The following is a 57,671-nucleotide window of genomic DNA, read 5'->3' as shown; positions in this document are numbered from 1 at the left end:
GCTCGAAGGACACAAAAGCCATAAACGCGCCGTCCTGCCATTCGGCGTGAAGGAGATCGACGCGAGGTTACCGGGTGGCGGCCTGGTCCTGGGCGCGCTTCATGAGGTGGCCGGTGGCGGGACTGACGCCCTCAACGCCACGGCTGCGGCCCTGTTCGCCGCAGGGATTGCCGGCCGGACCAGAGGCAAGGTGCTGTGGATCGTCACCCGGCAGGACATCTTCGCGCCGGCTCTCGATCAGGCCGGACTGGCCGCTCGCCGGGTCATCCACGTTGAAGCATCCTCGGACAACGACGCCCTGGCCTGCTTCGAGGAAGGTCTGCGACATGGCGGGCTGGGGTCCGTGGTCGCCGAGGTCGGGCGACTGACGATGACGGCCTCGCGGCGCTTGCAGATCGCGGCCGAGGGAACCGGGACCATCGGCCTGGCTGTCCGGAGATGGCGCCGCCAGACGGAAGCCGCCGATTTCGGACAGCCGACAGCCAGCACCACACGCTGGCGGGTCTCTGTCCTGCCATCCGCGCCGCTTCCCGTGCCCGGCGTGGAGCGGCCCCGGTGGATGCTGGAATTGCTGCGCGCGCGATCGGGGGAATGCGCGGATTTCGAGGTGGAGGGGTGCGATGCCAACGGGAGGATCGAATCGTGTGGTGTCGCTCTACCTGCCTCTGTGGCCGACGGAGCGCATCAGGAAGAAGCTGGGCAACGCCGCGCCTGAGACACCGCTGGCCCTGGCCGGCCGGGAAGGCAGCCGTCGCGTCGTCATGTCCGCCGACCTTGCCGCCCGCAAGATCGGGGTGACGCCCGGCATTCCGGTTGCCAAGGCCCAGGCGCTCTATCCCGATCTGACCATCATGGATGCCGACCCCGACGGCGACCGAGCCGGGCTGGAGGCTCTGGCTCTCTGGTTCCAGCGGCGGATCGCGCCGATCGTGGCCGTGGACGCATCCGGCGGACTGCCTGATGGCATCGTAATGGACACGACCGGCACGGATCATCTCCATGGTGGCGAGCCGGCGATGCTGGACGCCGTGGTCCGTCGCCTGGCTGACTCAGGCTTTACCGCCAAGGTCACGATCGCCGGAACCTGGGGTGCCGCTCATGCCCTGGCCAGATATGGACGTGGCCGGATCATCATCGTGCCCGACGGAGGCATCCCCGACACGCTCTCCAACCTGCCGATCGAGGCATTGCGGCTTCCGGCTGCCGTCATCGAAGGATTGCGGACGCTGGGTATCTCCCGGATCGGCAAGCTGGCCGCCATGCCGCGCGCGCCGCTGACCTTGCGGTTCGGGCCGGAACTGGAACGCCGTCTGGACCAGGCTTATGGGCGCATCGCCGAACCGATCCTGGCCGTGCGCCCGGTCGATCCGGTTTCTGTGGCGCGCAACTTCGCCGAACCCATCGGCGCGGCCGAGACCATTGCCCGCTATATCGGCAAGCTGGTTCCCGTCCTGTGTGAAGGGCTGGATGCCAGGGGCGACGGCATACGGCTGCTCGACCTCCTGTTGCACCGGTTGGACAGCCAAACCCAGACGATCCGGATCGCCACGGCCCGGCCGGCAAGGGACGCGAAGCATCTGACGCGCCTGCTGTGCGAGAAGATCGAGACGATCGATCCGGGCTATGGCATTGAGCGCATGGAACTGGTCGCCGTCCTGGCCGAGCCGATGGAGGTCAGGCAGCGGGTTTCCTCGCTGATCGAAGAGGAAGAAGCCGACATCTCCGGCCTGATCGACACGCTGGCCAATCGCGTCGGTGGGGAATCGCTCTACCGGTTTGCCCCTGTGGAGAGCGACATTCCCGAGCGGTCGGTCTGCCGGGTGCCGGCACTGGCTCCGGATGACGGCGCCACCTGGCCGGTCGGATGGCCACGACCGACCCGGCTGCTTTCCCGGCCGGAACCTGTCCAGGCCATGGCCGAATTGCCGGACCAGCCGCCGATCTTCTTTATCTGGCGCGGTATCCGGCATCGCGTGCGCTGCGCCGACGGGCCTGAGCGCGTCTTCGGCGAATGGTGGAAGGGTGATACGGAACTGACGATCGCGCGGGATTATTTCCGGATCGAGGACACGGCCGGCGACCGATTCTGGGTCTTCCGCGAGGGTGATGGCGAACATGGAGAAACCGGCTCGCAGAGATGGTTCATGCACGGGCTGTTCGCATGACCCGCTATGCCGAGCTTCAGGTCACCAGCTATTTCTCGTTCCTGCGGGGCGTGTCTGCGCCTGCCGAACTGTTTGCCCAGGCCAAACGTCTCGGACTTTCCGCCATCGGGATCACCGACCGCAACACACTGGCCGGCATCGTCCAGGCCCACATCGCCGCGAAAGATACCGGCATGCGGCTGGTGGTCGGATGCCGGCTCGACCTCGCCGACTTTCCGCCGGTCCTGGTCTATCCGATGGACCGCGCCGCCTATGGCCGCTTATGTCGGCTGCTGTCGATCGGCAAGGCGCGCGCCGGCAAGGGGAAATGCCTGCTGAACTGGGCCGATCTGGCCGAGTGGGGCGACGGACTTCAGGCCGTGCTGGTGCCGGATGTCGCCGGCGAGGACTGCGCCCTGCATCTGCGGAAGCTGCGGGATGCCTTCGGGGACCGGGCCTATATGGCACTGACCCTGCGCCGCCGGCCGAATGATCAGATGCGGCTCTATGAATTGGCGAATATGGCCCATGCGCGCCGGGTGAAGACCGTCGTCACCAATGACGTGCTGTTCGATATCCATGACCGCCGCATTCTCCAGGATGTCGTCACCTGTGTTCGGCATAATACGACCATAGACCGGGCTGGCTTCGTCCGTGAGCGTCATGCCGATCGCTATCTCAAGCCGCCCCAGGAAATCGCGCGCCTGTTCTCGCGATATCCCGAAGCGATCGACCGGAGCATGGAGATCGTCGAACGCTGCCGGTTCAGCCTCGACGATCTAGCGTATCAATATCCCGATGAAATCACGACGCCGGGCCAGACACCCCAGGAAGCACTGGAAGCCCTGACGTGGGAAGGTGCGAGAGCCTTCTATACGGATGGCATCCCCGAGGACGTGGCTGAAATTCTCCGCCATGAACTGGCGCTGATCGGGCGCATGTCCTACGCGCCCTACTTCCTGACGGTGAACAGCATCGTTCGCGAGTCGAGGCGGCGGGGCATTCTGTGCCAGGGTCGCGGATCGGCGGCCAATAGCGCTGTCTGTTTCGTGCTGGGCATCACGGCGATCGACCCGTCGCGGACGACATTGCTGTTCGAGCGGTTCATCTCGGAAGAGCGGGGCGAGCCGCCGGACATCGACGTGGATTTCGAGCATGCCCGTCGCGAGGAAATCATCCAGTGGATCTATGACCATTACGGTCGCACCCGCGCGGCACTGACCGCCGTGGTCACCCGGTATCGGGCCAAGGGGGCTCTCCGTGATGTGGGCAAGGTGATGGGGCTGCCGGAAGACCTGATCACCCTGCTGTCGAAACAGATATGGGGCTGGTCGCGCGAGGTCGATGCGGAGAAATTCGCCGAGACCGGAATCGACCTGACTGACCGGCGTATCCGTCTGACGCTCGATCTGGCGCGTGCCCTGATTGGCGTGCCGCGTCATCTGTCCCAGCATCCGGGCGGCTTCGTGCTGACCCATGACCGGCTGGACGAACTGGTGCCGATCGAACCGGCGGCGATGGAGAATCGCCAGACCATCGAGTGGGACAAGGACGACATCGACGCGCTGAAATTCATGAAGGTTGATGTGCTGGCGCTTGGCATGCTGACCTGCATGAAGAAGGGACTGGACCTGCTCGCCGAACACAAGGGGCAGCGCTTCACGCTCCAGACCATTCCGGCCGAAGACCCGCGGACCTACGCCATGATCCGCAAGGCAGACACGATCGGCGTGTTCCAGATCGAGAGCCGGGCGCAAATGTCGATGCTGCCGCGCCTGAAGCCCCGGACCTATTATGACCTGGTGATCGAGGTCGCCATCGTCCGTCCCGGACCGATCCAGGGCGATATGGTTCATCCGTATCTGCGCCGGCGGGAGGGCCTGGAGCAGCCCGATTACCCGACCCCGGAACTGGAGGAAGTCCTGAAGCGGACCCTCGGCGTGCCGCTTTTTCAGGAACAGGTCATGCAGGTGGCCATGGTATGTGCCGGGTTCACGGCGGCCGAGGCCGATCAACTCAGGCGTGCGATGGCGACCTTCAAGAACACCGGGACGGTCTCGAAATTCCAGACCCGCCTGCTCGAAGGCATGAGGGAGAACGGATATCCGGAGGAATTCGCCGAGCGTATCTACCAGCAGCTTGAGGGCTTCGGCTCCTATGGCTTCCCGGAGAGCCATGCCGCGTCATTCGCCATCCTGGCCTATTCGTCATCGTGGATGAAATGCCGCCATCCGGACGTGTTCCTGGCCTCATTGCTGAACAGCCAGCCGATGGGCTTCTACGCGCCGGCCCAACTCGTCCGCGACGCCCAGGCGCATGGGGTGGAAGTCCGGCCTATCTGTGTGAACCGGTCACGCTGGGAGGCCATCCTTGAAGGGCCGGAACGGGCGAACGGCCTGTTTGCGGTGCGGCTCGGGATGAACCTGGTGAAGGGACTGGCCAATGAGGATGCCGCGCGGATCGTGGCGGCCCGTGGGAATCGGCCCTTCGTGTCGATAGACGATCTGTGGCGACGATCCGGCGTGAAGGCCGCTGCCCTGACCCACCTGGCCGAGGCGGATGCGTTTCGTGCGGGGTTCGGGCTGGCACGGCGTGAGGCTCTGTGGGCGATCAAGGCGCTACGGGATGAACCGTTGCCCTTGTTCGCGGCTGCGGAGATCGTCCGGGAAGCAAAGGAACCGGATGTCCTGCTCCAGCCCATGCGGGCCGGCGCCGAGGTGGCACGGGACTATAACCGTATCGGCCTGACCCTGCGGGACCATCCGGTTGCCTTTCTGCGGGATGATCTGAGGCGCGATGACATCCTGTCGTGCCGGGACGCAATCAATGCCAGGGATGGCAAGCGGCTGACGGCAGCCGGAATCGTCCTGGTGCGTCAGCGTCCGGGTTCTTCAAAAGGCGTGGTTTTTATGACGCTGGAGGACGAGACGGCGACGCTGAATGTCATCATTTGGGCAGACACCTTCGAGAAATTCCGGCCGGTGGTCCTGTCCGCCAGCATGGTGGCTGTGAAGGGGAGGCTTCAGAAGGAGGGCGAGGTGATTCATCTGATCGCTCTGGAGATCATCGACCAGTCGGGACTACTCGCCGATGTTGGAAACCGCTCAAATGGTGGCACCCCAAGCGACAGACATCACCCGGATGACGTCATCATAGTTCGATCGCGGAATTTCCATTGATGTGCGATGTCCAGAGTGTTGTGCCGCATTTCCATGATTGTAAGAGGCGTGCATCGGTTATCGGAAATCTGCGTCATGGCCTCTCTGCTAGACCCTTGATCGCCCAGTGAAGCAGATCAAGCAGTCGTTCACCTTCCTCCTCCGAGAGATGCGTATGGCTCCGGGCGTTGATGACCGCCACGGCTGCCGCAACCTCCGGCAACCTGACAGACATTAATGGCGATAGCGATATCGTCGTGCTTCTGCGATCGTTCGGATCCGGCTTGCGTTCGATCAGCCCGTCCCGTTCCATTCGTGAAAGGGTCTTCGCCATCGTGGATTGCTCGACGGCCGCGAGGTTCACCAGTTCACGCTGGCTCCGTGTCTTGCCGTCCGCCAACGCGAAGATCACCGGTAGCTGACCGGACATGAGGCCAAAGGGCCGCAGTGCTTCATCCATCTCACGAGCAAAAAGCCGGGCGGCCCAGTTGACCATATAGCCAAGGGAGTCGGTTCGGGACGGCCATTTATATGGCTTGCTATCTTCTTTCATGGCTTGCTATGTAAAAGACCTTCTCTTCAGGAAGCAAGGATCATATCATGCCAACGCTTCTCCGCCGTCTCCATCGTGTGACAGGAAAGCCTGTCGATCCTTTGTATTGGCAGTTTCATGACTGCCTCGGTCGTCGCAGAACTCTATGGCGACGCCTCGATTATCAGCACAGTCAAGCGTGCGATCCTCTGGGGATTATTGGTCCTGGTCCCATGTCTCGCCACAACGGGGCTTTCGGGCTATCGCGCGACAAGTGGGGCTCCGCGTGGTCTGGCACTCGTGAAACTCCGCCGTATGCGGATCATCGGCCTCAACGGGATTTGCGTTCTCGTACCGTGTGCGCTGTTTCTGGCCGCCCGCGCGGCGGCATCACGATTCGGTTGGCCATTCTACAGTATACAGGCGCTCGAACTTCTGGCCGGCTCTATCAATCTTACTCTTCTGGTCCTGAATTTCAGGGATGGTCTGCGCCTTGCTCGACGGCAATAAGCGCAGAGTACCGATGTGAGCCGCGCACACCGACAATAACGATTGATACGAATTGACGGCGCGATCAGGACCGCAAAACAAGTGTGTGTCTCCGCTAAGGCCATCACAGATTCAGCCTCGCGGTGGACACCATGTGGACACCACACCCCAAAACGACGAAAGCCGCCTTGCGGCGGCTTCCTCGTATCCGTCTGATTTTCCTTGGAAAATCTGGAGCGGGCGATGGGATTCGAACCCACGACCCCAACCTTGGCAAGGTTGTGCTCTACCCCTGAGCTACGCCCGCGTTCCGTTGGACGGGTAATTACTGCCTGAGGCCGTGGCGCGCAAGAGGGTTTTTCAAAAAACATGCTTTTTTTTTGCTTTTCTTTCTTGGTGGCCTCTCAGGCCGCCGCGTACCCAGCCCTGGGCTTGCGTCCTGCACGCTTCAGAACAATCTTGTAGCCATGATGATCAACAGGTGATGCCAGCGAAAAGCCGTGCATCATCGGGACAGAGAGATTCCATGGACTATATCATTGGGCAGAATCGCCCCCAGCCCGGAAACGACGCAGGCGTGACCTCGTCTCCCGGCACACCGGGTGCACTCATCGTCGATGCCGATCAACGCAGCTTCATGCCTGAGGTGCTCGAAGCCAGCCGGCAGCTTCCCGTACTTGTGGATTTCTGGGCGCCCTGGTGCGGACCCTGCAAGCAACTGACCCCCGTGCTCGAGCGAGCCGTGACGGCGGCCGGCGGTCGGGTCAAGCTGGTCAAGGTCGATATCGAGGCCAATGCCGCTCTCGCTGCCCAACTGGCTCAGGTCGGCCTGCCCATCCAGTCGATCCCGCTCGTGGCGGCCTTCTATAAAGGCCAGATTGTCGACATCCTGCAGGGCGCCCAGCCCGAGAGCGAAGTGCGCCGCTTTATCGAGCAGATCGTCAAGGCGACCGGTGCCACGCTGCCAAGCGCGGATATCCTTGCCGCGGCCTCGGCTGCCCTGCAGGAGGGTCAGGCAGAGGAAGCCGCCGGGCTGTTTGCCTCGCTGCTTGAGATCGAGCCGGAAAACCCCGAGGGCTGGGGCGGCATGATCCGGGCGCTGACGGCGCTGGGTGATGATGAAGGTGCGGACGAAGCCCTGAGTCAGGTACCACCCAAGCTGGCGGAGCACCCGGCAGTGACAGGCGCACGCGCGGCCCTGGCCCTGCATAAGGAGAGCCATCAGGCAGCCTCGGCGCTCGACGGGCTCCGGGCAGAGTGTGCGGCTTCTCCAGACGATCTTGCTTTGCGCTTTCGTCTGGCTGGAGCCCTGAATGGTGCGGGTCATAAATCAGAGGCAGCAGACACGCTGCTTGCCATCATCAAACAGGACCGCGAGTGGAATGACGGCGCAGCGCGCGCCGAATTGCTGCGGTTCTTCGAAGCCTGGGGCAATACCGATCCGGCAACCTTACCCGCGCGACGCAAGCTGTCAGCCCTGCTCTTTTCCTGAGCCACGCCTCGCGGCTGCCATCCTGCCTTCTTCCCCTTTAAAAGAGGAATGACGAAGGCAGGGTCGAGGCCATTCAACCCCCTCTCCCATCCATCAGAAGGATTCACCTATGGCTCAGGATCTCGATCCCCGCCTTCTTTCCATGCTTGTCTGCCCGGTGACGAAGGAAGCGCTCATCTATGACCGCGAGGCTCAGGAGCTTGTCAGCAAGGGGGCCCGCCTTGCTTACCCTGTGCGCGACGGCATTCCGGTGATGCTGCCGGAAGAAGCCCGCCCCCTGTCAGACTGACACGCCATGACCGGCATCGCGCTTTAACGTACCGTGAAAAGCGCCGTATCGAGTGTAAAGCTTCCATCAGCCTCGACAGCAAAATGCTGTCGGGTTCCGGCATCCGTCGCCTCCTGAAGCGACAGGATGGCCTGCTGATGCAAGGCGGGCGTCCGGGTTCGCGCGACCCATGAGGTGAAGTCGAGCTTCAGACGCAAGGGCTGATAGTCCTCCAGCGCAAATCCAGCGCTTTCAAGACTGCGTCTCCACTCCGAGACGCGATAATTGCGCATGTGCGAGGGATCGCGCAGGGTTTCGATCGCCTGCAGCACGGAATCGGCCATAGGGGCCTCTGGGGCGACCGTGTCGATAAAGATCCCCAGACCGCCCCGTCGCAGCACGCGGCGCGCCTCATTGAGCCCCTCCTGCAGGTCGCGCCAGTGATGGGCACTGAAGCGGCTGGCCACCACATCAAAAATGCCCTCTGCAAAGGGCAGGGATTCCGCAAAACCTCCGACAGGGCGAATCCGGGTCAGTCCACGGCGCTCTGCCTCGTTCCTGACGGCAAGAGCCATGCTCAATGTCGGGTCATAAGCCACGACCTGCCCGCAGAACGGCGCCATGGCATAGCTCACATGACCGCCGCCACAGCCGAGATCGAGGGCCACACCGGGGGGCTCTTCACGCAGCAGGGCGACGAGACGCTCCAGATCCTCCCCAGCCGCATGAGTCTGGCTGCTGACATAATCATTGGCGCGAGGACCATAATGCCCGGTGACGAAGTCGCTCATGGATTTCCTCTCTTGCCGTAGGAGACCTCGGCATCGGGCACGGCATATTGCGGTTTGACCTCACTGGTCGTCACGGTCTCGGTAGCGAGGCCTGGCAGAACCGGCGGACCCGACGCCCCATCCATGCCCGGTATGGCAACCGGCAGCGAAGCATAGGCGCGAGCCATGCGATCGCGATGGGGTGGCTGACCGGGCGGATGGCCCGGTGGACCATTGACGGCCAGATCCGGCTTCGGGGGGCCGAATGTATTATCCGCGCAGCCGGCAAGAACCATCAGAGAGAGGAGGAGCGAGGCTGAACGCATGACGAATCTTGTATCAACCTCATTCACTGGCGGCAATTGACGGATGATGTCGGGTGCGGCAGGCATCGCACAGCAAATCGGGGGAGAGTTTTTCGTGTTTGATGGATCGCTGGCAACTGCCACAGGCCGACGCAAGGCGTGGATCGACAGTCTCTTCGTCGATCATGCCATTTTCCGTCTACCTTGGACCAATCTCGCTACCGTCGTGCCGGGCAAGGTCTATCGCTGCAATCACCCCACACCCGCGCGGCTGGCCCGGCTCAAGCGGAAGCTGGGCCTGCGCACTCTGGTTAATCTGCGCGGGCATCGGCGCTGCGGCTCCGATGCCCTCTCACGGCAGGCCGCGCAGACACTGGGCCTCGATCATATCGACATGGCTTTCGAAAGCCGTGGCGCACCGCACCGGGACAGGATCCTGCGCTTTGCCGGGTTATATGCGCAGATCGAACGCCCGATGCTCATGCACTGCAAATCGGGCGCTGACCGTGCAGGCCTGGCCTCGGCACTGGTCATTCTGTTCGAGGGTGGGACAGCTGCTCAGGCACTGCGCCAGTTGCACTGGCGTTTCGGGCATTTCAACCGGGCGCGTACCGGCATTCTGGACGCATTTGTCCTGCGCTATCAGGCCGAGGCCGAAGGGCGCGTCCCCTTTATGCATTGGGTTGAGCATGAGTATGACGAGGTCAGGCTGAAAAAGGATTTCACCGCGGGTAAACTGGCCTCTTTCGTGACAGACAAGGTCTTGCGTCGGGAGTAGGTGATGGTGCAGCAGAAAATCCGCGGTCCCGCCTCAGACCAAGGATGCCATGCTTTTCACCAGATTGACCAGCTGAAGCCTTACCTTGGCATCCGAGATGTTCTGGAAAGCGTGCAGGAGTTCAGCAGACAGCATATCAAGCTGCTGGCCCATCGCTGATCCTTGCATCGAGCCATCAGCAGCAAGGCTGCTCTGAGAGTCATCATTATTGAAAGAGGAAGGTGCCTCGGAAAACCCGGGAGCAAAAGCGGCTACCCGGTTCCCGCGTCCGTTATGTGTGCTCGCCACGCCCGCCAGATCATCGAAGAAAAAACCGATTGGTACATTCAGGACACGTGACATCTCGTAAAGCCGGCTTGCTCCAACCTTGTTTGCCCCACGCTCGTATTTCTGCACCTGCTGGAACGTCAGCCCAAGTGCAGCGCCAAGCTTCTCCTGGGACATGCCCAGCAATGTCCGCCGCAACCTGATCCGTGCGCCGACGAGTGCATCTATTGGACCAGCCGCCGAAGCGCTTTTCGCGGTATTACTCATGCAGTAAGGACTCATATTGGGGGTTAATCACAAGCACCTAATGGCGCCGATTAACTTTTTATTATCTATTTGCGACGATACCCAAGAAAAACAGCCACCATCACGGCAAGAGCACACAAGCCGAGCGGAACAGTTCTTCCGCAACGCGAGAAGATCGTAGGCTGGTGCGGCGAAGGCAGGGCGACCACCAGACTGCCAGCCTGGCCCCAGGGGAGGCGCGACAATTCGTGCCCAGCTCCGTCAAAAGCAGCTGTCACGCCCATATTGGCAGACTGGACGACAGGCAGACCTTCCTCCACAGCCCGGATTCTGACTGTAGCCAGATGCTGACGCGGCCCAGCGCTGTTCCCGAACCATGCATCATTGGTGATATTAGCCAGCCAGTCCGGGCGTTTGCCCCCCACAACCTGGGCTGAGAATATGATCTCGTAGCAAACCAGCGGTCCGACGGCCCCCAGAGCGGGAAGTGACCATGTGGTGAGACCCTTGCCCGGCGTGAGCTGATCCGGCAGAAGATTGAACGGTATGAAGCGTGGCTGATATTCCCCAAAAGGCACCAGAGTAGACTTGTCATAGACTGCCCTGATCCGCCCGCTTTCATCGAGAGCGAAGATGCTGTTGTAAAACCGGTTATTTACGTCGCGCCGGTCCGAGCCGATCATCCCCCATGCACCATCCGCTGCCTGGGCAATCATGCGCCTTGCCGGCTCATCCTCGTCGAGAAGTCCGGGAAAGCCTGATTCCGGCCATAGATAGACAAGACTGCGATCTTCCCCGAGATCTCGGGCCCTCGCCACGGCTTCATTCGTCAGACGCAGATAAAGCCTGAATGCCTTCATGGCACCATCACGCGAGAGGATATCCTGTTCGCTCACATTTCCCTGGAGCAGGGCCACCACAGGATTCTTGACGGGCATAAGTCGCGGATGCGTCAGGCTATACATGCCCCATGCACCCCACATGCAGAGCGCTCCCAAAAGGCAAAGCCGCGCCTTTTGCCCATGCCAAACCAGCAACCCGATCAGAACGGCAATCAGGGTAAGGCCATCCACGCCTATGATCGAAGCTGGCTGGATGAGGACATCACCCACAAGACCGGGAAGCTCGAACACGCTACCAGTCGGATTCCAGGGGAAACCCGTAAAAATGAAAACGCGCGCCATGTCGGCCAGCGTCCAGAGTGCCGCCAGCATGACCATACGCGATAGGCCTTCGGGCATGAGGCGGCATAGCAATACGGGCACCATGATGAAAGGCGCGAGGATGAGCGCACAGCCCGGTGCCGCAATGGGTACGGCCCACCAGAATTCGTGTGCCCGGGTCAGTATGGCATTGGTCAGCCATGACAAGGCGGCCGTGTGATAACCGAGCCCGAAGAGGAAGGCATGCAAGGCCAACTGGCGATTGCTCGCCGCGTCCTGGGTGCAGCGATAGAGGTAGAGAAGGCCCAGGGCAAGCGCCGGCAGGCAGTATAGAGGCGGGAGCGCCAGCGAAGCGAGTGCGCCGACGACGAGATCAGCCAGAATCATTTTCCCGGTGGAAAATGGAAGCCGGCTCGGCGGGCGGGAAAACTTCCAGAGCCGGAAAGTCACAGTTTACTCCAGATCTTATTCGAGAGCGTCTCTCAGACGACGCTCATAATGACGATAGTACTTGTCAGCCAAAAGCTCGCTTTTGACGAGGACCGCCACATCTGTCGTATTGAATTGCTCATCCACCACAGCTCCATCGCCGATGAACCCCCCAAGACGCAGATATCCCTTGATGAGCGGTGGCAGCTTTGACAGGCATTTGCGATGATCAAGCAGATGCGGATCACTGCGCTGCATATCCACATACCGGTCCGGCAGGGCGCGGATGCGAAGGGCCGGCGGCGCAAGATGGTTGTGATAAAGATAGGTCAGTTCATCTGCCATGAGATCGGGGTTTGTTCCCGGCAGGCTTGCGCAGCCAAACAGAACATCAATGCGATGCAGGAAGATATAGGAAGCAATACCGCGCCACAATAATTGCATGGCCGAGCGACCACGGTAACGCTGATCTACACAGGAGCGACCCACCTCAAGCAAACGACCCGGAAACTCGGTGAGGGTCGAGATGTCGTATTCACTTGAGGTATAGAAACGCCCGAGCTGAGCCGCCTTGTCACTCGTGAGCAGACGGTAGGTCCCCACCACACCTTCGGCGCCAGATGACACGGCATGGTCAATTACCAGAAGATGGTCTGCCACCTCGTCGAAATCGTCGATATCGCGCTTGAGACGCGCTGTGCGTTCGTCTGCACGGGCGCCCATTTCCTCAAAAAATACGCGATAGCGCAAGGCCTGTGCGGCTTCGCGCTCAGCGTCGGTTGCAGCTATACGCACGCCAAGCTGCCCTCCCCGTAGTTCCGGGAAGGAATCCCGGGACAGATCGAGGCTTGAGAGCGTCTGACCGGCTGAGGGTGTGTTCTCGCCATCCGTAACCAGAAGGCGCAGTATGTCGGCGTGGGAAGGTTTGGCGCTCATCAATCCTGACCTGTCGAGCCGTCCGCTTTCCGGGGCATACGGCGACCGAAAAGTTCGAGACGATGCGATACCAGATCGAAGCCCAGACGCCGGGCCAGAGCCTCCATCAAAGCTGCATGGTCTTCGTCTTCGAATTCGACGACATGGCCGGAATCGACATCAATAAGATGATAATGGTGCTGGTGCCCTGGCTCGCTGGCCTCATATCGCGCACGCCCGCCACCGAAATCACGACGCTCGAGAATGCCTTTCTCCTCGAGCAGACGAACAGTACGATAGACTGTTGCGATGGAAATCCGTGCATCGAGTTGCGAGGCGCGACGATAAAGCTCCTCTACATCCGGATGATCCTCAGCCTCGGACAAGACGCGCGCGATGACGCGGCGCTGCCCCGTCATCTTGAGGCCTCGGTCGATACATAATTGCCCGATGCGCGACTCTTCCTGAGCCCGCCCGCTTCGCTTCGCGTCAGCTTTCGCTTCAGATACCATGGCATACGGCGTAGCCGAAAAAACTGCCCTTTGCCAACGTTAAGTATCCGACAAAGGGTGCCTTTCTCATCGACGGTGGCCAAGACCGATCTTGCGCGCGAGATTCGAGCGATGGCTGGCGTAGTTGGGTGCCACCATGGGATACTCTGGCGGCAGATCCCAGCGCTCACGGTACTGCTGGGGTGTCATGTCATAAACGGTCTGGAGATGGCGACGCAGCAGCTTCAGCTTTTTGCCATCCTCGAGACAGATGATATAATCCGGAAATACTGATTTCTTTGGCGGCACTGCGGGTGTCGGTTTGACAATTTCGGGCTTTGTATTGGCAACATTGGATAAAGTCTGATGAATCATCCGAATGAGATTTGGCAGGTCCTGACCAGAAACTTCATTATGTGCCACATAGGCAGAAATGATCTGCGTTGTTAGCTTTTGCAAAATTAAGTTATCTGAATCGTTTGACATATAAATTTCCTTCCGTCCAATACATGCACCAAAAACGAATACACTGAATAAAACATATAGTTCAAGAAAATATATTAATTAGATAAAGGACAACAATACAATGACGATGCAAATTGTTGATATCACTAATAAGACATGCCCCATGACCACGGTCCATGTGCGTCTGGCGCTGGACCGGGCAAGGAGTGGAGATGCACTGGCCATATTTCTAAAGGGGGAAGAAACGCGCCGCAATGTGCTCGCCCTGCTTCAAACGCTGGGACAGAAAGCCGAATGCACAGCCGCTCAGAATCCTGATGAAGGTGATTACCGCATCTCGTTATGTAAATCATAACGCATGACCAATGCATCACTTCCATCAGAATAATAAGAGCGTCTCAGCCCGCAATCCACAAATCCCTGGCCTTCGTAAAGCGCAGTCGCTGCGACATTACGAACCGATACTTCCAGAAAAAGACAACGTGCACCACGCTTGACGAGATGCTCCGTGCTTTCTTGCATCATCCTGCGCGCAAGACCCTTCCGTTGATGAGTCCGCGCAACGGCAATTGTCAGGATCTCGGCCTCATCAAGGCACTGACGCACCAGCAGAATGCCTGCAGGCGCAGCATTTTCGGTCATTATCCAGCCTATAATACCGGGCGTGCTCAGCAACTCTCCAAAGGCCGCAGCGCTCCATTGTTCAGGCTCCGCAAAAGCGTCCCGGTGCAGAGCAGCGCAGATTTGTGCATGAGCAGAATGTAATGCGAGAACCGAAATTTCAGACTTCATGCCTGTGGCGCTGGACGCAGGCCGCGGGCCGGTAGCTTGGCCTCAGGCGCATCAATATAGAGCGGCTCAAGCATGCCACTGTCCGACGCCTGCAGGCCCGCCGCCAAAATCATGTGAATATCAAGAGCGTTCGGACCCAGTTCTTTGTTTCCGAGCTTTTCGGGTGTCATCATACTCACCCCATTGCCCACGAGGGGTGCGTTGCCTCCGGTCTGAACCTCGGTTGGTGATCCCGCCCAGAAGCTACCATCAGCCCATTCTGCAAACAGGCGATCGCGACGCGCCCGTGTCAGGCAGATTGCGGATTCCAGCCCTGGCCTGGTACGAAAGCAGGCCCCAGTGGTGACACCGCGAAGCCGCGCACCAGTACCATGAGCGAGCCCATTGGCCAGCGCCAGACTCGCCCGCAATCCCGTAAACGACCCTGGTCCCGTCACGGCTATGATAAGCTGGGGACCTTCAGACCACCCGGGCAACTGGAAAAAATCCCGGCAATGTGCTGCGAGAGACGCTGTTGCTCCCAGATCCTGAAGGACCACATGGGCAACACAACGACGCCCCTCGAACGCTGCCACATCACCTGCGCTGGAAGCACCCAATGTCGCGCCATTGAGCACAAGGCAACGCATTTCGACTGCTGTCGCCATCAGAGCACGAGGCAGGTTTCGTCAAAAGCGAGACGCATGGCACGATCGGCTGAAGGCGGTGCGTCGGCATAGCCCAGTCCGGCGATGAAGTTGACCCGCCAGCCCGTATCTGAAAGGAAATCCTCATCGACCGTATAACTGTCAAATCCCGAAAATGGCGCGACATCCAGGCCCAGCGCACGCGCGGCAAGGATCATGTATCCCCCCTGGAGCGACCCGTTACGAAACGCGGTTTCCTCAGACAGGCCAACATCTGCGGCAAACCAGTTGCGCAGGTTCTCCTCGCGGCTCAGCCGGGGCAGATGTTCGAAGAACAGAGGGTCATGACAGACCAGCACAATCACCGGCGCAGCAAGACATCGCTCGACATTGCCCGCAGACAATGCTGGCCTCAGACGTTCCTTCATGTCTTCGGATGTCAGGAAAACAAAACGTGCCGGGCAGCAATTGCCCGAGGTAGGGCCCTGCTTGACAAGATCATAGAGCGCAACCAGCGTTTCGCGCTCGACAGGACGACTGGACCATCCGGTTGGTGTTCGCGCAAGACGAAATAACTGATCAAGCGCATCAGCATCAATGGAAGTCGGCGTGCGGTTCCCGCCAGCCACACCTTGTGCGCGATCGTGGCGGGTACTGCCAACTACAACAGACTGATCAGGGCTCGAGCCATCCAGCGACACCAGGCTAGGGGACTCTGGCTGACTCTCACTCACGGCTTCAATCCTCGACTTGCTCTACGGCCACGACTTCAGGAACATAGTGACGCAGCATGTTTTCCACACCATGCTTCAGCGTGGCACGCGACGAGGGGCACCCTGCACAGGCGCCCTGCATCGTCAGGCGCACGACACCGTCGCGATATCCTCTGAATACGATATCACCCCCGTCTCCTGCAACGGCGGGACGGACACGCGTATCGAGAAGCTCCCGGATCTGTGCAACGACAGCTTCGTCCTCAGGAGCAATTGCTTCTTCCTCGGTCTGGGCTACTGATTCGAGGCTCGGCTCGCCCGATTCGAAATGGCTGATAATGGCAGCCAGGAGAAGCGGCTTGAGCGTATTCCAGCTGAATTCGTCTGTTTTGGTAACAGAGATGAAGTCACCGCCAAGGAAGACGCCACAAACCCCCTGCACATCGAATAGGGCGACGGCGAGAGGCGAGCGACCGGCAGCGGCGCTGGCATCAGCAAAATCAGCCGTCCCACGGTGGCCGGTAACAGCTCGACCAGGCAAAAACTTCAGGGTTGCGGGATTGGGGGTGTCTTCAGTCTCGATGAACATCACAACTCTCGGATCGCAGTTATCGCTGTGACATGTGCCATCAATCGTGACTCCGCAAGTCCCCTATCCCTCGAATCAACTCACTCCAGGTTCAAGAGGCAGCATGATCTGTACGCACAGCCCCCGTCCCGGAACATTATGCAGATCGACCTTACCTTTTGCCCGCCCGACCTCACGCGTCACAATCGCGAGGCCAAGACCCATGCCACCTGTAGCCCGTGAGCGCGATCCTTCGACCCGATAGAATGCTGAAAGAACATTTTCGAGTTCGGCCTCGGGGATTCCAGGCCCGTCATCGACGACAGAAATCACCACTTCCTTGCCATCTGTCTCGAGCGTGACATGCGCGTCACCGCCGTAATTGCAGGCATTGTCGATCAGATTGGCAAAGACACGCTTGATAGCGAGAGGACGAACCTTCGCTTGGCAACGATCAGGACCCGTGTAGCTGGTCTCGCGCCCCCGGTCACTTTGGGAGTCAAGCAAGGTGTTCAGGGTCGCTACGAGATCAACCTGCTTGATGGGCTCCGGATCCAGATCACCAGCAAGATAGGCCAGCACGCCGGTCACCATTGCCTCCATCTCATCGATATCAGCTTCAATCGCGAGCTGTGTCTCCACATCATCCATGAAACCGGCACGCAACCGCAAGCGAGCGAGCGGCGTACGCAGATCATGCGACACGGCAGCGAGAATCTCGGTCCGGTCATTGATGAGTCGACGGATACGGTGCTGCATCTTGTTGATCGCCTGGGCGAGCCCGCGAACCTCTCGCGGGCCACGCTCATCGACCATGGCCCATTGCATGTCGTCAGATTTGGCTATGCTGTCTGCCACCTGAGCCAGGGCTCGCAGGGGGGTGCTGAGTGCACGTACGATCATGGCAGCAGCGATGGCAACTGCGCCTGCCGTGATGGCCGCTGATGCCAAGCCGCCCGTCATGTGCCTGTGTTTGAGAATACCCGGCACATTGAATGCGAGACGGCTGCCATCAGCGAGTTGCAGACTGCCATGAATGCTTGAAGAATCTGCCCGGTCTGCCCAGACGCGAATATCGGCCTTTCCGAGATCGCGATCATTGGAAATCAGGCTGTCTTCGACCTGACGTAACCTGTGTGGTTGGTCGAGGTCGATCGGCTGATTGGCCGACCGCCAGCTGACACTGATACCATTATCCGAAAGGAGGGCCCCGAGCAGGCCGCGCTGACTGATGGGTGTCGTGCGCAACACACGAAGATCAGTGCTCAGCTCCTCTGCGAGTTGGGTGATGCGGCTATCGTCGTCAATGTATGTTTCCGCTTCTTCATAGAAGAAAGCGCTGGCCACAAAGACCAATATGACGGCAGCCAGCAGAACCACGCTGACCCGGCCGACAAGGCCGACCGGCCAGAGGCGGATGATGCGAGGCGTGTTTCCCCCTCCAAGACTTAACGGCATGGGGTTTTAGACGCGCTCGACTTCTGCTACGAAAATATATCCCAGACCGCGCACTGTACGAATGAGCGCATCTGCATCAGCGCCGAGCTTGCGGCGGAGCCGGCTCACCAGCACATCGATGCTTCGGTCGGAAACGTCTCCCAGACGCGTGCGTGAGAGTTCGAGAAGACGATCACGGGCAATCACACGCTGCGGATTATCCAGAAAGCTCGTCAACAGATCGTGCTCGGCGCCCGAGATATCGACCACAGCACCTGACGGATCAGTGAGTTCACGACGACGCAGGTCGAGTTTCCAGCCTGCAAAAAGGATCGTTTCCTTGCGCGAGACCTCGGCCGGAGCAGTATTCTGGCCGCGGCGCAGAACGGCTCGGACGCGAGCCAGAAGTTCGCGCTGGCCGAACGGCTTGGCGACGTAGTCGTCAGCACCGATCTCGAGACCGAGAACACGGTCGCGTTCCTCCCCGCGAGCAGAAACCATGATGATCGGCGTTTGTGCCAGGGGTGCTTCACCGGGATGATTCGTACCCTGACCGTTACGAATTGCCCGGCATAGTTCCACGCCGCTGGTTTTGGGCAGCATGACGTCCATGACGAAGAGATCAACCGGACCAACTGCCAGGGCATCCCACATCTCGTCCCCTGATGCGACGCTGCGGACCCGAAAGCCATCACCCTGCAGGGCGCGCTGGATCAGGGTACGCATGCCCGGATCATCTTCGACGATGAGAATACGCGCAGGCAGGTCGGCTGCGGGGGAAGGAGCAGTAGGAGCTGTCGTCATTATCCCATCGATCATTCAGTGGTAAACGAGATTTGATACAATCTATGTCTGTGTTCGCGCAAGAACAACCGTGTCGATGGGAAACGACGTGTTTTACCTCACTTTGATGGTTTCGTCAGCAAAAGGGTCCAGAGTTGGGCCAGATCCTGAGACCCGTGATCTCCATGGACGTCGGCAAACGTCTTGACCGCGTCCGCCTTTCGGCCGCCATCCATCTGCGCCATGCCGAATTGCAGCTTGGCACCCTCGGGTGCTGTTGGATTCTTCCCGAGCCCTTCGCGCATCAAGGCCAGACCTTCATCGACCTGCCCATTCAGCACGAGATTGTAGCCCGCGGTGAGCGACGGCGCCGCATTGGGCATCTTGCGCGCGGCGGCAGCGTCAGCAGCCAGCGTGGCCTTGGTCTCGGCGGCGCGCTTGACCACCATCGCCTTCAGGCGGGCCTCACGCGCGGCGCCCTGGTCCTTGCCCAGCGCCCCTGAGGCATAGGCCTGGTTCATCAGGTTGAGTCCAAGCTGCGGCAGACCGGCCTGAACAGCGCGCTCGACCATATCCATATAATCTGACGGGTCCTTGAGCACACCCGTCGTCATACGCAGACGTTCGAGGTTGAACTGCAGGGCATCAGGCATCTGGGGGTCGGCTGCCAGATTATGGATCAGCATCGCCCAGTAATCAGGCTTGGAGTAGTATTTGGCGAGCAGCACGTAGGCATGTGTCTCGTTCGCCGAATCCTTCATCTGATGATAGCAGGTCGCCAGGAACTGAAGCTGGTTCTCGGGCGGGATACGCTTGGCCTTGATCTCGTCGTTGATCTGGTCCTGCTGCACGCGCGCAGCGTTCTTGTAGTCCTGCTGCAGGTAGTAGGACTGGACCAGAAGCGTCTGCATCTGGGCGTTCGGGCCAGCAATCTTGAGATAGCGCTCGATAGCCGGGACAGCGTGCGCGTAATCCTTGGCATTATAGGCCATGGTCGCGTTGGCCATCAGCATCTGCTGCTTGGCTGCAGCGGGTGTGCGCGGTGACGCGATCAGCACGTCATAGGCCTTCGAGGCCGCGGCCACATCGCCCGACGAGGCAGCAACAGCCGCGCGCATCTGGGCAATGGTATATTTCTCGTATTCGGTTTTCCCCGGAATCGCATCAGCCGCGTTCACGGCGCTCATGGCCTTGGCGTAGTTTTTCGCGCCCAGAGCCGTTTGCGCTTCCTGCAGGGGTTTGCCGACCTTGGCACTCAGCTGATCTTCAGCATGAGCGATCGTGACGAGCGAAGACCCGATGACCGGAACGAAAGAGGAGGCTGCCAGAAGCGAGCTGGCAACCAGGAGGGCGCGAGAACAACGGGGAAAACGCACTTACTGTCCTTCCATGAACTGGTCTTGACCGACGATACCGAGCTTGGTGATGCCAAGACGCTGGGCGTCGGCAAGCACATGGGCAACCGTCTTGTAGTCTGCCAGGCGATTGGGGTGAATATGCATCTCGGGCTGATCGGGCAGGTTTGCCGCGTTCATGAAGCGCGCCTGAAGATCGGCTTCGGAGGAGACGGGTTCGCCATTCCAGCTGATGGAATTGTCGAAATCGACCGCAACCGTGACAACCTTGGGCTCTTCGGTGCTCGGCGGCGGATTGCCCTGCGGCAGGTCCAGCGCGACCGAATGCGTCTGAAGCGGAATGGTGATGATCAGCATGATGAGCAGCACGAGCATGACGTCAATCAGGGGCGTCGTGTTGATATCGACGATGCCCTCGTCTTCATGCGTGCTGTCGGATCCGACGCTCATGGCCATGAGAGAACTCTCCAACAGGCGGAAAGCCGGCCAAGACCGGCATCCGGAAAAAACGGAGCCGGAGCCCCCTGTGACCCTGCGGGATCAGCAGAAGGCTCCTGAAGCGGGGTCCTGACCGAAATCAGGAGTGAGGCTGCTCGGTGATGAAATCGATGCGATAGATGCCAGCTTCCTGGCAGGTCGCGACGATTTTGCCGACAGCTTCGTAACGGGCCTTGCCGTCACCCCGGATCTGGATCTGGGGCTGGGGCTTGATGACTGCGACCTTCTCGAGACGATCGAGCAGATCCTGATGACCACGCAGAGGAACTTCGTTCCAGTACGCCTGACCATTCGCCGTGACCGCCAGGACAATGTTGCCTGGCTTGGTCTGGGTCGGCTGGTTGGCGTCGCGCGGCAGCTGCACCTTCACGGAATGCGTCGCAACCGGGATGGTGATCAGGAAGATGATGAGAAGAACAAGCATGACGTCAACGAGCGGCGTCGTGTTGATCGCCGAGACGACTTCGTCTTCTTCACCACCCCCACCGACGTTCATCGCCATGATCAGGCAACTCGCGAGCTGGTGGTCGTGGTCGTCGGGCTGTGGTCAGGGCTGACCGTCGGGGCAACACCGTGACGGAAGCCACCCAGCAGGACGGACTGGACGTCGGCGGCGAAGTTGCGCACGCGATCCATGGCGCCCTTGTTGCGACGGACGAGCAGGTTGTAGCCCAGAACGGCCGGAACAGCGGTGGCAAGACCGATAGCCGTCATGATGAGCGATTCACCAACCGGACCGGCAACCTTGTCGATCGAGGCCTGGCCTGCAATGCCGATGGCGGTCAGGGCGTGATAGATACCCCAGACGGTGCCGAACAGACCGACGAACGGCGAGGTCGAACCCACGGTGCCGAGGAAGGCGAGGCCGCCCTGCAGACGCGTGTTGATGGTGTCAACCGAACGCTGAACGGACATGGCGGTCCAGCTATGCAGGTCGATGGCGTCGCGCATCGAGCCTTCATGGTGCTCGGCAGCCACAATGCCCGTCTCGGCGATGTAGCGGAACGGCGAAGCCGGCTTCAGGGCAGCAGCGCCTTCCTGAACGGTCGGCTTGGTCCAGAATTCACGTGCAGCTTCCTTGGAAGCCGAGAACACCTTGGACTGTTCCAGGAACTTGGTGACCATGATGATCCAGGTGCCTGCGGACATGATGACCATGATCAGCAGAACGCCACGGGCAATGGCGTCACCGTTGGACCAGAGCGCGCTCAGGCCATACGGGTTTTCCTGCGACTTCGGCGCGGTTGCCTCGGCAGGAGCTTCAGGAGCCGGGGCAGCGGCGTCAGGTGCAGGGGCACCAGCGGCCGGAGCAGCAGCGTCAGGGGCCGGGGCGCCGGGAGCGGGCGCAGCCGCATCGGGAGCCGGGGCGCCGGGGGCAGCCGGAGCAGCGGCGTCGGGCGCTGCGGGAGCCGGGGCTGCAGCGTCGGGAGCAGGAGCCGCAGGCTGGGCAGCCGGGGTTTCCTGGGCAAGAGCAACGGCCGGCACGACCACACCTTGCGCCACGGCAAGCGTGACTGCCAGGGCCGGGGCGGCGAGAGCGGGAAGGCGGAACAGTCTCGTCATTAACTCCAAATCCTCTGAAAAAGAGCCCCTTCAAGAAGGACTCTGGCAGTGCCGCCCCGTTCTCTGCCGGGCGCGGCTTGGTTTCTCACTTTCCGGGGCGCGGAGGCTGCCTGCCCCCTGCCCCGTCGGAAGAAGAAGCCGGGGCTTCTCTTCCGTCATTCCGTCAGGCGACCGGTGCTTTCACGCCGGTCGCCATGCACTCAGTCATCACCCAGGGTGAAGTTGATGTGCAGGGTGTGGTGATGCTCGACCACCGGCTGTCCATTCGTGACCGCAGGCTGGTAACGGGCCTTGCGGAGGAACTCCATGGCAGCCTCGACGAAGGCATGACCACCCGTCGAATTGGTGACCTGGCAGTTTGACGTACGACCGTCGGTGCCGATGTCACAGGCCACGGTAACGCTGCCTTCGCGGTTTTCTTCCAGCATCTCCTCAGGGAAGACCGGACGAGCACCGTTGATCGGCGAGGCACCAGCCGAGTGATCCGGCACAGGCGGGCCCTTCGGCGCTGCGGGAGCGGGCGGCGCATTATTGGCAGGCGGCACAGGTGCCGGCGGCTTTTCATGCGTGACCTGCTTGATCACATGCTTCTGTGGCGGCGGCTGAATCTGGATCTTCGGCGGCGGTATGTACGGCGGCGGCGGCGTCGTCATCTGCGGCGGCGGCGGCGGTGGCGGCGGCGGCGGCGGCTTCTTCGGCTCCGTGATGATCTTCGTCTTGATCGGCGGATGGAACTGTTCGACGATTTTCGAACCCAACCCGTTCACCAAGGCGTAGATCACAACGACGTGGAAAAGCACAGCGATTGCGATGCCGACGATGTACTTCGTCGGGCGTCGCTCCTGCTCGGCGTAGTTCATCGGTTGTGTCACTCCAAACCCTCTGTCCTGAGCCCCACACCTCTCTTGGCGAGAGGGGCGGACCGACTTGATAATATCGCAACCGCCCCATGCGACTTGCGTTCCGGTCAGGCGTCAGTCTGGCCGACACATCCCGAAATGTTTACCATGCTCCCAGCGCATGGCTCCCGTGCAAATTGGGCAAAGGTAAGGCACTGCTGTCAAGTCAGTTTCGTTTCGATCGCACCGTTTTCCGACAGGCAAGGTTTTGCATACCAGCGGCACGACACTTTGAGACACAGTGAAACGGAACATTAATTCACTGCAAGAGTAATATTTGTGAAACGCGCAAAAAGAGGCTGAAAGTCTTGCGCCGCAAGAGATTCAGCCCCTTGTCGCCAAAGCCATCTATTGGGCGTTGGCGCTGGCCTCCGAACGCGTTGCGCCTACGCGTTGGGCAAGTGCTGCGGACATGAAATCGTCCAGCGCGCCATCAAGCACTGCATCGGGATTGCCTTTTTCCACCCCGGTACGGAGATCCTTGACCAATTGATACGGCGCCAGAACGTATGAACGAATCTGGTGCCCCCAGCCAATATCGGTCTTGGCTGCCTCGGTCTGGGCTGCGGCAGCTTCGCGCTTCTGCAGCTCGGCCTCGTACAGGCGGGCCTTCAGCATCTGCATGGCCGTTGCACGGTTGCGGTGCTGTGAGCGGTCGGTCTGACAGGCGACAACAATACCGGTCGGGATATGCGTGATGCGAATCGCCGAATCGGTCTTGTTAACGTGCTGCCCACCTGCGCCGGAGGCCCGGAACGTGTCGACCTTGAGATCGCCGTCATTCACCTCGATCTCGATCGTGTCGTCCACGACGGGATAGACCCAGACGGAAGCGAAAGAGGTCTGGCGGCGGGCAGCGGCGTCAAACGGCGAGATGCGCACGAGTCGATGCACGCCAGCCTCGGTCTTGAGCCAGCCATAGGCATTGGCACCCGTGACCAGAAGCGTGGCAGACTTGATACCAGCCTGCTCGCCCTCACTGGTTTCCATGATGGTCACCTTGTAGCCGCGCTGCTCTGCCCAGCGCGTATACATGCGCAGCATCATTTCGGCCCAGTCCTGAGCCTCCGTGCCACCGGCGCCGGCATTGACCTCGATATAGCAGTCATTGCTATCCGCCTCACCCGAGAGCAGGCTCTCGATCTGGCGTGCATTGGCCTGCTCGGCCAGCTTGCGCAGGGTTGCAACGGCTTCGGCAACCGTATCCTGATCCTGCTCGTCCTCGGCCAGCTCGACAAGCTCGAGCATATCGGCGGTGTCCTGCTCGATCTTCTCGACACCTTCGATCTGTGTCGCCAGAAGCGTCCGCTCGCGCATCAGCTTCTGTGCGGCGTCGGCATCATTCCACAAATCGGGGTCTTCTACCCGGTGATTGAGTTCGGCGAGACGTGTCTGTGCAGCATCCCAGTCAAAGATGCCTCCTCAGCAGTGCCACCGACTGCTTGATCTGCTCCGATAGGGCCTCGGTTTCGGCCGACATGATTCATGCTCCTGCGTGTTCGTTGGGTCTCAATAAAGCCCGCCCATGCCAATGTCACCCTGTGGCTGGGCATTGGGGGCTTGTTGTTTTTTGGCGGCACCTGAATTCTCACCGCCCGGCTCGCTCAGCCCGGCCTGACTCGATGCCCCTGCCATGTCGGTTTCCGTATCATACAGATCGGTCCCGGTATCGGCCGCAGTGAGCGCTTCTGTTCCCGCGCCGAAGCCTTGAAGGGCGATGCTCATGCCTGGCACCTGATCAGCCTTGAAACCGTCGACCGCCATCAGTCTGCCGGTATCGTAACGGGCCAGAGTCACACCTTCTGGCACACGGAAATGCAGTTCCGGCCGCCCCTCGAGGGCCACCTTCATGAAACGGTTCCAGATCGGCCCGGCAATACGCCCGCCCGTCTCGCTCTTGCCAAGCGATTGCGGGGTGTCGAACCCGATCCAGACCACTGTGACGATATCGGGGGTGAAACCGGCAAACCACGCATCGCGGAAATCCTGGCTGGTACCCGTCTTGCCCGCTATGTCACGCGTAATGCCCTGCCCGGCAATCGTACCTGTGCCACGCTTGATCACGTCCTGCATCATGGCCGTAATCTGATAGGCGCTTGCGGCACTCGCGACCTGACGACGGTTGTCCTGCACCTGCGGCACTTCAACACTGCCGGGTGCCGGACCCGCAGGGGCGACAGGCGGCGGCGTGGCTGGTGTCGTCATATCCGCCGGGTTGCCAGAGGGCGCAGCAGCGGGCGTCGCGCCGGGGGCTCCGGCCGTAGTCACGATTGCTGTCTGGTTAGGGGCCTGCATGGTCGTGCCAAGAGCGAGGCCCTCGGGCTTCCACAGGACGCTGCCATCGCGATCCAGCACCTCATCGATCAGGCTGGGTGTCACCAGCTTGCCGCCGGAAGCGATCGTGGCATAGGCCCCCGCCTCGCGCAGCACCGTGGTCTCGACCGCACCGAGGGCTGCTGGCAACACATGCGGCATCTGGTCGACCAGACCGATGGAGATCGCCATATCGGCCACGGATTTCATGCCCAGATGCGCTGCCAGGCGAATCGTCACAAGGTTGCGGCTCTCACGCAGGGCATCATGCAGGGTTGTCGGGCCCCAGTTGTCTTCCTCGTAATTCTTGGGATGCCAGTCACCATAGGAGACCGGTGCATCATCGAACTTCTCGGAGGGCGGTATGCCCTGCTCCATCGCATCAAGATAGACGAAGGGCTTGAACGATGATCCGGGCTGACGCAGCGCCTGTGTAGCACGGTTGAACTGCGATTCTTTGAACGACCAGCCGCCCACCATCGCCAGCACACGCCCGGTGCGCGCATCGAGACTGACAAGCGCACCTTCAACCTTCGGAACCTGTCGCACGGCCACGCGACCGGACTCGGCCTGAGGCTCGATCATGATCACATCGCCGGCAGCCAGAGCACCAGCGTTGCGCATCCAGCCCAGATCCTTGGGGATGACCTGACCTTCCTGCTTCTCTCCATGGGAGAGCCAACCGACGCGCCCCTGAGCAGGGTTGAGCACGACTGCCAGACGCCACTGATCGATCATCCCGGCAGGAGGCGTAACGTCTTTCAGCGCCTCAACCCAGCCGTCACCGGCCACAGCATCGTGCAGCTTCGTCACAGGGCCACGCCAGCGGCTATGGCTGCGGTCGTACTCCATGAGCCCCTGACGAAGGCTCAAAGTCGCAGCATCCTGCAACTTGCGATCAAGGCTCGTATGCACCTCAAGGCCGCCCTGCATGGCACGGTCAGGCCCGTAACGATCAATCAGCTGACGGCGTACCTCGCTGCCGAACCATTCGGCATTGGGCAGTGGGCCAAAGCGCACGGCATCATGCGGAATGAGGGGCTCTTTCTGCCCTACTGCGGCCTCCTCGCGTGAGATGGCATGGATTTCAGCCATGCGGTCCAGCACCCAGTTCCGGCGCTCGATGGCACGCTCGGGATGGCGGTACGGGTTGTAATTGGCAGGTGATTTCGGCAGCGCGCCCAGGAAAGCCGCCTCAGCATTGGTCAGCTGATCGAGCGGCTTGTTGAAATAGGTCTGCGCAGCGGCGGCCACGCCATAGGCGCCATTACCGAGATAGATCCCGTTGAGATAGATTTCGAGGATCTTGTCCTTGCTCAGCGTCTGCTCGATGCGCAGCGCCAGAAGGGCTTCCTTCTCCTTGCGCTCCAGCGTGCGGGCATTGCTGTTGAGCAGCATGTTGCGCGCGACCTGCTGCGTAATGGTTGAAGCACCCAGAGCCCGCTTGCCGCGATGGGTCAGGTTCGTCAGCTCGGCACGCAGGATGGCCAGAGGGTCCAGGCCCGCATGGGTATAGAAATTCTGATCCTCAGGCGCGATGAAGGCATTTTTCACGCGTTCCGGAATGGCATTGATCGGGATATAGATCCGGCGTTCGGCTGCCAGCTCGGCCATGATATGATCGTCGGACGTATAGATGCGGCTGACGGTCGGCGGCTGATAGGTCTTGAGCGTATCGACGCTCGGCAGATCAGACGCGATGCGCTCATACTGATGCCAGACGAACAGCCCCGATCCGGCCACCCCCACCAAAGCAATACCGGCAGCGATTGCAAGGCCCTGACGCCAGCGGCGGAAACGCGGACCACGAGGCGGCTGGCGTCCCCCTTCGGGACCGCGTTGCCCGCCCCCCATAGGGACGCGCCCGCTGCCTCCGCCACCTTGGGCAGTCGAGAACCAGAATAGGGGGAACCCGGTGGAGGAAAGGGCGGTGGTGGCGTGGATCATGGCAAGCGTTCTAGCATTGTCCAGCGCCCTCGTCGCCCCCCGCAATCATGGCAGGAAAAGCCTTAATTTTCGGAACTTTTCCAAGCCTCGCGGCCCTGCTTGTCCAGAGCTGCGCACTCCTCCTCGCTCAGGGTGATGGACGCAGCCCGGACATTCTCTTCCAGGTGGGCGGGACTGCCGGTTCCGGGAATGGGCAGCATGACCGGCGAACGATGCAGAAGCCATGCCAGGGCAATCTGTCCCGGTGAGGCGTCACGGTCTTTCGCTATGGCATCGAGCACCGTGCCGGGCCGAGCCAGAGACCCGGCTGCCAGCGGTGCCCAGGGAATGAAGCCAATCTGGTGCGCCTCGCAGTAATCGAGCACATCCTCAGATTTGCGATCGACAAGATTGAAGCGGTTCTGGACAGTGGTCACAGGGAAGAAAGCGCCCGCCCGCTCGATCATTGGCACATCGACTTCGGACAGACCAACGTGACGGATCAGCCCCTCCTGCTGCAGTTTGGCTATAGCCTCGAACTGCGTTTCCGGCGGGCAGTCAGCCCCCACACGGTGAAGCTGCCACAGATCAATGCGTTCCACACCCAGCCGACGGAGCGACATAAGCACGCATTGACGGAGATAATCAGGATGACCAACAGGACGCCAGATATCGGGGCCGTGACGGGTCAGGCCACCCTTGGTGGCAATAACCTGCCCGCCATAGGGAAAGAGCGCCTCACGTATCAGATCTTCCGAGACGAAAGGCCCATAGGAATCTGCCGTGTCGATCAGGGTAATTCCGAGATCGCGCGTATGACGCAAGGTCGCAACAGCCTGTTCGGGGCTCTGTGGCGCGCCCCATACTCCTTTGCCGGTGATACGCATGGCGCCAAAACCGAGCCGGACGACTTCGAGATCACCACCTATGGCAAAAACGCCGGATTGTGCTGCATCAATGGATGGCATCGTGTGGACTCCTCATTGGCTGGATACCTGATCAACGCAGGCCGACCCGGCCGGGTTTGGAGTAATGCCCTGCCCTTCCATTTCATCGCACGTAAGACCCCTCTGGAACGAGGTATCCCGGAAGGGGACTGGCCCAACCAATCCCCACCCGGGACCGCAGAACTACCCTGCGCTGACGCTCATATTATCTGCGGCGCTTTCATCGGCACAGTGATAGGGGCCTCCGGCGAGGATCTCGAGCGAGACGAGCCTGTGTTCCACGCCACTCGTATGCGCGAGGAAAAGGAAGCCATTTCCCCTGGTCCAACGCGATGCACCCCCCGCATAGTCATGCCAGCCGCTCATTTCGCAGGGTGAGAGATGCCTGTCATAATCAACGATCTCGCCGGATACGAATTGGAGGATCTGCCCCACCAGCACACCAAGCTCACGGCGGTCATCGTGGAACGGACCGATGATATCGCAAGGCCGCGCAGACCGTGAGCGAATGGTCACGCTCTGAGCCGAGGGAGGAATCTGGAAGATGTGCTTCGTGCCAGCAATACGCAGCGGCCGAACAATCACCCCGTTATCCGTCACCAGATGCAGATCAGCATGATCGGTCAATGCACGCTCCGGTTTCGTAGCTCCGGGCTGGCTCATATCGATACGGCGGTAGATCGGTTCTACCCGCTCGCGATCTGTCATGAGAGGCGCAGCCGCATCATGCTCCCAGCACAACGCAGCGGTCGCGGGTTCAACAAGTGAGGACTGGATGGTAAACATGGCCCGGTTACCGGTATCCAGATAGCTTTCAGAGAGCACGCCATCAGCGACGACAACCGAATGGTCCTTCGTCTCGAAATGGTAGAACGCATAATCTTCGCGTGACTTGTCATAGAAGATGGAGTGGCCATTCACCAGCATACGCGCGGGGATAAAATGCCCGTCCAGCAGCAAGCCATGCTCGGCGGTTACATAGAGATCACGGACAGGCATACCGGCCCCCAGAGCATCCTTGCGGATGCAGACAGGATAACCCGCAAGATCATCCGGCAGTGTCCGATCGATCTTACAATGACCGCTGCCTGTCCAGATCACCTCACGCAACTGGGGCTTACCGTCGACGATCGCCGTGATCCGATCACCGACCCGGATCTGTTCAACCGGTACGACGCCTGCTGCGGTCTCAATACCAGTCCCGGCAAGATAACATACGACCAGCAAGATTCCCGTGCCGGAATCTATAATGGAATAACCAGCATTCTGAACATTCTGGATATTCAGTGTCAGGGTGCGACCGTCCTTGAGGCTGAGGAGCAGCTTGTCTGTGCTTTTCGTAACCGAGGCTATCTGGCTCTTTGTCAGACCCTCAATCCTGATTTTATCCGACAGGCTCTCGCTCGCGCCGTTGAACCCCGTGATCAGGGTGGAAGGGAGCGAATTGGCTGAGAGGGTCAGGGTTGCATAGCTGGTAGCTGCAAGGTTGACAGTGCCGCCCACATTCCCGGTCAATCGTGCCGATGCCCCGGCAAGCAGCGAGACGGTGCCGTTGATGCCGCCCCCGCTGCTCACAACGATCGTGGCACCGGATGCAACCGTCTGGTTTTGAACCCGAGCCAGAGTGCCTTGCACGTTCTCTACCGAACCAACACCATAGACAGTACCACCTGATATGAGGCCGTAATTGACAGTGGTCCCTGTCAAACGGGCACCGGTTAGACAGTTGAGAGTTGAATCAAACTCTACAGAACTGTCCTGCAATGTTGCCTGCGCCTGGGCGACGGCGTTCACCCCACCGGTAAGATTTGATTTCTGAACGAGCGCCCCTGCCTGCATTGTCAGCGTACCGCCCACAAATGTCGTCTGGCTAGCGTTACCGCCCCCCTGGATCGTCGTCGCGCAGTTCGTTTGCGCACGCCCCAGGAGCGTACCACCCGGTTGCACCAATATGGTCGAATTGTTGTATCCAACCTGTACGATGACACCAGATTTGATGACGAAATTTCCGCTAGCCATATGACCTGTCCGTTTTTTATTGTGTTTGCATTATAGTAGCACAATATTTTGGTCAGGTCATATTTTTATTATAAAACAATCATATTATTCTTTTTGTAAACAAGAAGTCAGGACGAAGCGGCGCCCTGCACACCAACCTGAAGCATATAAAGTGCGCTTCCCGCACACATCACGATATGATCGCGCTTCGGACCAGCAAAGGTCAGGTTCGAGCAGCCCTGCGGCAGGCGGATACGGCCGAGCAGCACGCCCTGCGGGCTGAAGACGAACACACCGCACAGACCAAGCGGCCCTGTCACGCCACACCACAGATTGCCGAAAACATCGGCCCTGAACCCGTCAGGGTTCATTTGCGCGCCGTGAAAGCGCATGTCAGCAAAAACACGCCCATTGGCCAGACTGTCACCCTGCACATCGAACACGTGAATAGCCTGGTCACCGCCCTTTTTCTGACCCGGCCCAGCCGGGGTCGAGGCGATATAGAGCTTCTTGAAATCGGGGGAGAAGGCCAGACCATTCGGGCAGGTCACGTCCTTTTCCATCAGCACAGCCTTGAGCGTGCCATCCGGGGCAAGGCGGAACACGTGATCCTGCTGGCGCCTGACACCGCCGATCTCGCCAATCAGCTCACGACCGATCTTCCACTTGATCTTGCCATCAGGATTGGTGGGGCCACCCGGTTCGTCGGCATGACCTTCGGAAATGTTGGTTCCGTAGCCCGGATCGGTAAACCAGATGCTGCCATCGGGGTGAGGTACAACATCGTTGGGAGAGTTGAGGCCCTTGCCCTCGAACTTATCGGCAAGCACGGTCACGCTGCCATCATGCTCGAAGCGAACGACGCGACGGAAGAAGTCCTGACAGGTGATCAACCGTCCCTGGAAATCGAAGCAATTGCCGTTGGCTGCATAACTGTCAGGACGGAACTCGGTGACTTCGCCCGTCTCCCAGATATAGCGCAGTGCCTTGGACTGTACGACGTCACTGAAAACCAGATAACGCCCCTCGCTGCTCCATGCAGGGCCCTCGGTCCAGTCGCCCTCGTCATAGATGCGCCGTATGGGGGCTGCGAAATAGGTGAGGTTACTGAAAGACGGATCGAGCGCGATTACATCCGGGTCCGGGAAATAGGCCGGTCCTGCCGACGCCCCCCATTGGCGTGGCGGCTGGCTGATCACGCTCGGCGGTGATGCCGTGACATCCGTGGCGGCGCGTGCCGGCAGGGCAGCGCAGACAGCGCCACCCAGCGCCGTCGTCAGAAACCCTCGGCGAGCGAGGGGCATCTTGAGTTCCATCATATCGTCCTGTGAGCGTTGCCGTTCCTGTTGCCATCCCAGGAACGTTCCGCATCGTAATCCGGACGGGAACAGTTTTGTATCAAGTTATTGTCAGCACGCCTTGTTGTGCGATCAAGGTCTCGCCTGCCTCATAACGGCCATGTGAAGTGCCTAGGTGTGGCTTTCGCCGCATTGACTCGGTGCCATCGGGCGGTGTCACCTGAAAAGGTCAAAACCGTCTGCAAGATCAAGGACCCGGATACCCATGACTGCTGTCAGCCCTCTCGCCGGCAAGACGCTGGACCCCTCCGCCCTCGCCGATATTCCGGCGCTCATCGGGGCTTACTATAACCGCAAGCCTGACCCGGCTATTGCCGCGCAGCGCGTGTCGTTCGGCACATCGGGTCATCGTGGGTCGTCGCTCCATACCAGCTTCAACGAGAACCACATCCTCGCCATTGCGGAAGCCATCTGCCGCTATCGCAAGGACAAGGGTATCACGGGACCGCTATTCATCGGCATCGACTCCCATGCGCTGTCCGACCCGGCACAGCGCTCCGCCATCGAAGTCTTTGCCGCGCATGGTGTGGAAGTCCGCATCGACTGCAACAGCCGCTTTACCCCTACGCCTGTCGTCTCGCATGCCATCCTGACCTACAACAAGGGACGCAGCGAAGGGCTGGCCGATGGTGTGGTCATCACGCCTTCGCATAATCCGCCCATCGATGGCGGCTTCAAATACAATCCCCCTCATGGTGGCCCGGCCGACACCGACATCACCAAGGTGATCCAGGATCAGGCCAACGCTTTCCTGACCGCAGGGCTCAAGGACGTGCACCGCCTGCCCTATGAGGAGGCCCGCAAGGCCGATTGTGTGCGCGGCCATGATTTCATCACGCCTTATGTGGATGATCTGGGTGCCGTGATCGACATGGAGGCCATCCGCAATTCCACCATCCGTATCGGCATCGATCCGCTGGGTGGGGCGGCGCTGGATTACTGGCCGGCCATCATCAAGCGGTATGACCTCAAGGCCACGATCGTCAGCACGGAACTCGACCCGACCTTCGGTTTCATGACGGCTGACTGGGATGGGCAGATCCGTATGGATTGCTCCTCGCCCTACGCCATGGCCCGTCTGATCGGCATGGGTTCGCAGTTCGATGTGGCTTTTGCGACCGATACCGATGCCGATCGTCATGGCATCGTCTCGCGTCCCGACGGGCTGATGAACCCGAACCATTATCTGGCCGTCGCCATCTGGTACCTGTTCAACAACCGACCCGGTTGGAGCCAGGATGCCGGCATCGGCAAAACGCTGGTCAGCTCAGCCCTGATCGACCGCGTGGCCACCAAGATCGGCCGCAAGGTGGTCGAGGTTCCGGTTGGCTTCAAATGGTTTGTGGACGGGCTCTATAACGGCACGCTCGGCTTCGGTGGCGAGGAGAGCGCCGGTGCGTCGTTCCTTCGTCGCGATGGCAGCGTCTGGTCCACCGACAAGGATGGGCTGATCCTGGGGCTGTTGGCAGCCGAAATCACGGCGGTGACCGGCAAGACCCCGTCCGAGCATTACAAGGCTCTGACGGCGGAGCTCGGTGCTCCCTTCTATCAGCGCATCGATGCCGCAGCGAACGCCGCCCAAAAAGCCATCCTCTCCAAGCTGACGCCGGAACAGCTGCCCATGACCCATCTGGCCGGTGACGCGGTTCTGGCCAAGCTGACCCGTGCACCCGGCAATGATGCGCCGATTGGCGGGCTGAAGGTCACGACGGAAAATGGCTGGTTCGCTGCCCGCCCGTCCGGCACCGAGGATGTCTACAAGATCTATGCCGAGAGCTTCGTAAGCGAGGATCACCTGAAGCAGATCCAGAAAGACGCCCAAAGCGCCATCTCGGCCCTGTTCGACGCCTGAAGCCTCTTCTCCTCTCCGGTCCCGACCCTCTGACCGGAGAGGGCCCAGCCCGCATGATATCAGGCGTTATGGGCTGGCTCTCAACGCCTTCGCCCCTACCCTCGATTCCTGCCCCGGTGTCACGATGGTTTTGTATTCATAACCCCGTGACGCACCCCCGCCCTGTCGGAAAACGCGTTGCATCAGACCATGATCGCTCCATGATGTGACCTGTAACGGCGGGCTTCGCCATCGGCCGGGTTCGGGCATGGAGTGTATTAGGTCATGGCGCTGGCAAGACTTCTTCTGACGCTCTGCGGCATGGGCACAGCCCTTGCGGCGGCGCCCTCGCCTGCCGGCGACTGGCAGGGCACCCTCGCCCTGCCCCAGGGGCAGTCCCTTCCACTTGTGCTACACCTCTCGCCGCGGGCTGGCGCACCACAAGGCGAGTGGTCAGCCACACTCGATAGCCCCGCGCAGTCTGCTTTTGGTCTGCCTGTTCAACGTGCCACGCTGGAAGGACAGACACTCACCCTGGACCTGCCCGGACTTTCCGCCCGCTATGTTGGCACCCTGAGCGGACCGGACAATATTCTTGCGGGGACATGGTCACAGGGATCCTCCTCCTTTCCCCTGCGCATGACCCGAGCGACCGGCATGGCAACGGCGACCGAAAGTGCGGCACCTTCGCGACCGCAGACACCGCACCCCCCTTTCCCTTATCGCAGCGAAGATGTCGCTTTCGATAATCCGTCCGGTCCGTCCCATCTCACCGGCACGCTGACCTTGCCTCAGGGCAAGGGCCCCTTTCCGGCTGTCATCCTTATTACCGGCTCTGGTTTGCAGGACCGCGACGAGACGATCGCAGGGCATAAGCCCTTCCTGCTCTGGGCCGACACGCTCACCCGTCAGGGCATCGCTGTCCTGCGTCTGGATGACCGACAGAGAGGGGGCTCGACCGGCCCAGTCACGACCGCCACCACAGAAGATTTCGCCTCGGATATCGCGGCTGCACTTCGCTTCATGCGCCATCGCCATGATATCGATCCGCTAAGAACCGGCCTCATGGGGCATAGTGAGGGCGGCGTCATCGCGGCGATGATTGCTGCCCATGATAGACAAATCAGCTTTATCGTCATGCTGGAAGCCCCGGCCGTACCGGGGCGAGAGATCATGCTCGCCCAGAGGCACTGGGCTGCTGCGGCCCGGCATGTGCCAGACGCTGTTTCACATCGGAGCGACGTCCTGGTTGAAACGGTGCTCGATGCCATGACACCACAGCAATCCCAGAACGCCGCCGAGCAAGCTGCGAACAGCGCATGGAATCGCCTGAACGGGACGCAATCCGGCCTGCCGGACAGTCTGCATGATCTCACCCTGCCTGCCATACGCTTTTACGACCGCTACGATCCGGCCGTGGCTCTGTCGCAGGTGAGCTGTCCTGTTCTGGCCACCCTGGGCAGCAAGGACAGGCAGGTTCCTCCCGACCTCAATCGGCCCGCCTTGCAAAAAGCCCTGTCACGCAACCCGCACGCCCGCATCGTCGAGTTCCCCGGTCTCAATCACCTGCTTCAGAAAGCCGGGACGGGGGATGTGAGTGAATACGCCCTGATCGAAAACGACATCGACCCGGGCGCTCTGAAAGCGGTAAGCGAATGGATAAGGACGCAGACCCATCCATGACAGGCAACGGGTCGCAGCCGTGCCGCCGCAACCCGAAATACCCGCCCGGCTCAATTGTAATTGCCTGACAGACTGACCACTGCTGCAAAGCCCGAACCGATGTCATAGGTCGGCTGAGAACCCGTCAGACCACTCCCATAAACACCGCGATGGGCTGTGGCAGCAGCAGTGTAGCCATAGACACCGGACAGATAATGCTGGTCGGAAATATTGATGAGATTGAGCATGAGCTTGGGCAGCACATGCCCGAATTTCGGCAGGTTGCGACCAAGCGAGATATCGGCCGTCATATAGGACGGGATGCTTTGATCGTTCATCAACGTGGCATATTGCGCGTCCGAATAGCGCAGGTTGAAGGTTCCGAAATTGGTCCCGTCGTCATAACTCAGCCCCATCGTGGCAAGGAATTTTGGCGCGCCGGGTTCCTGCTTGCCCTTGGTAGGCAGATAATCCCCCTGATAGGCGATATTATTGCCGATACGCGTCATCATGTACTGGCCCGACGCATAGGCGCTCAGATGGTGCCAGGGATGAGTCGCAAGTTCGAGCTGCACGCCATTGGCTTCCTGCCCGCCCGCATCAATCACCTGCGCCACGATATTGGTCGATCCAGGCTGATAGGTTGCGCTCGTGATCTGATGATGAGTCATATTGTAGTGAAAATAGGCGATATTCGCCATCATCGCGCCGCTGTAACGATAACCGATTTCCTCGCCGATCATGTATTCCGGCTCATAGGGATCGAGCGGGGTGGAAGTGGGCTGCCCATTCAGATGGCTGTACATCGAAACCTGTGAGTTCAGGCTGCTTGGCATGCGATAGCCTGTCGTGCCGTTGATATAGACCTGGTTAGCCTGATCGAACCTGTAGCTCGCCAGAAATTGCGGGGCCGGTATGAACGCATTGCGCACGGATTTATAGGGCGTGGCACCGGGCAGATCCATCGTGTACTGCCGGTTGAACATGGCCGTCTTGAGCCCTGCCTCAAGCACAAGACGATCGTTCAGGAGGCTCACCTTGTCATTGATCGCCAGTGTGTTGGCCTGTTGCAGGGCGTTCTCGGGGTCCTCATTGATCGGCATACCGCCAAACGCGGTGAGATAGCCGGTTGAGCGCGTCCACTGCCCTTGCGCATTGATCGGATAATAGCGCTGGTTCGAGGATTCATTCGCGTACGAATACCAGTAGGAAACGCTCAGCGTATTGAAGGAGCGCTTCCAGCTTCCCACCAGATTCAGCCCCGATGACAAGGTAAACCAAGGCTGATGGACAGCCGTACGGAGCGTTGCCGATGAGGGCGCGTAGCCATCGAGATGATCGTAGCGCTGTGTGCCGATATAGCCCCCCGAAACCGGCACATTGGCGCCCCAGAAATAGGGGCCGTTGAATTCGACCCCATAGGCTGTGGCATCGAGCGACAGCCCATGATCGAAGCCGAAATGGTTCTTGAGCGCGCCGAAAACCGTGCCGGTATTGCGCTTGTTGATTTCATAAAAGCCCGGCGAGCTCGGATCCTTCGTGGTATTGTACCCCACACCATAAGTCCGCCACTGGCCGAGTGTCGGATAAAGCCACGAGGTCTGATCGGACTTGGTATAGCCGAATATCGCCTCGGAATCGCTGTGCGTATTCCAGCTTTTGGTCAGGGCGGCATCCACATGCCAGCGGCTGACCGATCCGGGCCCGCGCCAGAGATTGCCGCTCGAATAGGACCCGGAGGCAAAGCCATAAACCCCGCTATGACCGATCTCACCGGTGTCGTAACGAACGAATTCCTTGTTCAGGCTATGTGTCCCGCCAGATGCCTGTGCGAACAGGTTCTGATGGGTGGCAGGCTTGCGTAATGTCATCGAGAGTTGCGCCCCGACCGCGTTGTAGACGGGGGCGTTGACGTCTGCCGAACCCTGCATGACGGAAATCGATCCCATGTTTTCGGTATCGACCATCGACGGGGTGTAAACACTGTAGGTAAACGGATTGGCGGCCGGTATGCCCTCATAGGTCACCCCGATTTCCGTCCGGTCCAGACCGCGTATGTGGAAGGATTCGAAGGAGGCCGTCAGTGGCCCCTGACTCGATCCGACCACCCCCGGCAGATTGGCAATCAGACCCGTTGGCGTGGACATAGGCGATTGTTTTTCGATGAAATCAGCCGTGAGCGTGCTGATTGTCCTGGGGGTAAGGTGCTTCACCATCATGCCACCCCCGCCCTCACGATGATGCCCCGATACTTTCACCTGCTCTTCTTTGGTTGCCACTACAGGTTTCGCTGTCCCTACGGGACGGGGCGAAGGTTTGACAGGTTTAGGCTCAGCCTGCGCACGGACGCTGTCGAGGCACATCAGTGATACGGCAAACAGAAGCGATTTTTTCATCGGACCATCCGAGGGTTGCGGGAAGATGGTCCGGGATATGAAATAAGACGCGCCAGCAATATCCGTTTATAAAAATTTCATTGTTCTGACATTACAATATTCATTATCTACAACAAGATGTTATTTTACAAATAAATATATACAATATGCGGCATATAATATTGTGGTGCAGAACTATAAATCTGACCAAGGAGACAAAATACGCCGCACCACCCCGTCACGCCGGATCAGGTGATACAGAGCCGCCAGACCATGCAACAGGATCATCGCCGCAAAACCCCAGACAACGGCGTGATGCAGGTTACGGAATACCACTTCGTTCTTGTCAGTGTGAGCGAGAGGCAGGAGTGGCCAGTCGAACCACCCGAAAATCGAGAGCGGCAGTTCCAGCGTAGCGCAGGAAGCCAGGGCCCAACCCGAAACGGGGGCAAGAAGCTGCAAAATATAGAGCATCCCATGCATCGCATCGGCAAGCCGCGCCTGCCAGATACTGGTCCCGAGGGGATGGGGTGGCGGCTTGTGCCTGAGGCGCCAGATCACGCGCAGCGCGACCAGCAGCAGGATGACCACACCCAGAGCACGATGAATCTGGAAAACCGAAAACGCCGCAGTGTCAGGCAACCCCGCACGATCCATCGCAAACCCGAGCAGGATCTGCCCGGTCACGAGCAGGGCGAGGCACCAGTGCAGCAGAATGGCCACGAAGGTATAGTGCGGTGGCCTTTCGCGCATTGACGCATGATACGTCATGCCACCCTGCCTGACCGCCATCGGGTCAACCTCGATCGAGCGTGTCGAAAAGCTTTCTGAACCGTATTGCCGCTGCACCGGGCTGCGACACAGCCTTGGCCGCCGCTTCATTCTCCGGTTTGTCGACCACGACCATACCCACCATACCCATCCAGTAATGGGGCAGGCATTTATAACCATACAGGCCCGGCTTGCTGAACGTCACGTTCAGATCATGACCCATGGGGCCGGTGAAGGGGGCCGCACCCTCAGGCAGCATACCGGGAATCGACTGCACGTTATGACCGGGGTCGGCAGCGATGAAATGCACCGTATCGCCCGTATGGATGTGGACGATGGCAGGATCAAAACCACGGCCACCATCGGGCGCATGGCTTAGCATCCTGACATCCACCGTCGCCGCATGAGCCGCGCTGAGCGACGCGGCACAGATCAGGGTCGCACCGGTCAGGACCATGAAGAATGAGGGAAAAAAGGCCTGAAGAACGCGCGGCGGGGCAATCAGGCGTGAAAAAAGACGGGTCATCGGAACGGTCTCCCCGAAGTGAGAGGCGCAGGGGGCAATCGGGCTGGGATCCCGCGAACGGCCCCTGTCTTGCAGCTCATGTCTTGCGGCCCCTGCTCATGGCCCCGGCTGGATGCCAGACGGGGCCATGTGCGGTCATTACTGGCGGTGCAGGTCGAAGCGATCGAGCGTCATGACCTTGGTCCAGGCGCTGGCGAAATCCTTCACGAATTTCGCCTTGGCATCGTCAGAGGCATAGACCTCCACAACGGCGCGCAATTCGGCATTCGCACCAAAGATCAGATCGACCGAGGAGGCCGTCCAGCGCGGCTTGTTCGTCTCACGATCCAGCCCATCATACACGCCCGGCTGCGTCGACTTCTCCCAGCGCGTGGACATATCGAGCAGATTGACAAAGAAGTCGTTGCTCAGTGTCCCGGGACGCGTGGTCAGAACACCCTGTGCGGAATGGCCGGTATTGATGTCCAGAACACGCAGGCCGCCCAGAAGTACAGTCATTTCCGGTACGCTCAACGAGAGATTGCTGGCACGATCGACAAGCATCTGTGTGGGTGATTTCTCATCCGGCTCGGCGCGATAATAGTTGCGGAAGGCATCGGCGCTGAGGTCCAGCAGGGCAAAGCTCTGCTTATCCGTCTGCTCGGGACCGGCATCCACACGGCCGGGGGCAAAAGGCAGATCCAGCGCGACACCGGCTTTATGCGCCGCCTGCTCGACACCCACATTACCCGCCAGCACGATCACATCGGCCAGCGACACCTTGCGCCCATGATGCGCGCCGCCATTGAAATGCTGCTGCACCGCCTCGAGCTTCGGCAGAACGGATTTCAGTTCTGCCGGATCATTGACGGCCCAGTCATTCTCGGGCGCCAGACGGATACGGGCCCCATTGGCCCCGCCGCGATGATCGGAGTCACGGAACGATGCGGCAGAGGCCCAGGCGGTCTTGATCATCTCGCGCTCTGTCAGGCCTGATGCCGCGATTGCCTTCTTCAGCTCGCGAATATCCGCCGCATTGACCATCGCGCCCTGAGCCGCAGGAAGCGGGTCCTGCCACAGGAAATCGGCTGCCGGGACTTCTGGCCCGAAATAGCGCGATTTCGGCCCCATATCGCGATGGGTCAACTTGAACCACGCATGGGCAAATGCATCGGCAAACTGTTCGGGATGAGCGGCCCAGCGCGTGATGATGGCACGATAGGACGGATCGGTACGCAGCGCGATATCGGTCGTGAACATCATGAGCGGATGCAGCTTGTTCGGATCGCTCGCATCCGGAACGATATTCTCGGCGTCCTTGGGAACCCATTGCGTGGCCCCGGCCGGGCTCTTGGTCTTGACCCATTCATGACCCAGCAGATTGTCGAGATATTGCGAGGTGAAATGGATCGGATCAGCCGACCATGCGCCCTCGAGCCCGCTGGTGATGGCATCGGTCGCCTTCAGCTTGCCTTGTACGCAGTGATTGGCCCAGCCCAGACCCTGCTGCTCGACAGGTGCCGCGGCAGGGGCAACGCCCACGCATTTGGTGGCCGAGGCCGCACCATGCGCCTTGCCGAAAGTATGACCGCCTGCAATCAGGGCAACGGTTTCCTCGTCATTCATTGCCATGCGCCCAAAGGCGAGACGGATCATCTGTGCCGCAGCTGCCGGGTCCGGCACACCATTCGGGCCTTCCGGATTTACATAGATCAGGCCCTTGGTGGTCGAGGCCAGAGGCTTGGGCAGGTGGCCTCCGGGCTCGACGCTGGATTTCTTGACCTGTGAATCGACGTTCGAGCTCATGAACTGTGTGCCGGGGCCCCAATAGACCAGCTCGCTCTGCCAGTCATCGGCACGGCCGCCGGCGAAGCCAAGGGTCTTGAAGCCCATGGACTCAAGCGCGACATTGCCCGTCAGCACCATCAGATCGCCCCATGAGAGATCACGGCCATATTTCTTCTTTACTGGCCACAGCAGGCGACGCGCCTTGTCGAGGCTCGCATTATCGGGCCAGCTATTCAGCTGTTCAAAGCGCTGCTCGCCGCCTTCTTCACCCCCTCGGCCGTCCATGGCGCGATAGGTGCCCGCTGCGTGCCAGGCCATACGAACGAAGAACGGAGCATAGGTGCCGTAATCGGCAGGCCACCAGGGCTGAGACTGGGTCAGGGTCTTGCGGATATCCGCCTTGACGGCTGCCAGATCGAGCTTGCTGAAATCACGCGTATAGACGAAATCCGGCCCATAGGGGTTTGACTCGCTGTCATGCACACGCAAAGGCGACAAATTCAGACGTGTCGGCCAGTAGAATTCATTCGGGTTCTCGATCCCATCCGCCCGCGCTGCGTGAGGCATGGCGGTCAGGGTTGTGGTTGCGATCAAGGCCGCCATACCGAATTTCAGCAATCTCATTTCCAGACTCCAGAACAATCACGAATGACCCGCTTCTGTTCCGGGTCATTACTGTTGTTTCTGTCCTATGGACTTCATTCTTATTGATCCAACCGTTTGTCTCTATATCTCTGACAGGAAAAACCCCGATTCTGTGTTCATCATGGCGAGGAGATTTTTCCACCGTGTCTGCGCACGACAAAAAGTGCCCTGCCTCACCAGACAGGACACGCCGTGATCAGAGATCAGGAAAAGTTCGAAGGGGTGTTACCAGCCGGGTTGACCAATCAACGCATCGAATATCCGGGCTGGTGTATCACGACGCAGGATACCGGCCAGTTCGGTTCCCAATAAGGCCGCCTCATCCACGCTGCCTTTAAGGGAACGACGCAGCATGAAACTGCCATCCTCAGACGCCACAAGCCCATGCAGGGTCAGAACCTGCCCGGCGATGGTGGCATAACCGCCCACAGGCGTCCGGCATGATCCGTCCAGACCGGCCAGCAATGCACGCTCTGCCGTTGCGGCATAACGCGCCGTGCGGTCCTCCAGAGCAGGCATGAGCGCACGGGCACCCGAATCACGGCGGCGCAAGGTGATGCCGATAATCCCCTGACCACAAGCCGGGAGCATATCGTCGGGTTCGAAAATCACATCGACCCGTGCCCCCATACCCAGACGTTTCATTCCGGCGAGCGCCAGGAATGTGGCGTCGCACGCCCCGGCCTCCAGCTTCGCCAGACGCGTCTGGACGTTGCCGCGTATGAGGCAGAAACGCAGATCGGGACGGCGCGCGAGAAGCTGTGCCTGACGCCTTACCGAAGCGCAGCCAATCAGGGCGCCTTTTGGCAGGCAGTCCAGTGGATCACCACCGGGGCGGACAGCATCGCGATCACGCAGAACCAGCCCGTCACGGGGGTCTTCACGACGCAGGACGCAACCCAGCATCAGATCGTCCGGCAGAAAGGTTTCCAGATCCTTGAGGCTGTGCACGGCAAAATCGATGTCGCCCGCCCTGAGCGCTTCATGGATTTCACGGGAAAACAGCCCCTTGCCACCGATTTCGGCCAGACGCCGTGCCTGATCACGGTCACCACGGGTCGAGATCGGATGCTCTTTTACCGAGCCGAAGATTTCCAGAAAGGGAAAGGCCTCGCCCAGCTGCGCCATGAAGCTGCGTGTCTGTACCAGCGCCAGAGGTGATGCACGCGTGCCGACGCGCAGATCACGCCCGAGAACCGGATGCGGCAACGGCCGAGACAACAAGGTCGCAGCGAAATCCAGATCGGTCATCAGGGGGGAGGCGGGCAGGATCGTCATATCCTCGAGATTAGTGCCCCTATTATTCGAGGTGTAATTGATTGTTGCGCGCTCAGTGACAGGATTCACCTGTCAACACACGATCGCCCCGCACGGGATACTGGCTATCTCCCTCTTTTGTGGCCGCTCTCGCCTCGTGTCTTCTTCGCAACAAGTCACGACAGAGCGGCAAAACAATGGAATTCGGAGGGGACTCAATCTTTATAATGATAATGATTCTCATTATCATTATAAAGATCTTCATTGAAAGGCCCTTTCATATGCCCTCCCCGTCCGCTGTTCTCTCACAAGGTCGGAATCTTCCGCTGACTGGAACCCTGCTGCTCGCCCTGATGAGTGGATTACTCTGTTTTCCCGATACGGCGCAGGCTGAAGAGAACAGGAAAACAGCTTCCACCTCAAAACAGGGCAAGGCAAACGAAGCGCCGCGCAATAATGAGGGTGGAAACCCGACCGAAACGATCTTGGTTGTCGGAGACAAGCTCGACCACCTGCAGAACACGAACAGCGCCGTAACGGTATTGCGTCATCTCGACGCAAGCGAATACCGATCGCTTTACGACGTGGTGAATCGCGTGCCCAACATGATTGGTAATGCCGCCGATATCCCGACCATACGCGGGGTGACCGGCTCTGGCGCGGCGGGCGGTATCTTCAGCCTGATGTCAGGCAGCCGGCCCAGAACAGCCACCATCATTGATGGTCTGCCCGAAACCTATGCGGGTCAACGCTATGTGGATGCGGGTACCTGGGACATGGATCAGATCAGCATATTGCGCGGCCCGCAGGCCACGACGCAGGGACGGAACGCCATAGGCGGCGCTATCACACTCAATTCCAAAGCACCAACGCAGTATTGGCAGGTCGGAGTGAGAGGTGGCTATGAGAGCGCAGGCAGCAAGGGTGTTTTTGCTGGCGTGCTCTCTGGTCCGATCATCAAGGATGAACTTGCCTTTCGCCTCACGGGAGACGGAACCCGCGGTGACAGCTATATTCGATACCCAGGCAGTGACTGGCCTTTCAACCCGCATGAGGTGAGCCAGACCTCGATACGCGGCAAGCTGCTCTGGACCCCGAAAATCCTGCCTGCGCTCAAGGTCACGCTCATGGGCTGGCATCGCGAGCAGCATGGCGAATATCTCTACACTGCTACGGGGCCCAACCTGTTTCGCTATCGCTTCGATAACCCGGACATGAACACACGTATCTCCGATTCAAGTATCAATCAGGCGAGCCTGCGTACCAGCTATCGGATAAGCCCCTCTCTGACCAATGAACTGACCTATGGTCACGTCTGGTATGATGCGCTGTTTTATCAGGGGAATGCCATCGGCAGCGCCAACAGTCTTGGCCATCTGGCCCTGAGCGAACAGAATAATACAGTTGAGGACAGGCTCGTTCTTGCTCCGGCTTACAGCCGCCTCAATGGTGTTGCCGGCTTCTATTATTTCAACCGCGACCAGACTATCCGATCGGATATGGGCGTGAATGGCCCTGATGCCGAACGCACCTATGCAGCCTATATCGACGGAACATTTCACCTTATCGGCGGGCTGAGCCTGATTGCGGGCGGTCGCGTCGAACGAGAGGAACAGGCGCGCAATGTTGCACTCTCATGGGGTAAGGTCGCGCTCAATGCCGGAACGACCATGTTTCTGCCAAAGGGTGGGTTGAGCTACAGATTTACCCCGGTCACCAGTACCAGTTTCACCGTACGGCGCGGCTACAATCCGGGAGGTGGTGCCATCGACTGGGATAACGGCACCTATTACCAGTACGGCAAGGAAACGGTAACGACCTATGAGCTTGGCGGCCATACAGAACTGCTGGACCGCAAGCTGAGCTTCAACACCAATCTGTTCTACAATGATTATCACGATTATCAGGATCTGCTGAACTACACCTTCATCAATATCCCGCATGGGCGCAGTCTGGGCCTTGAGCTCGAGGCAATCTACCACGTTACAAAAACGCTCGAGCTTTTCGGTGGGCTTGGTCTGCTGGACACCAAAATTCTTGATGCCCCTGCAGCCTATCGTTCAGTCGAGGGTAAGAAATTCAGCAACGCCCCCTCGGCAACACTCAATATCGGTGTCGAGAAAAGCTTCAGAAACGGCCTGTTCATGGGAGCGAATTTCAACCGCGTCGGCAGCTATACCTCGCAGGTGGAGAGCGGCACGGGGCTGATAGCGGGAGACTACAATGTTCTCAATGCCCATATAGGCTATCGCACGCGCCATTATACGATCCGGTTCTATAGCAAGAACCTGACCAATGAGAACATCCTGTTCAGTGGGCGTACCAACTGGGCTGGGCTTCAGGCCCAGATCGGCCAGCCCCGCGCCTTCGGCTTTACAATCGACGGGCGACTCTGACTCGCCATTAACATCACCTGCCCTGCCATAACAGGGCGGGATCGATCATGAGTCGGCCAGCGCGCCGCTCAACCCGGCATGACGATTGCTCCTTGCACGATTGCGCAAGGCTTTCTCAAGATGGACGAGGTGGTCCTGTGTGATGCGTATGGCCCCTTCACGATCCCCACGCTCCATAGCCGAAATCAGCTCTCCATGATCATTGCAGGAATGCTGTGCATCTTCCTCTGACTGGTACAGGGCAGAAATCAGCACGGTGCGCGCGGTCAGGTTTTCGAGGATATCGGCCAGGACTGAATTACCCAGTACATTGGCCATATGAACGTGAAAATGACCGAGCAGATAGGAGCGCCTCGCCAGATCCTGCCCGGCGATGGCCGCCTGCTGTGCCTCATGATGCGACCGCAACCGCGCGATTGCCTCTGGCGAAACGAGCGCGTGATCCATGATCAGTCCGGTCTCGACGGCCCGTCTTGCCTCGATGATCTCACGCGCTTCATCCACGGTCGGTTCAATGACGAACCAGCCGCGTCGCGGCGAAACATCAACCAGCCCCCTGCTGCTGAGGCGAATCATCGCCTCGCGCACCAGCGTGCGTGACACCCCGAAGATCTCGCCGACCTCTTTTTCTCCAAAGCGTTCGCCTGGTGCGATTCGCCCTGAGAGCACGGCATGAATGATCCGCTCTTCGATCACTAAACCGCTGGCACGTTCCGGGTCGATTTTCTTGTGTAGCATAAATGTTTTATGCGCCGGGCGAGGCCTCAAGGCAAGCACCCCGCATCGTATCGAACAAGCAATGTCCCACCTGGAATTTTACAAATCTTTCATTTCGCTATGGAACTGTTCCGTTTTGTATTCTAGGTAGTATACAAGAATTTGTTGATCGAATTGATGTTGCCGGAGCTGTCCATGTCCCTTCTGAAGACCCGTCGCCCCCCGCGTGTGATATCCTGTCGGACAGTTTTGCTCATCTCAACCATTGTCGCCTCGCCGTTGCTCTCTGTCGTCGCAACAGGGGCTCAGGCGGCTTCCTCATCCGCGCACGCCAAACCGGAGCGTCACGCCAAGGCCCGTCCTCATGCGCCGCTCAATGGCAGCAGCGAAACCGTGCATGTCTCGGCGCGGCGCGGCGTGACCAGTGCAGGCCAGCATGATGCTCATTCCGAAACCGTTCTGTCTCGTCAGGAATTGCAGAACCGGAACGTTCGGCAGCTGACAGATATCGTGCGCGTGGCACCCAACCTGACTATCCAGCCGAGCTTTGGCAGCGCCGCCCTCAATTTCGCCCTGCGTGGCGTGGGGCTGATGGATTTTACCCAGAACAACACCCCATCGGTCATGCCCTATGTCGATGGCATCGCCTATCCGGTCAGCATCATGACCACGGGTATCCTGTTCGATATGGATGACGTGTCCGTCGCCCCTGGTGCCTCAGGCTTCACGCATGGTCAGCCCACCACCGGCGGCGAGATCAATTTCCACACGGGCGACCCGACGCAGCAATTCCATGCGGGCCTGACAGAGGATATCGCCAGTTACGGGCGCAATCGCGTCGAGGGCTTCGTTTCGGGGCCACTGTCAAAAAGCGTGTCCTATCGCATTGCCGGGCAGTCCCTCACGGGTGGCGGCTTTCAGCACAATGCGCAGGGCGCAGGTTACGGCAACAGCAATATCGGCGCACTGCGCGGCAAGCTGCGCTGGAAGATTGACGAGACCTCGCGCCTTGATATCGGGGGCCACTGGACAACTGACCAGTCGGAATCCTCCTCGGGGCACAATCTCTACAATTCCTACGGCGTCCCCATCACGGGGGATATCTACCAGACGGCATGGGGTCTCGATCCGCGTTTTGCCAAGATCATTGGCATCAACCCCAACAATACCAAGCCGCGTGAGGATAATCTCTTCTGGGGCGCGAATGTACGCTACACCAAGGAATTCAACTGGGCACGTCTGTGGTCACAAAGCGCCTATGAGATGGTTGACGAGCATGAGCTGACGAACCAGACCAACTCGGTCAAATCCTACGGCAACATGTTCCGCAACAACCAGACCAACGTGTTTTCGCAGGAAGTAAAGCTGGAATCGCGTGACCCGAAAGCACGCTTCCATTGGGAAACCGGCCTGTATTACAGCCGCTCGCGCATGGCACAGAGCTTCTGGTACGACAGCTCTGATCGTCCCGGCACCACGCCGCTGAACGAGACGTCCTATCGTCAGAACCAGCAGAACTTCAACCAGTACGTGCAGCTCAGCTACCGCATCCTGCCCAAGCTCACGCTGATCGGCGCAATCAACCACGATTCCGACGACCGCCAGATGCTCAATCTGACGAGCACCAACGTCAATCTGAATACCGGACTCGCCACCTCGCAAACCAATTTCGGCAATTCGGGCGCGCTCACCAACCAGTTCGGCGGCCGTGTCGGGGCGCAGTATCAGGTTACGCCCAATATCATGGGCTATGCCATCTTCTCCAAAGGGTTCAAGCCCGGCGGCTTCTCGGCCAATATTACCCAGAACGCCAACCAGCTTCGCCCCTTCAAGCCTGAATCCGTGCTCACCTATGAGGGCGGCTTCAAATCCATGCTGTTCAACCGCCGTCTGCGCTTCAATGCGGCCGGGTTCTATTACGATTACCGCGACCAGCAGATCCTTGGCAGTATTCTGGTGCCCCCCTATGGCGTGCTGGGCGGCTATGTAAACGCCCCGCGCTCCTATATCTACGGTGCCGAATTCGATATGGAGGCGCATCCCTTCCACGGGCTCGTGCTCACCCAGAATTTTGGGTACCAGAATGGTGTGTACACCCAGTTCCAGAGCCTGAACCGTAGCGCCACCACGGCACAATTTGCTTCTACCGGTGTCTGGTCACCCGTCTATACCAACTACAATGGCTACAATATGGGGCTCGCCAACCTCACCCTGTCCGGCGCTGCCGTGTATAGCTGGAACGTATTCGCCGATTATCGCATGAGTTTCGACGTCGACTACAACTATCGTGGCGCGCAGACACAGCCACAGCATATCGGTGATAGCGGCATCTATCGTGCACCGGCCTATTTCCTGCTCAACTCCTTCCTGACCTTTGCGGCGCCCAAGCAACACTGGTCGCTCACTGTTTATGGGCAGAATCTGGCCGACCGGCGCTACTGGCTGTCAGGCGGTACGCAGGCAACGTTCTATGGCGTCATCCCTGGCCTGCCCCGTTTCGTCGGTGCGAAGATCAACGTAACCTATTGATCGCACGATACGACCACCATTGAGGTGGGGCGCTTTGCCCCACCCCACCCGACTGGAGAGCCGATTTGAGCACCCATGACCTGAAACGATCCGCCCGTTATCGCCCCGGTATCTTCGTTCAGGTCATTATCGCCACGCTGGCCGGCATAGCGCTCGGTCTGTTTGCGCCCCAGCTCGCCCATCAATGCCGGTGGCTGACCGATCTCTTCCTGCGTCTGATCCTGATGATTGTGGGGCCGCTTCTGTTCTGCATTGTCGTGAGCGGCATCACGGGCGCAGGATCTCTGGGCGCCGTGGGGAAACTTGGCAGCCGGGCGCTCATCTATTTCGAGGCCATGACCACACTGGTTCTGCTGCTTTCGGTCGGGGCGGCACTCCTGCTCCATCCAGGGCGCGGCATGAGCTACACGCCCAGCCCCGAAGATGCGCACGCCGTTGCCAGCTATGCCGCCAATGCCCATGCGTTGCACGGTCAGGGCATAACGGGGTTCATTCTCAACCTCATTCCCCGCTCCCCTGTGGCCGCTTTTGCTGAAGGCAATATTCTTCAGATCCTGTTTTTCGCCGTATTGCTTGGCTGCTGCCTGTCGCGACTTGGCGAAGCAGGGGCTCCGGTGACGCGCCTGATCGAGAGTTTCTCCTCACTCTTCTCGCGCATGATGCGTGTGATCATCGCGACTGCGCCGCTCGGGGTGTTTGGCGCTGTGGCGATGACGGTGGCGGAGTACGGGCTGGATGCCATCAATCATCTGGCAGTGTTCGTCATCCTCTATTTCACCGCCATCGCTTTCTTCATCGTCTTCATCCTGGGTGGGCTGCTGGCTTTTTGCAAAATCAACCCTTGGCATTTTGCGCGTTATTTCCGTGAGGAAATCCTTATCGTCACAGCTACGACCAGCTCTGACTCCGTGCTGCCCAGCATCATGACCAAGCTTGAAGCCATGGGTATTTCCCGACAGGTGGTGGGGCTTGTCGTTCCGGCAGGCTATTCGCTCAACCTCGATGCCCTGTCGATCTATCTCGGTTTTGCGGTGGTCTTTCTGGCCGAAGTCACCCACACACCCCTTACACTCACACAGATTCTCTCGATGCTGGCGACGGCCCTCATCACATCGAAAGGTGCGCATGGCGTGCCGGGAATTGCCATCGTCGTGCTGGCGGCAACCCTTGCCGCCGCACCATCCATCCCGCTTTCGAGTCTTGTCCTGCTGATTGCCGTCGACTGGTTCAGTGGTATCGCCCGGGCGGTAGGCAATCTTGCAGGCAATTGCGTTGCGCCGGTTGTTCTTGCAGCATGGCAGGGCGCGCTGGACCGCGAACGGGCACACAAGATGCTCGGTACACATAACCGCTGAAACGGGATCTCATGGACACTGCCAATCGTTATCCGGCCCTTCGTCTGGCCGAAGCCTGTCAGGCTAAACTCGTCGCTGCCGGTGCACGGCCAGACGATGCTGAACAGACCGTGCGCGCCATGATGCATGCCTCACGCCTTGGGACAGACAGTCACGGCGTCCGGCTGATCGGTTATTACGTTGACATGCTGGAAAAAGGGGGGGTGAACAGGGAGCCACAACGCGTCTTTACCCAGACAGCCCCGGCGACCGGTCGTCTGGACGCCGATTTCGGCCTCGCCCATGCTGCATCCTATGAAGCCATGGATGAGGCGATCGCTCTGGCACGCCATGCGGGCATTGGTGCCGTGACGGTGCATCACTCCACCCATTATGGCGCGGGCGGGGCTTATGCGCTGGCGGCAGCAGAACAGGGTTTTGTATCGCTGGTCCTGAGCAATTCCGACCCCGCTGTCGCGCTGGCGGGAGGACGTACCCCTTTTCATGGCACCAACCCCATCGCCATGGCGGCACCTGTCCGTGACCGGGAACCCTGGTTGCTCGACATGGCGACATCCTCCATCCCGTTCAACCGGGTCAAACTGTACCGGAGCCTGGGCCTGCCTTTACCGCCCGAAGTCGCGCTGAACGAACAGGGGCACCCGACGCTCGATGCCAGTCAGGCCCGGTTTCTGCAGCCGCTTGGCGGGATGGCTTATGGCCATAAGGGCGCAGCGTTGGCGGGGCTCGTCACGATTCTCTCCGCCGTACTCTCCGGCGCAGACCCTGATCCCATCATGACCACGACGGCCCAGGCGCAGGAAGGTCACAAACCACAGAATGTCGGTCACATCATGGTCGCCTTTGATCCGGCGAGATTTATCGGGCAGGAGGCTTTTGAAGCGGAAATGGCCCGCTACCTCGACCTGCTGCGCAATTCGCCGCCAGCAGAGCCAGACGTGCCGGTATGCGCACCGGGCGACAAGGAGTGGGAAGAGGCACAGAAACGTTTGCTGAATGGTATCCCGGTTGATCCGGATACCGAGCGCCTTCTCGGCCTTTCTGGCTGAGCCCGCGGGGTATCTCGAACGAGGTTCGCTCACACAAGCAGGGACCTTCCTGCTCATGGGGTCTGCCCTCTCAGGCCCCATGAATTGCGAGACAATGCCGGGAGGGCACAGGCACCAAACACGCTCATCTCCCGTCGCTGCCAGTGACCGGCCTCGTTTGCGTTCTTTCACCCATGAACGCTCCCAACAAATGACCTTATCCCGAACCTATCTGCGCTGAAGAACCCGGGATGCATCTCCTTGGTCTCTGCAATCATGTAACGGAAGTATCCGATAAGATTATTATATAATTATATGTTACATAAATTTTTCTTTTCATTTATTGCCCGACAGCATGGGGTGTGATCGAATATTTCTTATTCGTATCATATCGGAATCGTCTCGAAGGGCGTCATTCATGCCAGAACACCGGTCGGCTTATAAAAAAAATCTTGTCGTGGCACTGATTTCGTCAACTGCCCTCTTCCAGGTCTCATCACCTTCTGCCCTTGCAGAGTCCCCCTCCTCGATCCAGCAAGGCCAGAATCGCCATAAGCATCATTCTACGGGTGCTTCCTCCCCTGCCCGGCAAACCACCCCTGTATCGCGTCCTGCGCCCAGCCATCGCAAGGCTGCGAGCAGTCATACGGAAGGCGGCAGTGAAGCCATCATCGTCACCGGCACACGCTCCTCAAATCGTCGGGTGCGTGACAGCTCGTCGCCGATCACCCTCTACACGCAGGCGCAGATGGAGCGTACTGGCGAACTCAATCTCGCCAGTGTCCTGTCACGTCTCGACCCGTCCATCACCGTCTCTGCACTGGGCAACGATACGGCAGCCTTGACCTCATCCATTCGCATGCGCGGGCTTTCGGCCAATGAGGTTCTGGTGCTGGTTGACGGCAAGCGGCGCAATATCACCGGCAACATGGCGGGCGGGACCACCCCGGTTGATCTCAACATGATCCCGGCCGGGGCCATCGACCATATGGAAGTGCTGCGCGATGGCGCGGCTGCCATGTATGGGTCTGATGCCATCGCCGGCGTGGTGAACATCATCACCAAGAAAAGTGATCACGGCATCCATACCTACGCCCAGACAGGCGCAAACGCCTATAATGGCGATGGGTGGCAATATCTGATCGGTGCCGATGGCGGTCGCAAATGGGGACAGGACGGCTTCGTTCATATTTCGGGCCAGATCTACCACACCGATCATTTCGTGGCCGATAACAAGAGCACGCGCGACCATCGCTGGACCGCCAGTTCGAGCTGGCCTGCCAATTCGAACAAGATCGAAAGCACGCCTGAGGAAACACGCGAGAATCTGTCGATCGAATGGGGCAAGGATGTCGTCGAGGGCCTGCGTACCTATGGGCTGGTCACCTATGCCCATCGCCATGCCGAAGCCTATGAGAACTACCGCCTCCCCGGGGCCTCAGCGCCTACCACGATCTATCCCTATGGTTTCTCCCCTCTGGAGACGATCGACGAAAACAATTTCCAGGCCAATCTTGGCCTGAAGGGTGATGATCTTTTCGGCTTCAGCTGGGATCTGAGCACGCTTTACGGACAGGATGACGATGATATCGGCGTCAAGAACACCTATAATTCCAGCTACGCCAATGTGTATGGCTATTCCCCGACGACCACCCGTGCAGCGACCTACAGCATGGCGCAGTGGACGAGCAATTTCGACATGCGTCGCAATTTCAATGTCGGCATGGCCACACCCATGACGTTTGCCATGGGCGCCGAACATCGTCTGGAAACGTATCATGTGGGCGCAGGCAATGACGCTTCCTATCTCTATGGCGGCACATCCGGCTATGCTGGCATCTCGCCTGTCAGTGCGGGCCAATGGCAACGTAATGTCTGGGCCGGCTATCTCGATGGCGATTTTCACCCGCTGAAGCATTGGGATCTCGATTTTGCCGGTCGCTTCGAACACTACACAGATGCCGGCAACACCGAGACCGGCAAAATCACCACGCGCTATGATTTCACGCGCCGTATCGCAGTCCGCGGTACGATCAGCACCGGTTTCCGCGCGCCGACACTGGCCGAGGAGCATTACAGCTCGCTCAGCGTTTCTCCGACAGGTGCTTCCGGCCTGCTCGGGGCCAACAGCACGGCGGCGCGCTCCATCGGGGCGTCATCGCTCAAGCCCGAGCGGTCGACCAGCGCCGAGGGCGGCATCGTGCTTGAGCCGGTCGACCGCTTCCACATCTCTGCCGATGTCTATCAGATCAACATCCGTGACCGTATCCTGGCCGCATCCAGCATCGCAGGCACATCGGCTCTCGAAGCCATTCAGGCGGCGGGGGTTGATATCGCAACAGGCGGCAGCGTCTCCCTGAGCAATATCAAGGCCTATTACTACGCCAATGCAGCCAGTACCCGCACGCAGGGTCTGGATATCCAGAGTGATTACCGCTTCCTGCTGCATCGCTACGGCTCGCTCGATCTCTCACTGCTGCTCAACCTGAACCGCACCGTCGTCACTCATCTCAATACCAATATCTTTGGTAATCCTTTCGCCAACGCCCAGACACAGGCTTCGGCACAGGGCGTGCCGCGCTCGAAGATCATCCTCAATGCGCATTGGGATTACGGCAAATGGGGGGTCAATATCCGCGAGACGCGCTTTGGCTCCTACAAGACCCTGCTTACCTATGAAGATCTCGCACCGTCTTCCGTGCGCTATTCCACCACCACCTTCCTGCCCTTCGAGAACACCCCTGTCTGGACCACAGATCTCGAAGTGGCCTATCGCGTCAACAAGCACTGGCGTCTGGCAATCGGCTCGAACAACATCTTCAACCAGCGTCCCCGCATGGTGCCTGCTGTGGTGAATTATCTCGGGCCGAAGATCTATGATTCAGCCTCTCCGCTCTCCATGACCGGCGCCTATTATTTCGGTCGTGTCGATGCCAATTTCTGAGCCGCTTTGTCGGGCTGCGACAAAGCCCCTTCTCAAGGCCAGCGCTGCAACAGGGCTGGCCATACTCCTTGCCGCAGCAGCGCCCCCTCCGGCCCAGACAGGGCCAAGGCCGGAGCCAGAGCCGACTCATATTTTCGCGCCCATTGATTATCCGACCGCGATCAATCGCTATCGTTCCGCTGATGGGACGCCTGGCCCCGATTACTGGCATAACCGGGCCGATTACCGCATTGATGTCGCGCTCGATGCCCCTACCCATCGCCTGACCGGGCAGGAGACCATCACCTACCGCAATAACAGCCCCAGCACCCTGAACGTGCTCTGGCTACAGCTCGAACAGAATATCTACCGCGAGACCTCACGAGGCGCAGCCGCCATGCCAGCGCGTTTCAAGGCACATGGCCACACCGAGGGGATGCAGATCGACCGTGTCGCTCTGCTTGACGCACATGGAAAGGAAATTGCTGTCACGCCGCTGATTTCCGACACACGGATGCAGATCTCCCTCCCTACCCCGCTTGCACCTGCCAGCACCGTGAAGTTCACCGTATCATGGCATTACGAGATCCCAGGAACCTGGGGCGGTCGTACGGCCGTCACCCCGTCGCGGAATGGGGATATTTTTGAAATCGCGCAGTTCTATCCACGCATGGCCGTTTTTGACGATCTGCGTGGCTGGGACACAGCGCCCTATCTGGGGGGCGAATTCTATCTCGATTACGGCGATATTGATTATCGCGTCACGGTGCCGTCGAATTTCCTTGTTATGGGATCGGGAGCGCTGCTCAACGAGAAGGACGTTTTGACGGCGCAGGAACGCCAGCGTCTGGAGCAGGCACGCATGAGCGAAAAACGCGTGCTGATACGCAATCAGGCCGATATCGAGGCCACCTCCCGCATATCTGCAAACGGCACCCGTCGCTGGCATTTTTTCATGCCCAATACGCGCGATGTGGCCTTTGTTGCCTCTGCTGCCCTGCTCTGGGATGCGGCGAAGCTTGATCTGCCGCCTGTTGCTCCAGCCCCTGGGCTGAAACCAGCACCACGACTGGCTATGTCGGTTTACCCCGTGGAGGGTATCGGCCCACAGGCCTGGGACCGATCGACAGAATATGTGAAGCACAGCATCGAGTATTTCTCGTCGAGCTGGTACCCCTATCCCTGGGCCACAGCGATCAATGTCGGTGGTCATGGCGCTGGAATGGAATATCCCGGTATCGTTTTTGACGGCATGCAGGACCGTGATGCCAAGCTGTTCTGGATCACCACCCATGAGCTGGGCCATGGGTGGTTCCCCATGATTGTTGGCAGTAATGAGCGCCGCCATGGCTTCATGGATGAAGGCTTCAACACCTTCATTGACTCCCTCGCCTCTCAACACTTCAACAAGGGAGAGTTCGCCCCCAAGCAGGACGGCGAATATGCCCCCGACACGGGCAAGCCAGCGGATGATATCGTCAAGATCCTGAAAGACCCGGTCTATGACCCGCTCATGACCTCATCAACCATTCCGGGTCATGGCAATCGCCATGCCATGGCCTATTTCAAGGCGGCCTACGGTCTCGAATTGCTGCGCAGCCAGATTCTGGGGCCGGAACGCTTCGACCGCGCCTTTCGCCATTACATCGCCGTATGGGCCTACAAGCATCCGACCCCTTCGGATTTCTTTCGTCTGATGGAGAGCGATGCCGGTGAAGACCTCTCCTGGTTCTGGCGCGGCTGGTATTTCGAGAATCGCAGCCCCGATTATGCGCTCGATGCCATTGAGTATCCCGATAAGGACCCGAAAAAAGGCGTCTCGCTGACGATTAGCAACAAGGGTTGGCTGCCTTTGCCGGTTACTCTTGCCGTCACCCGTGACGATGGCAGCGTCGAACGCCTCGTGATTCCGACAGAAGTCTGGAGCGGCGGCAATACCCATGTCGTGACGCTCAAGGGCGGCAGCCCCGTACGGCGCGCGATCCTCGACCCGGATCACGTCATTCCCGATATCGATCGCAGCAATGATGCGCTCAGCCCGGTGCCACGCCCTTCTTCGCCCGCTTCTTCTCACTGATTTCAGGACCGTCTTATGTCTTTCCCTGCCTCAACGCCCGACCGCTGGCGTCAGCTTTTGTCTGCTTCCGCCCTGTCCTGTGCCGTCACGCTCTCGGCCTTCAGCCCTGCCCAGGCGGCACCGGGTGGCGACGCGCTCAATTTTGGGGGTGCCGCCGCCAGCCGCCCCCCTATTCCCTCGACGCAGGGTGCGCATGGCATGGTGGTCTCGGCGCAGCATCTGGCCTCTGATGTCGGGGCAAAGATCCTGCGCGACGGCGGGAATGCTGTCGATGCAGCTGTTGCCGTGGGCTATGCGCTGGCCGTGGTCTACCCGGCCGCAGGCAATATCGGTGGTGGCGGGTTCATGACCCTGCACACACCAGACGGCAAAGCCTTCTTCATCGATTTCCGTGAACATGCTCCGCTTGCCGCCACCGAGACGATGTATCAGGACAAGGACGGCAAGATCATCAAGGGGCTCTCGACCATCGGATGGAAATCGGTGGGCGTGCCTGGCACGGTGGCCGGGCTCGATCTTGCGTTGAAACGCTGGGGCCATCTGACACGGGCTCAGGTCATGGCACCCGCCATCGCTCTGGCCGGTGAAGGCTACACGCTCGAAGAGAATGACGTTCACCTGCTGAACACCTCGACCAAGGCCTTCATCAACGATCCCTACGCCTCGAAAATCTTTCTGCGCGCCGATCGCCAGCCCTTCACGATTGGCGAGCGCTTCAGACAGACCGACCTCGCCCGCTCGCTTCAGGCCATTGCCGACAAGGGGCCGGACGTCTTTTATCGTGGCTGGATTGCTGAAGAAACGGTGCGTGTCAGCAAGGCGAATGGTGGCTTGCTGACCATGGCTGATTTCGCCGCCTACAAGCCACGCATCATGGCGCCCATACGGTGCAGCTATCGTGGGTATCAGATTGATACCGCCCCCCCGCCGAGTGGCGGCGGTGTGGCATTGTGCGAAATGCTCAATATCCTGTCAGGCTATGACCTGAAAGCTGAGGGACTCTACAGCGCGCGCTCGACACATCAGGAAATCGAGGCGATGCGTCACACCTATTCCGACCGGCGCGATCTGGGCGACCCGGCTTTCGTCAAAAACCCTGTGGCCCATCTGATCGACCCGGCTTATGCCGCAAAAATCCGCGCCGCCATTCCAGCCGAAGACGCTGTACCCTCTGCCAGCCTCGTGGCGGGCGACCCCCAGCCTGAAAAGCGCGAAACCACACAATATTCGATCATGGATCATTCGGGCTACGCTGTCTCGGTCACCTATACGCTCAATGGCTGGTTCGGGGCGAAGGTCATGGCAGGCAGCGCCGGTTATTTCCTGAATGACGAGATGGATGATTTTTCGTCCAAAGCCGGTGAGCCGAACATGTTCGGCATTGTCGGCAGCAAGGCCAATGCGATTGCCCCCGGCAAGACACCGCTCTCTTCCATGTCGCCCACCATTCTCTCCAGAAATGGCAAGGCCATCATGGCCATTGGCAGCCCGGGCGGTTCACGCATTCCCACCATTACCCTCGCGGCGATTCTGGGGGTGGTCGATTACGGCATGACCATTCAGGAAGCCGTCGACATGCCCCGCATTCACGAGCAATGGCAGCCCGAAGCCGTCGAGATCGAACCCGGTGCCTTGTCAGAACCCGTCATCGCCTCCCTGCGCGCTCATGGCTATACGATTGAGACGCATCAGCCATGGGGCTCAGCCGAAGGCGTTCTCGCTGGTGGCGCAAAGCTGGGATCGCATCCCGACGGGCAATTCTACGGCGGCTATGATCGTCGTCATGCAGGCGGTGGCGCGACAGGAGAATAAGCGAGGCGCCCTTCGCTTCCGAATTTAGGATTTCCAAAGGGCGACCGCCCTTTGGCGGGGGATGGGGTAGAGCCCCCCCATGACCTTTTTCAAGCAAAAAGATGCGTAAAAGCACATAGCGGTTTCAGGGCTATGTGACCGGGATCGGGATATACCGTTGGGTCGGGAACGGAGCTGCGGTGGCGACGGTCGATCACTCTCCCATTCGCGGGTTGATTACCGCAGGAACGCATGTCGTCGCGGCCTACCTCGGACTAAGAACGGGCGTCGGGATAAAACCGGCCCAGGGGGCTCTCGAGGATTGCCTGACCT

At 59.6% G+C, this 57,671-nt stretch carries 47 protein-coding genes and 1 tRNA gene (1 of these 48 running past the window's edge); 17 read left to right on the top strand and 31 right to left on the bottom strand.

The window, feature by feature from the left end; genetic code table 11:
• The 3 genes in view from ED655_RS01370 to ED655_RS01360 are tightly spaced (each overlapping or abutting the next) and all read left to right on the top strand, a layout consistent with a single transcriptional unit that may run on beyond the window.
• Nucleotides 1–715 carry the 3' portion of an ImuA family protein gene (locus ED655_RS01370; RefSeq protein WP_018308150.1) on the top strand. Its footprint begins 68 nt before the window's first position, so 715 of the gene's 783 nt are visible here — the last part of the coding sequence; its start codon lies off the left edge, out of view; its stop codon occupies nucleotides 713–715.
• A complete protein-coding gene (locus ED655_RS01365; protein ID WP_010668702.1) occupies nucleotides 645–2,165 on the top strand; it encodes a DUF6504 family protein in 1,521 nt (506 codons plus the stop codon). Before ED655_RS01370 ends, ED655_RS01365 begins: the two co-directional genes overlap by 71 nt.
• Nucleotides 2,162–5,323, top strand: a complete 3,162-nt coding sequence (locus ED655_RS01360; protein ID WP_026200119.1) for an error-prone DNA polymerase — start codon at nucleotides 2,162–2,164, stop codon at nucleotides 5,321–5,323. Before ED655_RS01365 ends, ED655_RS01360 begins: the two co-directional genes overlap by 4 nt.
• 73 nt (nucleotides 5,324–5,396) lie before the next feature.
• Here ED655_RS01360 and ED655_RS01355 read toward each other — a convergent pair whose 3' ends face one another.
• Nucleotides 5,397–5,855 carry a MarR family winged helix-turn-helix transcriptional regulator gene (locus tag ED655_RS01355; RefSeq protein WP_010668704.1) on the bottom strand — a complete coding sequence of 153 codons (459 nt, stop codon included), beginning with the start codon at nucleotides 5,853–5,855 and terminating at the stop codon, nucleotides 5,397–5,399.
• A 117-nt stretch (nucleotides 5,856–5,972) separates the two neighbouring features.
• Here ED655_RS01355 and ED655_RS01350 point away from each other — a divergent pair, with 117 nt between their 5' ends.
• Nucleotides 5,973–6,344, top strand: coding sequence for a hypothetical protein (locus ED655_RS01350; protein WP_010668705.1), 372 nt, complete (start codon nucleotides 5,973–5,975; stop codon nucleotides 6,342–6,344).
• A gap of 211 nt (nucleotides 6,345–6,555) precedes the next feature.
• Here the strand turns inward: ED655_RS01350 and ED655_RS01345 are convergent.
• Nucleotides 6,556–6,630: transfer RNA gene (locus ED655_RS01345), tRNA-Gly, on the bottom strand.
• A 219-nt stretch (nucleotides 6,631–6,849) separates the two neighbouring features.
• Between ED655_RS01345 and ED655_RS01340 the strand changes: the two genes are divergently transcribed.
• Together ED655_RS01340 and ED655_RS01335 are read left to right on the top strand one after the other, a co-directional pair.
• Entirely contained in the window at nucleotides 6,850–7,815 is a 966-nt protein-coding gene (locus tag ED655_RS01340) for a tetratricopeptide repeat protein (RefSeq protein WP_122048728.1), read from the top strand.
• 109 nt (nucleotides 7,816–7,924) lie between these two features.
• Nucleotides 7,925–8,104 carry a Trm112 family protein gene (locus ED655_RS01335; RefSeq protein WP_122048727.1) on the top strand — a complete coding sequence of 60 codons (180 nt, stop codon included), beginning with the start codon at nucleotides 7,925–7,927 and terminating at the stop codon, nucleotides 8,102–8,104.
• A gap of 23 nt (nucleotides 8,105–8,127) precedes the next feature.
• Here ED655_RS01335 and ED655_RS01330 read toward each other — a convergent pair whose 3' ends face one another.
• Nucleotides 8,128–8,874: a class I SAM-dependent methyltransferase gene (locus ED655_RS01330; RefSeq protein ID WP_122048726.1), complete on the bottom strand. Its 747-nt coding sequence runs from the start codon at nucleotides 8,872–8,874 to the stop codon at nucleotides 8,128–8,130.
• Nucleotides 8,871–9,179: a hypothetical protein gene (locus tag ED655_RS01325; protein WP_062163743.1), complete on the bottom strand. Its 309-nt coding sequence runs from the start codon at nucleotides 9,177–9,179 to the stop codon at nucleotides 8,871–8,873. Before ED655_RS01325 ends, ED655_RS01330 begins: the two co-directional genes overlap by 4 nt.
• 94 nt (nucleotides 9,180–9,273) lie before the next feature.
• Between ED655_RS01325 and ED655_RS01320 the strand changes: the two genes are divergently transcribed.
• Nucleotides 9,274–9,936: a tyrosine-protein phosphatase gene (locus tag ED655_RS01320; RefSeq protein WP_122048736.1), complete on the top strand. Its 663-nt coding sequence runs from the start codon at nucleotides 9,274–9,276 to the stop codon at nucleotides 9,934–9,936.
• Nucleotides 9,937–9,969: 33 nt separating this feature from the next.
• Here the strand turns inward: ED655_RS01320 and ED655_RS01315 are convergent, their stop codons facing one another.
• From ED655_RS01315 to ED655_RS01295, 5 genes are all read right to left on the bottom strand, one after another.
• On the bottom strand, nucleotides 9,970–10,485 hold the full coding sequence (locus ED655_RS01315) for a helix-turn-helix domain-containing protein (protein WP_122048725.1): 516 nt from the start codon (nucleotides 10,483–10,485) through the stop codon (nucleotides 9,970–9,972).
• A gap of 50 nt (nucleotides 10,486–10,535) precedes the next feature.
• Nucleotides 10,536–11,999 (bottom strand): apolipoprotein N-acyltransferase, encoded by a 1,464-nt coding sequence (lnt, locus tag ED655_RS01310; RefSeq protein ID WP_122048724.1) that lies wholly within the window; start codon nucleotides 11,997–11,999, stop codon nucleotides 10,536–10,538.
• Nucleotides 12,000–12,077: 78 nt separating this feature from the next.
• Nucleotides 12,078–12,977, bottom strand: coding sequence for a GNAT family N-acetyltransferase (locus ED655_RS01305; protein ID WP_122048723.1), 900 nt, complete (start codon nucleotides 12,975–12,977; stop codon nucleotides 12,078–12,080).
• Nucleotides 12,977–13,468, bottom strand: a complete 492-nt coding sequence (locus ED655_RS01300) for a Fur family transcriptional regulator (RefSeq protein WP_122048722.1) — start codon at nucleotides 13,466–13,468, stop codon at nucleotides 12,977–12,979. Before ED655_RS01300 ends, ED655_RS01305 begins: the two co-directional genes overlap by 1 nt.
• Nucleotides 13,469–13,534: 66 nt before the next feature.
• Entirely contained in the window at nucleotides 13,535–13,933 is a 399-nt protein-coding gene (locus ED655_RS01295; RefSeq protein WP_122048721.1) for a Ros/MucR family transcriptional regulator, read from the bottom strand.
• A 100-nt stretch (nucleotides 13,934–14,033) separates the two neighbouring features.
• Between ED655_RS01295 and ED655_RS01290 the strand changes: the two genes are divergently transcribed.
• The gene (locus ED655_RS01290) at nucleotides 14,034–14,267 is read left to right on the top strand and encodes a sulfurtransferase TusA family protein (RefSeq protein WP_122048720.1); all 234 of its coding nucleotides are present in this window, start codon (nucleotides 14,034–14,036) and stop codon (nucleotides 14,265–14,267) included.
• On the opposite strand, the gene rimI is transcribed toward ED655_RS01290, so the two are convergent.
• The 16 genes from rimI to ED655_RS01210 form a co-directional block, all read right to left on the bottom strand.
• On the bottom strand, nucleotides 14,240–14,704 hold the full coding sequence (rimI, locus tag ED655_RS01285; protein ID WP_122048719.1) for a ribosomal protein S18-alanine N-acetyltransferase: 465 nt from the start codon (nucleotides 14,702–14,704) through the stop codon (nucleotides 14,240–14,242). The genes ED655_RS01290 and rimI overlap by 28 nt on opposite strands.
• Nucleotides 14,701–15,351 carry a tRNA threonylcarbamoyladenosine biosynthesis protein TsaB gene (locus ED655_RS01280; RefSeq protein ID WP_122048718.1) on the bottom strand — a complete coding sequence of 217 codons (651 nt, stop codon included), beginning with the start codon at nucleotides 15,349–15,351 and terminating at the stop codon, nucleotides 14,701–14,703. The genes rimI and ED655_RS01280 overlap by 4 nt, the downstream gene beginning before the upstream one ends.
• Nucleotides 15,351–15,959, bottom strand: coding sequence for a malonic semialdehyde reductase (locus ED655_RS01275; protein WP_122048735.1), 609 nt, complete (start codon nucleotides 15,957–15,959; stop codon nucleotides 15,351–15,353). The genes ED655_RS01280 and ED655_RS01275 overlap by 1 nt, the downstream gene beginning before the upstream one ends.
• A gap of 109 nt (nucleotides 15,960–16,068) precedes the next feature.
• Nucleotides 16,069–16,632 (bottom strand): NifU family protein, encoded by a 564-nt coding sequence (locus ED655_RS01270; protein ID WP_122048717.1) that lies wholly within the window; start codon nucleotides 16,630–16,632, stop codon nucleotides 16,069–16,071.
• A 75-nt stretch (nucleotides 16,633–16,707) separates the two neighbouring features.
• A complete protein-coding gene (locus ED655_RS01265) occupies nucleotides 16,708–18,069 on the bottom strand; it encodes an ATP-binding protein (RefSeq protein WP_122048716.1) in 1,362 nt (453 codons plus the stop codon).
• A gap of 6 nt (nucleotides 18,070–18,075) precedes the next feature.
• Entirely contained in the window at nucleotides 18,076–18,852 is a 777-nt protein-coding gene (locus tag ED655_RS01260) for a response regulator (RefSeq protein WP_240993444.1), read from the bottom strand.
• Nucleotides 18,853–18,950: 98 nt separating this feature from the next.
• On the bottom strand, nucleotides 18,951–20,207 hold the full coding sequence (locus ED655_RS01255) for a hypothetical protein (RefSeq protein ID WP_240993443.1): 1,257 nt from the start codon (nucleotides 20,205–20,207) through the stop codon (nucleotides 18,951–18,953).
• The gene (locus ED655_RS01250) at nucleotides 20,208–20,642 is read right to left on the bottom strand and encodes an ExbD/TolR family protein (protein WP_023979755.1); all 435 of its coding nucleotides are present in this window, start codon (nucleotides 20,640–20,642) and stop codon (nucleotides 20,208–20,210) included.
• Between the two features lie 121 nt (nucleotides 20,643–20,763).
• The gene (locus tag ED655_RS01245; protein ID WP_023979754.1) at nucleotides 20,764–21,186 is read right to left on the bottom strand and encodes an ExbD/TolR family protein; all 423 of its coding nucleotides are present in this window, start codon (nucleotides 21,184–21,186) and stop codon (nucleotides 20,764–20,766) included.
• A 2-nt stretch (nucleotides 21,187–21,188) separates the two neighbouring features.
• Nucleotides 21,189–22,247 carry a MotA/TolQ/ExbB proton channel family protein gene (locus ED655_RS01240; protein ID WP_023979753.1) on the bottom strand — a complete coding sequence of 353 codons (1,059 nt, stop codon included), beginning with the start codon at nucleotides 22,245–22,247 and terminating at the stop codon, nucleotides 21,189–21,191.
• A gap of 200 nt (nucleotides 22,248–22,447) precedes the next feature.
• Nucleotides 22,448–23,107 carry an energy transducer TonB gene (locus tag ED655_RS01235; protein ID WP_023979752.1) on the bottom strand — a complete coding sequence of 220 codons (660 nt, stop codon included), beginning with the start codon at nucleotides 23,105–23,107 and terminating at the stop codon, nucleotides 22,448–22,450.
• A gap of 387 nt (nucleotides 23,108–23,494) precedes the next feature.
• A protein-coding gene (prfB, locus tag ED655_RS01230; protein ID WP_122048714.1) for a peptide chain release factor 2 occupies nucleotides 23,495–24,626 on the bottom strand; the annotation gives its coding sequence in 2 pieces (ribosomal slippage) (nucleotides 23,495–24,556 and nucleotides 24,558–24,626; 1,131 coding nt in all).
• A 29-nt stretch (nucleotides 24,627–24,655) separates the two neighbouring features.
• A complete protein-coding gene (locus ED655_RS01225; RefSeq protein WP_122048713.1) occupies nucleotides 24,656–27,313 on the bottom strand; it encodes a penicillin-binding protein 1A in 2,658 nt (885 codons plus the stop codon).
• Nucleotides 27,314–27,468: 155 nt separating this feature from the next.
• A complete protein-coding gene (locus ED655_RS01220) occupies nucleotides 27,469–28,353 on the bottom strand; it encodes an aldo/keto reductase (RefSeq protein WP_122048712.1) in 885 nt (294 codons plus the stop codon).
• A 162-nt stretch (nucleotides 28,354–28,515) separates the two neighbouring features.
• Nucleotides 28,516–30,351: a Hint domain-containing protein gene (locus ED655_RS01215; RefSeq protein WP_122048711.1), complete on the bottom strand. Its 1,836-nt coding sequence runs from the start codon at nucleotides 30,349–30,351 to the stop codon at nucleotides 28,516–28,518.
• A gap of 107 nt (nucleotides 30,352–30,458) precedes the next feature.
• Nucleotides 30,459–31,634, bottom strand: coding sequence for an SMP-30/gluconolactonase/LRE family protein (locus ED655_RS01210; protein ID WP_240993442.1), 1,176 nt, complete (start codon nucleotides 31,632–31,634; stop codon nucleotides 30,459–30,461).
• A 259-nt stretch (nucleotides 31,635–31,893) separates the two neighbouring features.
• On the opposite strand from ED655_RS01210, the gene pgm reads away from it, so the two are divergent.
• A complete protein-coding gene (pgm, locus tag ED655_RS01205) occupies nucleotides 31,894–33,540 on the top strand; it encodes a phosphoglucomutase (alpha-D-glucose-1,6-bisphosphate-dependent) (RefSeq protein WP_062163729.1) in 1,647 nt (548 codons plus the stop codon).
• Nucleotides 33,541–33,804: 264 nt separating this feature from the next.
• The gene (locus ED655_RS01200) at nucleotides 33,805–35,202 is read left to right on the top strand and encodes an alpha/beta hydrolase family protein (RefSeq protein WP_122048709.1); all 1,398 of its coding nucleotides are present in this window, start codon (nucleotides 33,805–33,807) and stop codon (nucleotides 35,200–35,202) included.
• A 50-nt stretch (nucleotides 35,203–35,252) separates the two neighbouring features.
• Here ED655_RS01200 and ED655_RS01195 read toward each other — a convergent pair whose 3' ends face one another.
• The 5 genes from ED655_RS01195 to hemC form a co-directional block, all read right to left on the bottom strand.
• Complete coding sequence (locus ED655_RS01195; RefSeq protein ID WP_240993441.1) at nucleotides 35,253–37,460, bottom strand: TonB-dependent receptor; 2,208 nt, start codon at nucleotides 37,458–37,460, stop codon at nucleotides 35,253–35,255.
• 291 nt (nucleotides 37,461–37,751) lie between these two features.
• Entirely contained in the window at nucleotides 37,752–38,348 is a 597-nt protein-coding gene (locus ED655_RS01190; RefSeq protein ID WP_205835961.1) for a cytochrome b, read from the bottom strand.
• Between the two features lie 4 nt (nucleotides 38,349–38,352).
• Complete coding sequence (locus ED655_RS01185) at nucleotides 38,353–38,853, bottom strand: pseudoazurin (RefSeq protein WP_240993440.1); 501 nt, start codon at nucleotides 38,851–38,853, stop codon at nucleotides 38,353–38,355.
• Between the two features lie 138 nt (nucleotides 38,854–38,991).
• Entirely contained in the window at nucleotides 38,992–41,187 is a 2,196-nt protein-coding gene (gene katG, locus ED655_RS01180) for a catalase/peroxidase HPI (RefSeq protein ID WP_240386401.1), read from the bottom strand.
• A 303-nt stretch (nucleotides 41,188–41,490) separates the two neighbouring features.
• Complete coding sequence (gene hemC / locus ED655_RS01175) at nucleotides 41,491–42,516, bottom strand: hydroxymethylbilane synthase (protein ID WP_408735635.1); 1,026 nt, start codon at nucleotides 42,514–42,516, stop codon at nucleotides 41,491–41,493.
• 287 nt (nucleotides 42,517–42,803) lie between these two features.
• Here hemC and ED655_RS01170 point away from each other — a divergent pair, with 287 nt between their 5' ends.
• Nucleotides 42,804–44,918, top strand: coding sequence for a TonB-dependent receptor (locus ED655_RS01170; protein ID WP_162993337.1), 2,115 nt, complete (start codon nucleotides 42,804–42,806; stop codon nucleotides 44,916–44,918).
• Between the two features lie 45 nt (nucleotides 44,919–44,963).
• Here ED655_RS01170 and ED655_RS01165 read toward each other — a convergent pair whose 3' ends face one another.
• Nucleotides 44,964–45,656, bottom strand: a complete 693-nt coding sequence (locus tag ED655_RS01165) for a GntR family transcriptional regulator (RefSeq protein ID WP_122048704.1) — start codon at nucleotides 45,654–45,656, stop codon at nucleotides 44,964–44,966.
• Nucleotides 45,657–45,830: 174 nt separating this feature from the next.
• On the opposite strand from ED655_RS01165, the gene ED655_RS01160 reads away from it, so the two are divergent.
• The 6 genes from ED655_RS01160 to ggt all read left to right on the top strand — a co-directional run bounded on the left by ED655_RS01160 (nucleotide 45,831) and on the right by ggt (nucleotide 57,359).
• Nucleotides 45,831–48,164 (top strand): TonB-dependent receptor, encoded by a 2,334-nt coding sequence (locus ED655_RS01160; RefSeq protein ID WP_122048732.1) that lies wholly within the window; start codon nucleotides 45,831–45,833, stop codon nucleotides 48,162–48,164.
• A 65-nt stretch (nucleotides 48,165–48,229) separates the two neighbouring features.
• Nucleotides 48,230–49,519, top strand: a complete 1,290-nt coding sequence (locus ED655_RS01155; RefSeq protein ID WP_205835960.1) for a cation:dicarboxylate symporter family transporter — start codon at nucleotides 48,230–48,232, stop codon at nucleotides 49,517–49,519.
• Between the two features lie 11 nt (nucleotides 49,520–49,530).
• Nucleotides 49,531–50,568, top strand: a complete 1,038-nt coding sequence (locus ED655_RS01150) for an Ldh family oxidoreductase (RefSeq protein ID WP_122048703.1) — start codon at nucleotides 49,531–49,533, stop codon at nucleotides 50,566–50,568.
• 397 nt (nucleotides 50,569–50,965) lie between these two features.
• Nucleotides 50,966–53,491, top strand: coding sequence for a TonB-dependent receptor plug domain-containing protein (locus ED655_RS01145; RefSeq protein WP_122048702.1), 2,526 nt, complete (start codon nucleotides 50,966–50,968; stop codon nucleotides 53,489–53,491).
• On the top strand, nucleotides 53,478–55,547 hold the full coding sequence (locus ED655_RS01140) for a M1 family metallopeptidase (protein ID WP_162993336.1): 2,070 nt from the start codon (nucleotides 53,478–53,480) through the stop codon (nucleotides 55,545–55,547). The genes ED655_RS01145 and ED655_RS01140 overlap by 14 nt, the downstream gene beginning before the upstream one ends.
• A gap of 15 nt (nucleotides 55,548–55,562) precedes the next feature.
• Complete coding sequence (ggt, locus tag ED655_RS01135) at nucleotides 55,563–57,359, top strand: gamma-glutamyltransferase (RefSeq protein WP_122048701.1); 1,797 nt, start codon at nucleotides 55,563–55,565, stop codon at nucleotides 57,357–57,359.
• The last annotated feature ends 312 nt before the right edge of the window (nucleotides 57,360–57,671 follow it).

Origin of the sequence: Asaia bogorensis, from assembly GCF_900465345.1 — a bacterium.
GTDB lineage: Bacteria > Pseudomonadota > Alphaproteobacteria > Acetobacterales > Acetobacteraceae > Asaia > Asaia bogorensis_A.
Note: the sequence above shows the minus strand (reverse complement) of the source record. Positions and strands in the feature narration are given on the sequence as shown.

Bases quoted from the DNA above. Each gene is read 5' to 3' on its own strand.
- ED655_RS01280 (WP_122048718.1), bottom strand. From the start codon at position 15,351: ATGGCGACAGCAGTCGAAATGCGTTGCCTTGTGCTCAATGGCGCGACA.
- ED655_RS01170 (WP_162993337.1), top strand. From the start codon at position 42,804: ATGCCCTCCCCGTCCGCTGTTCTCTCACAAGGTCGGAATCTTCCGCTG.
- ED655_RS01185 (WP_240993440.1), bottom strand. From the start codon at position 38,853: ATGACCCGTCTTTTTTCACGCCTGATTGCCCCGCCGCGCGTTCTTCAG.
- ggt (WP_122048701.1), top strand. From the start codon at position 55,563: ATGTCTTTCCCTGCCTCAACGCCCGACCGCTGGCGTCAGCTTTTGTCT.
- ED655_RS01335 (WP_122048727.1), top strand. From the start codon at position 7,925: ATGGCTCAGGATCTCGATCCCCGCCTTCTTTCCATGCTTGTCTGCCCG.
- ED655_RS01235 (WP_023979752.1), bottom strand. From the start codon at position 23,107: ATGAACTACGCCGAGCAGGAGCGACGCCCGACGAAGTACATCGTCGGC.
- katG (WP_240386401.1), bottom strand. From the start codon at position 41,187: ATGCCTCACGCAGCGCGGGCGGATGGGATCGAGAACCCGAATGAATTC.
- ED655_RS01225 (WP_122048713.1), bottom strand. From the start codon at position 27,313: ATGGGGGGCGGGCAACGCGGTCCCGAAGGGGGACGCCAGCCGCCTCGT.
- ED655_RS01160 (WP_122048732.1), top strand. From the start codon at position 45,831: ATGTCCCTTCTGAAGACCCGTCGCCCCCCGCGTGTGATATCCTGTCGG.
- ED655_RS01295 (WP_122048721.1), bottom strand. From the start codon at position 13,933: ATGTCAAACGATTCAGATAACTTAATTTTGCAAAAGCTAACAACGCAG.
- ED655_RS01340 (WP_122048728.1), top strand. From the start codon at position 6,850: ATGGACTATATCATTGGGCAGAATCGCCCCCAGCCCGGAAACGACGCA.
- ED655_RS01315 (WP_122048725.1), bottom strand. From the start codon at position 10,485: ATGAGTCCTTACTGCATGAGTAATACCGCGAAAAGCGCTTCGGCGGCT.
- ED655_RS01140 (WP_162993336.1), top strand. From the start codon at position 53,478: ATGCCAATTTCTGAGCCGCTTTGTCGGGCTGCGACAAAGCCCCTTCTC.
- ED655_RS01250 (WP_023979755.1), bottom strand. From the start codon at position 20,642: ATGGCCATGAGCGTCGGATCCGACAGCACGCATGAAGACGAGGGCATC.
- ED655_RS01190 (WP_205835961.1), bottom strand. From the start codon at position 38,348: ATGGCGGTCAGGCAGGGTGGCATGACGTATCATGCGTCAATGCGCGAA.
- ED655_RS01165 (WP_122048704.1), bottom strand. From the start codon at position 45,656: ATGCTACACAAGAAAATCGACCCGGAACGTGCCAGCGGTTTAGTGATC.
- rimI (WP_122048719.1), bottom strand. From the start codon at position 14,704: ATGAAGTCTGAAATTTCGGTTCTCGCATTACATTCTGCTCATGCACAA.
- ED655_RS01200 (WP_122048709.1), top strand. From the start codon at position 33,805: ATGGCGCTGGCAAGACTTCTTCTGACGCTCTGCGGCATGGGCACAGCC.
- ED655_RS01325 (WP_062163743.1), bottom strand. From the start codon at position 9,179: ATGCGTTCAGCCTCGCTCCTCCTCTCTCTGATGGTTCTTGCCGGCTGC.
- ED655_RS01270 (WP_122048717.1), bottom strand. From the start codon at position 16,632: ATGTTCATCGAGACTGAAGACACCCCCAATCCCGCAACCCTGAAGTTT.
- ED655_RS01260 (WP_240993444.1), bottom strand. From the start codon at position 18,852: ATGACGACAGCTCCTACTGCTCCTTCCCCCGCAGCCGACCTGCCTGCG.
- ED655_RS01300 (WP_122048722.1), bottom strand. From the start codon at position 13,468: ATGGTATCTGAAGCGAAAGCTGACGCGAAGCGAAGCGGGCGGGCTCAG.
- ED655_RS01355 (WP_010668704.1), bottom strand. From the start codon at position 5,855: ATGAAAGAAGATAGCAAGCCATATAAATGGCCGTCCCGAACCGACTCC.
- ED655_RS01330 (WP_122048726.1), bottom strand. From the start codon at position 8,874: ATGAGCGACTTCGTCACCGGGCATTATGGTCCTCGCGCCAATGATTAT.
- ED655_RS01350 (WP_010668705.1), top strand. From the start codon at position 5,973: ATGACTGCCTCGGTCGTCGCAGAACTCTATGGCGACGCCTCGATTATC.
- ED655_RS01305 (WP_122048723.1), bottom strand. From the start codon at position 12,977: ATGAGCGCCAAACCTTCCCACGCCGACATACTGCGCCTTCTGGTTACG.
- ED655_RS01360 (WP_026200119.1), top strand. From the start codon at position 2,162: ATGACCCGCTATGCCGAGCTTCAGGTCACCAGCTATTTCTCGTTCCTG.
- ED655_RS01245 (WP_023979754.1), bottom strand. From the start codon at position 21,186: ATGGCGATGAACGTCGGTGGGGGTGGTGAAGAAGACGAAGTCGTCTCG.
- hemC (WP_408735635.1), bottom strand. From the start codon at position 42,516: ATGACCGATCTGGATTTCGCTGCGACCTTGTTGTCTCGGCCGTTGCCG.
- ED655_RS01290 (WP_122048720.1), top strand. From the start codon at position 14,034: ATGACGATGCAAATTGTTGATATCACTAATAAGACATGCCCCATGACC.
- ED655_RS01265 (WP_122048716.1), bottom strand. From the start codon at position 18,069: ATGCCGTTAAGTCTTGGAGGGGGAAACACGCCTCGCATCATCCGCCTC.
- ED655_RS01210 (WP_240993442.1), bottom strand. From the start codon at position 31,634: ATGCCCCTCGCTCGCCGAGGGTTTCTGACGACGGCGCTGGGTGGCGCT.
- pgm (WP_062163729.1), top strand. From the start codon at position 31,894: ATGACTGCTGTCAGCCCTCTCGCCGGCAAGACGCTGGACCCCTCCGCC.
- lnt (WP_122048724.1), bottom strand. From the start codon at position 11,999: ATGATTCTGGCTGATCTCGTCGTCGGCGCACTCGCTTCGCTGGCGCTC.
- ED655_RS01215 (WP_122048711.1), bottom strand. From the start codon at position 30,351: ATGGCTAGCGGAAATTTCGTCATCAAATCTGGTGTCATCGTACAGGTT.
- ED655_RS01145 (WP_122048702.1), top strand. From the start codon at position 50,966: ATGCCAGAACACCGGTCGGCTTATAAAAAAAATCTTGTCGTGGCACTG.
- ED655_RS01150 (WP_122048703.1), top strand. From the start codon at position 49,531: ATGGACACTGCCAATCGTTATCCGGCCCTTCGTCTGGCCGAAGCCTGT.
- ED655_RS01240 (WP_023979753.1), bottom strand. From the start codon at position 22,247: ATGACGAGACTGTTCCGCCTTCCCGCTCTCGCCGCCCCGGCCCTGGCA.
- ED655_RS01220 (WP_122048712.1), bottom strand. From the start codon at position 28,353: ATGCCATCCATTGATGCAGCACAATCCGGCGTTTTTGCCATAGGTGGT.